50 protein-coding genes and 1 riboswitch (1 of these 51 running past the window's edge) are annotated in these 57,671 nt (G+C 72.7%); of the genes, 9 read left to right on the plus strand and 41 right to left on the minus strand.

The features are described 5' to 3' along the window. Positions 1-71: 71 nt before the first annotated feature. The 4 genes from ACR9ZK_RS00765 to dnaE all read right to left on the minus strand — a co-directional run bounded on the left by ACR9ZK_RS00765 (position 72) and on the right by dnaE (position 9,345). Complete coding sequence (locus ACR9ZK_RS00765; protein WP_481338993.1) at positions 72-3,491, minus strand: ExeM/NucH family extracellular endonuclease; 3,420 nt, start codon at positions 3,489-3,491, stop codon at positions 72-74. Positions 3,492-3,617: 126 nt separating this feature from the next. Then, complete coding sequence (locus tag ACR9ZK_RS00770) at positions 3,618-4,559, minus strand: pseudouridine synthase (RefSeq protein ID WP_481338995.1); 942 nt, start codon at positions 4,557-4,559, stop codon at positions 3,618-3,620. Beyond that, on the minus strand, positions 4,560-5,717 hold the full coding sequence (locus tag ACR9ZK_RS00775) for a winged helix DNA-binding domain-containing protein (protein WP_481338997.1): 1,158 nt from the start codon (positions 5,715-5,717) through the stop codon (positions 4,560-4,562). 34 nt (positions 5,718-5,751) lie between these two features. Next, on the minus strand, positions 5,752-9,345 hold the full coding sequence (gene dnaE, locus ACR9ZK_RS00780; protein ID WP_481338999.1) for a DNA polymerase III subunit alpha: 3,594 nt from the start codon (positions 9,343-9,345) through the stop codon (positions 5,752-5,754). Positions 9,346-9,496: 151 nt separating this feature from the next. Between dnaE and ACR9ZK_RS00785 the strand changes: the two genes are divergently transcribed. The 3 genes from ACR9ZK_RS00785 to ACR9ZK_RS00795 all read left to right on the plus strand — a co-directional run bounded on the left by ACR9ZK_RS00785 (position 9,497) and on the right by ACR9ZK_RS00795 (position 11,852). Continuing rightward, complete coding sequence (locus ACR9ZK_RS00785; protein ID WP_481339001.1) at positions 9,497-10,186, plus strand: RNA polymerase sigma factor; 690 nt, start codon at positions 9,497-9,499, stop codon at positions 10,184-10,186. Further along, positions 10,179-10,985, plus strand: coding sequence for a hypothetical protein (locus ACR9ZK_RS00790; protein ID WP_481339003.1), 807 nt, complete (start codon positions 10,179-10,181; stop codon positions 10,983-10,985). The genes ACR9ZK_RS00785 and ACR9ZK_RS00790 overlap by 8 nt, the downstream gene beginning before the upstream one ends. A gap of 93 nt (positions 10,986-11,078) precedes the next feature. Then, positions 11,079-11,852: a hypothetical protein gene (locus tag ACR9ZK_RS00795; protein ID WP_481339005.1), complete on the plus strand. Its 774-nt coding sequence runs from the start codon at positions 11,079-11,081 to the stop codon at positions 11,850-11,852. Positions 11,853-11,857: 5 nt separating this feature from the next. Here ACR9ZK_RS00795 and ACR9ZK_RS00800 read toward each other — a convergent pair whose 3' ends face one another. The 3 genes from ACR9ZK_RS00800 to ACR9ZK_RS00810 all read right to left on the minus strand — a co-directional run bounded on the left by ACR9ZK_RS00800 (position 11,858) and on the right by ACR9ZK_RS00810 (position 14,035). Beyond that, a complete protein-coding gene (locus tag ACR9ZK_RS00800; RefSeq protein ID WP_481339007.1) occupies positions 11,858-12,808 on the minus strand; it encodes an RluA family pseudouridine synthase in 951 nt (316 codons plus the stop codon). Continuing rightward, complete coding sequence (locus tag ACR9ZK_RS00805; protein ID WP_481339009.1) at positions 12,801-13,439, minus strand: signal peptidase II; 639 nt, start codon at positions 13,437-13,439, stop codon at positions 12,801-12,803. Before ACR9ZK_RS00805 ends, ACR9ZK_RS00800 begins: the two co-directional genes overlap by 8 nt. Before the next feature lie 107 nt (positions 13,440-13,546). After that, positions 13,547-14,035, minus strand: coding sequence for a TraR/DksA family transcriptional regulator (locus ACR9ZK_RS00810; protein ID WP_481339011.1), 489 nt, complete (start codon positions 14,033-14,035; stop codon positions 13,547-13,549). Here ACR9ZK_RS00810 and ACR9ZK_RS00815 point away from each other — a divergent pair. After that, positions 14,019-15,179 carry a hypothetical protein gene (locus ACR9ZK_RS00815; RefSeq protein WP_481339013.1) on the plus strand — a complete coding sequence of 387 codons (1,161 nt, stop codon included), beginning with the start codon at positions 14,019-14,021 and terminating at the stop codon, positions 15,177-15,179. The genes ACR9ZK_RS00810 and ACR9ZK_RS00815 overlap by 17 nt on opposite strands. On the opposite strand, the gene ACR9ZK_RS00820 is transcribed toward ACR9ZK_RS00815, so the two are convergent. The 18 genes from ACR9ZK_RS00820 to mraZ form a co-directional block, all read right to left on the minus strand. After that, entirely contained in the window at positions 15,091-16,302 is a 1,212-nt protein-coding gene (locus tag ACR9ZK_RS00820; RefSeq protein ID WP_481339015.1) for a DivIVA domain-containing protein, read from the minus strand. The two genes, ACR9ZK_RS00815 and ACR9ZK_RS00820, sit on opposite strands and share 89 nt — an antisense overlap. 131 nt (positions 16,303-16,433) lie before the next feature. Further along, the gene (locus tag ACR9ZK_RS00825) at positions 16,434-16,718 is read right to left on the minus strand and encodes a YggT family protein (protein ID WP_481339017.1); all 285 of its coding nucleotides are present in this window, start codon (positions 16,716-16,718) and stop codon (positions 16,434-16,436) included. Between the two features lie 84 nt (positions 16,719-16,802). Next, the gene (locus tag ACR9ZK_RS00830) at positions 16,803-17,285 is read right to left on the minus strand and encodes a cell division protein SepF (protein ID WP_481339019.1); all 483 of its coding nucleotides are present in this window, start codon (positions 17,283-17,285) and stop codon (positions 16,803-16,805) included. A gap of 43 nt (positions 17,286-17,328) precedes the next feature. After that, the gene (locus ACR9ZK_RS00835) at positions 17,329-18,111 is read right to left on the minus strand and encodes a YggS family pyridoxal phosphate-dependent enzyme (protein ID WP_481339021.1); all 783 of its coding nucleotides are present in this window, start codon (positions 18,109-18,111) and stop codon (positions 17,329-17,331) included. Then, positions 18,108-18,869, minus strand: coding sequence for a peptidoglycan editing factor PgeF (pgeF, locus tag ACR9ZK_RS00840; protein WP_481339023.1), 762 nt, complete (start codon positions 18,867-18,869; stop codon positions 18,108-18,110). The genes ACR9ZK_RS00835 and pgeF overlap by 4 nt, the downstream gene beginning before the upstream one ends. Positions 18,870-18,968: 99 nt before the next feature. After that, positions 18,969-20,312, minus strand: coding sequence for a cell division protein FtsZ (ftsZ, locus tag ACR9ZK_RS00845; protein ID WP_481339025.1), 1,344 nt, complete (start codon positions 20,310-20,312; stop codon positions 18,969-18,971). 326 nt (positions 20,313-20,638) lie between these two features. After that, on the minus strand, positions 20,639-21,406 hold the full coding sequence (locus ACR9ZK_RS00850) for a cell division protein FtsQ/DivIB (protein ID WP_481339027.1): 768 nt from the start codon (positions 21,404-21,406) through the stop codon (positions 20,639-20,641). Further along, complete coding sequence (gene murC, locus ACR9ZK_RS00855) at positions 21,406-22,890, minus strand: UDP-N-acetylmuramate--L-alanine ligase (protein ID WP_481339029.1); 1,485 nt, start codon at positions 22,888-22,890, stop codon at positions 21,406-21,408. Before murC ends, ACR9ZK_RS00850 begins: the two co-directional genes overlap by 1 nt. Continuing rightward, positions 22,887-24,002: an undecaprenyldiphospho-muramoylpentapeptide beta-N-acetylglucosaminyltransferase gene (gene murG / locus ACR9ZK_RS00860; protein ID WP_481339031.1), complete on the minus strand. Its 1,116-nt coding sequence runs from the start codon at positions 24,000-24,002 to the stop codon at positions 22,887-22,889. The genes murC and murG overlap by 4 nt, the downstream gene beginning before the upstream one ends. Continuing rightward, positions 23,999-25,366, minus strand: a complete 1,368-nt coding sequence (gene ftsW / locus ACR9ZK_RS00865) for a putative lipid II flippase FtsW (protein WP_481339033.1) — start codon at positions 25,364-25,366, stop codon at positions 23,999-24,001. Before ftsW ends, murG begins: the two co-directional genes overlap by 4 nt. A gap of 19 nt (positions 25,367-25,385) precedes the next feature. Further along, a complete protein-coding gene (gene murD, locus ACR9ZK_RS00870; protein ID WP_481339035.1) occupies positions 25,386-26,876 on the minus strand; it encodes a UDP-N-acetylmuramoyl-L-alanine--D-glutamate ligase in 1,491 nt (496 codons plus the stop codon). Next, positions 26,873-27,958: a phospho-N-acetylmuramoyl-pentapeptide-transferase gene (gene mraY / locus ACR9ZK_RS00875; RefSeq protein ID WP_481339037.1), complete on the minus strand. Its 1,086-nt coding sequence runs from the start codon at positions 27,956-27,958 to the stop codon at positions 26,873-26,875. Before mraY ends, murD begins: the two co-directional genes overlap by 4 nt. After that, complete coding sequence (locus ACR9ZK_RS00880) at positions 27,955-29,382, minus strand: UDP-N-acetylmuramoyl-tripeptide--D-alanyl-D-alanine ligase (protein ID WP_481339039.1); 1,428 nt, start codon at positions 29,380-29,382, stop codon at positions 27,955-27,957. Before ACR9ZK_RS00880 ends, mraY begins: the two co-directional genes overlap by 4 nt. Then, the gene (locus ACR9ZK_RS00885; RefSeq protein WP_481339040.1) at positions 29,379-31,010 is read right to left on the minus strand and encodes a UDP-N-acetylmuramoyl-L-alanyl-D-glutamate--2,6-diaminopimelate ligase; all 1,632 of its coding nucleotides are present in this window, start codon (positions 31,008-31,010) and stop codon (positions 29,379-29,381) included. Before ACR9ZK_RS00885 ends, ACR9ZK_RS00880 begins: the two co-directional genes overlap by 4 nt. A gap of 47 nt (positions 31,011-31,057) precedes the next feature. Beyond that, a complete protein-coding gene (locus ACR9ZK_RS00890) occupies positions 31,058-32,842 on the minus strand; it encodes a peptidoglycan D,D-transpeptidase FtsI family protein (protein ID WP_481339042.1) in 1,785 nt (594 codons plus the stop codon). Between the two features lie 439 nt (positions 32,843-33,281). Continuing rightward, positions 33,282-33,941: a cell division protein FtsL gene (ftsL, locus tag ACR9ZK_RS00895; protein ID WP_481339044.1), complete on the minus strand. Its 660-nt coding sequence runs from the start codon at positions 33,939-33,941 to the stop codon at positions 33,282-33,284. Continuing rightward, positions 33,938-34,948, minus strand: coding sequence for a 16S rRNA (cytosine(1402)-N(4))-methyltransferase RsmH (gene rsmH, locus ACR9ZK_RS00900; protein ID WP_481339046.1), 1,011 nt, complete (start codon positions 34,946-34,948; stop codon positions 33,938-33,940). The genes ftsL and rsmH overlap by 4 nt, the downstream gene beginning before the upstream one ends. A gap of 272 nt (positions 34,949-35,220) precedes the next feature. Continuing rightward, positions 35,221-35,652, minus strand: a complete 432-nt coding sequence (gene mraZ / locus ACR9ZK_RS00905) for a division/cell wall cluster transcriptional repressor MraZ (protein WP_481339048.1) — start codon at positions 35,650-35,652, stop codon at positions 35,221-35,223. 483 nt (positions 35,653-36,135) lie between these two features. Here mraZ and ACR9ZK_RS00910 point away from each other — a divergent pair, with 483 nt between their 5' ends. The 3 genes from ACR9ZK_RS00910 to ACR9ZK_RS00920 are packed head-to-tail and all read left to right on the plus strand — an operon-like array spanning position 36,136 to position 40,709. After that, the gene (locus tag ACR9ZK_RS00910; protein ID WP_481339050.1) at positions 36,136-37,134 is read left to right on the plus strand and encodes an AAA family ATPase; all 999 of its coding nucleotides are present in this window, start codon (positions 36,136-36,138) and stop codon (positions 37,132-37,134) included. 18 nt (positions 37,135-37,152) lie between these two features. After that, on the plus strand, positions 37,153-38,397 hold the full coding sequence (locus tag ACR9ZK_RS00915) for a DUF58 domain-containing protein (protein ID WP_481339052.1): 1,245 nt from the start codon (positions 37,153-37,155) through the stop codon (positions 38,395-38,397). Next, positions 38,394-40,709 (plus strand): transglutaminase TgpA family protein, encoded by a 2,316-nt coding sequence (locus tag ACR9ZK_RS00920; RefSeq protein WP_481339054.1) that lies wholly within the window; start codon positions 38,394-38,396, stop codon positions 40,707-40,709. Before ACR9ZK_RS00915 ends, ACR9ZK_RS00920 begins: the two co-directional genes overlap by 4 nt. 15 nt (positions 40,710-40,724) lie before the next feature. On the opposite strand, the gene ACR9ZK_RS00925 is transcribed toward ACR9ZK_RS00920, so the two are convergent. Next, complete coding sequence (locus tag ACR9ZK_RS00925) at positions 40,725-41,675, minus strand: rhamnan synthesis F family protein (protein WP_481339056.1); 951 nt, start codon at positions 41,673-41,675, stop codon at positions 40,725-40,727. A gap of 311 nt (positions 41,676-41,986) precedes the next feature. On the opposite strand from ACR9ZK_RS00925, the gene ACR9ZK_RS00930 reads away from it, so the two are divergent. Together ACR9ZK_RS00930 and ACR9ZK_RS00935 are read left to right on the plus strand one after the other, a co-directional pair. After that, entirely contained in the window at positions 41,987-42,304 is a 318-nt protein-coding gene (locus ACR9ZK_RS00930) for a hypothetical protein (protein WP_481339058.1), read from the plus strand. Positions 42,305-42,427: 123 nt separating this feature from the next. After that, positions 42,428-42,637 (plus strand): hypothetical protein, encoded by a 210-nt coding sequence (locus ACR9ZK_RS00935; protein ID WP_481339060.1) that lies wholly within the window; start codon positions 42,428-42,430, stop codon positions 42,635-42,637. Positions 42,638-42,781: 144 nt separating this feature from the next. On the opposite strand, the gene ACR9ZK_RS00940 is transcribed toward ACR9ZK_RS00935, so the two are convergent. The 15 genes from ACR9ZK_RS00940 to ACR9ZK_RS01010 form a co-directional block, all read right to left on the minus strand. Further along, positions 42,782-43,660 carry a hypothetical protein gene (locus ACR9ZK_RS00940; RefSeq protein ID WP_481339062.1) on the minus strand — a complete coding sequence of 293 codons (879 nt, stop codon included), beginning with the start codon at positions 43,658-43,660 and terminating at the stop codon, positions 42,782-42,784. A 24-nt stretch (positions 43,661-43,684) separates the two neighbouring features. Continuing rightward, positions 43,685-43,873 (minus strand): hypothetical protein, encoded by a 189-nt coding sequence (locus tag ACR9ZK_RS00945; RefSeq protein ID WP_481339064.1) that lies wholly within the window; start codon positions 43,871-43,873, stop codon positions 43,685-43,687. Continuing rightward, a complete protein-coding gene (locus ACR9ZK_RS00950; RefSeq protein WP_481339066.1) occupies positions 43,870-44,526 on the minus strand; it encodes a hypothetical protein in 657 nt (218 codons plus the stop codon). Before ACR9ZK_RS00950 ends, ACR9ZK_RS00945 begins: the two co-directional genes overlap by 4 nt. After that, positions 44,523-44,732 (minus strand): hypothetical protein, encoded by a 210-nt coding sequence (locus ACR9ZK_RS00955; protein ID WP_481339068.1) that lies wholly within the window; start codon positions 44,730-44,732, stop codon positions 44,523-44,525. Before ACR9ZK_RS00955 ends, ACR9ZK_RS00950 begins: the two co-directional genes overlap by 4 nt. Before the next feature lie 86 nt (positions 44,733-44,818). Next, complete coding sequence (locus ACR9ZK_RS00960; protein ID WP_481339070.1) at positions 44,819-45,589, minus strand: hypothetical protein; 771 nt, start codon at positions 45,587-45,589, stop codon at positions 44,819-44,821. Further along, on the minus strand, positions 45,583-46,596 hold the full coding sequence (locus ACR9ZK_RS00965) for a hypothetical protein (RefSeq protein WP_481339072.1): 1,014 nt from the start codon (positions 46,594-46,596) through the stop codon (positions 45,583-45,585). The genes ACR9ZK_RS00960 and ACR9ZK_RS00965 overlap by 7 nt, the downstream gene beginning before the upstream one ends. A 122-nt stretch (positions 46,597-46,718) precedes the next feature. Next, on the minus strand, positions 46,719-49,088 hold the full coding sequence (locus ACR9ZK_RS00970) for a bifunctional DNA primase/polymerase (protein ID WP_481339074.1): 2,370 nt from the start codon (positions 49,086-49,088) through the stop codon (positions 46,719-46,721). Between the two features lie 127 nt (positions 49,089-49,215). Then, on the minus strand, positions 49,216-49,476 hold the full coding sequence (locus tag ACR9ZK_RS00975) for a hypothetical protein (RefSeq protein ID WP_481339076.1): 261 nt from the start codon (positions 49,474-49,476) through the stop codon (positions 49,216-49,218). 317 nt (positions 49,477-49,793) lie between these two features. Next, positions 49,794-50,735: a tyrosine-type recombinase/integrase gene (locus ACR9ZK_RS00980; RefSeq protein ID WP_481339078.1), complete on the minus strand. Its 942-nt coding sequence runs from the start codon at positions 50,733-50,735 to the stop codon at positions 49,794-49,796. A 119-nt stretch (positions 50,736-50,854) separates the two neighbouring features. Then, positions 50,855-52,579: an RNA polymerase sigma factor gene (locus ACR9ZK_RS00985; RefSeq protein WP_481339080.1), complete on the minus strand. Its 1,725-nt coding sequence runs from the start codon at positions 52,577-52,579 to the stop codon at positions 50,855-50,857. Positions 52,580-52,848: 269 nt separating this feature from the next. Next, positions 52,849-53,247, minus strand: coding sequence for a universal stress protein (locus ACR9ZK_RS00990; protein WP_481339082.1), 399 nt, complete (start codon positions 53,245-53,247; stop codon positions 52,849-52,851). Between the two features lie 124 nt (positions 53,248-53,371). After that, a complete protein-coding gene (gene metX, locus ACR9ZK_RS00995) occupies positions 53,372-54,607 on the minus strand; it encodes a homoserine O-acetyltransferase MetX (protein ID WP_481339084.1) in 1,236 nt (411 codons plus the stop codon). A gap of 17 nt (positions 54,608-54,624) precedes the next feature. Next, a riboswitch (SAM riboswitch) is annotated at positions 54,625-54,739 on the minus strand. Between the two features lie 73 nt (positions 54,740-54,812). Next, complete coding sequence (locus ACR9ZK_RS01000; protein ID WP_481339086.1) at positions 54,813-56,000, minus strand: DUF4192 domain-containing protein; 1,188 nt, start codon at positions 55,998-56,000, stop codon at positions 54,813-54,815. 101 nt (positions 56,001-56,101) lie between these two features. After that, entirely contained in the window at positions 56,102-56,851 is a 750-nt protein-coding gene (locus ACR9ZK_RS01005) for a YkvA family protein (RefSeq protein ID WP_481339088.1), read from the minus strand. Between the two features lie 136 nt (positions 56,852-56,987). Further along, positions 56,988-57,671, minus strand: partial view of an EcsC family protein gene (locus ACR9ZK_RS01010; protein ID WP_481339089.1) — the 3' portion only. The gene runs 39 nt beyond the window's last position; 684 of the gene's 723 nt are visible here — the last part of the coding sequence; the start codon falls outside the window, past its right edge; the stop codon is at positions 56,988-56,990.

The following is a 57,671-nucleotide window of genomic DNA, read 5'->3' on the forward strand; positions in this document are numbered from 1 at the left end:
TCCGTCGTCGGCAGCGTCAGATGTGTATAAGAGACAGGTGTGCGAGGGGTCAGCCCTCGCGGGTCAGGGGCTCAGTGGACCGTGATCTGCCCCTGGACGGGCCGGGTGCCGCCGTCGTAGACGAGCGCACCGGAGGCATCGCGGACGACGACGCGGAGCGTGTCGGTCGCTGCGTCGGTGGCCGTCAACTCGAGGCGGTAGCCGGGGACGCCGCCGACGGTGGCCGGACCGGCGAGACGGGCGGTGTCACCGGTGACGACGAGCCAGTCGAGGCTCGTCGAGGCGAGCGTCAACCCCGGCGTCGCCAGGGTGAAGGAGCCGTCGGGACGGCTCGCGCCGGCCGCGTACTGCGCCGACAGCTGGAACTGCGCCTTGCCCGTGGCCGACGGGTCGCCGGTGACGGCGCCCTGCGGCGAGACGAACCAGCCTCCGCCCGTGAGGAACCCGGCTGCGCGGTCATAGACGACGACGGTCGTCGTGCCGCTGTCGCCGTGTCCCCACTCGTCGCGGACGGTGACCGTGACGGTGTAGATCCCGGCTGCGGTGTACGCGTGGTCACCGGAGACGGTGCCGCCGCTGACCGTGCCGGACGTCGTCGAGCCGTCACCCCACGCGACGGTGGCCGTGTGGGTGTCGAGCGCGTCGGCATCGGTGAACGAGGCCGTGACAGCCGCCGTGGCACCGACCGGCGTGGCGCCCGACGGGCCCGTCACCGACGTCACGACCGGGGCCGCGTTGGTCAGGTCGAGACCGACGACCACCGGGTCGTGGTCGGAGATGCGGAACTGGTCAGGGCTGTAGAGGCTCGCGACCTGGCTCGCCGACTTGAACTCGGTGTTGTAGTCGAGCACCGACGGCTCGTCGGCGTTGACGTGCCAGTCGGCGACGCCGGTCACCTGGCGCGACAGGGACGCCGAGCCGAGCGCGTGGTCGAGGTAGCCCCACTGGCCGTCGAACACGTACGAGTACGCCTCGGCGCCGTTGCGGGCCGCGATGAGGTTGGTGAACCCCTTCGACTCGAACATCGCGATCGGGTCCTCCTTGGCGTAGGAGTTCATGTCGCCGAGGAGCAGCACGTCGTCGTCACCGGTTCGGGTCGGGTCGGTGGCGAGCCAGTCGGACAGCAGCTGGGCCGCCTTGGTGCGCACCGCGGCACAGTTGCCCTGGCCGTCGCCCGTGTCGGGGCTGTCGCACGCGGAGCCCTTCGACTTCAGGTGGTTCGCGACGGCGACGAAGACGCCACCGGTGGTGTTGTCGCGGAACGCCTGCGCGAGCGAGGGACGGTTGCGCGGCGCGCTGTCACCGCCGGTGACGAACGCGTCGCTGTTGAGCGCCGCCGTCGTGCCGACCGGCGTCACCGCGGCCGGCTTGTAGAGCATGCCCACCTTGATGGCGTCGGTGCCGAGGGCGTCGACCTGGCCGGTGCGGGCGTCGGCGTCGACGAACGCCCACGTGCCGGCGCCGTCCTTCTCGTTGAGCCGGTCGACGAGGAAGCGCTCGGCGCTGTCGGTGCCGTAGCCGTCGTTCTCCATCTCCATGAACGCGACGACGTCGGCGCCGGTGCCGCTCACGGCGGCGACGGTCTTGTGCCACTGGCGGTCGAACTCCGTGGCGGTGTTGGCCCCGCGGCAGTCCATGACCGCTCCCTGCAGGCCACCGCGACAGTTGTTGCCCGTCGTGTCGAGGGTGTTGAAGAAGTTGAGCAGGTTCATGCCGACGATGCGGACGTGGCCGTCGACGCCCGGGTCCGACTCGGGACGGAGGTTGACCGCCTCGAAGCGGGCCGAGCCACCCATCGCGCCGAGCGGACGGATCCGGTAGGCGTTCGGGCTCGCGGCGTTGCCGCCCCACGTGTAGCTGAGCACGCCCGTCAGCCCGGTCACGGAGTCGCCGCCGCGCAGCGTGTTGGCCGCCGAGAGCGGCTGGTCGCCACGCGCGAAGACGATGGGGTCGGGGTTCTGGACCTGGCTCGCGTCGTCGAGGACGATCTTGCGCAGGTTGTTCGAGGCCTGCAGCGCCGCCGCGTCGGCGCCGGGCGCGACGACGTTGGTCGGCTGGGCCAGGCGCCCGTCCGCCGAGAGCGTCACCTGGCCGAAGCGTCCGAGCTGGAAGTGCTCGGTGACGCTCATCGGCTGGGGGACGCGCACGAGCATGCCCTCGTAGCGCTCGAGGGCGGTGTCGCTCGACACCGGGAACGAGACGTCGGTCGGCGCCACCGTCTGGTTGCTCGCACAGACGGTGACGGTGCCGACGCTGATCTGCGACTGTCCCTGGTTCTCGCTCGCCGTGCCGGTGACGGTGACGAGGTCACCGAGCTTGACGGCGTTGGCATTGCTGCCCTCGAAGACGAAGATGCCGTCGGAGGTGGCGGGGTCGTGGTCACCGGCGGGGTCCTGGAGGAAGAAGCCGCGCAGGTTCGGCGAGGCACCCTCGTAGTCGCCGACGACGACGCCGCGGGTCGTCACCGTGCCGGTGCGGGCGACGGTCGCGCCGCTGCCCTGGATGACGGGGATCGGCGTGGTCGGCGCCTCGCACGGGTTGGCCGCAGCCGTCGTGAAGCGGACGACCGTGTCGGCGGGCATCGCGTCCGGCGGGTCGACCGTGTCGGCGTCGGACACCGCCGAGGCCCTGACCGTCAGGGTGCACGAGTCGCCGGTCGGGAGCGCCTCGGTGGGCGTCACCGTGTACGCGGTGGGGCCGCCGGAGGCGATGACGGTGCGGTCGCCGCCCGAGGTGCAGGCCAGGGTGAACGCGCCCTCCCCGAGTGCCACCGGTTCGGAGAAGGTCACCGACAGCGGGGCCGTCGGGGCGATGTCCGATGCGCCGTCGGCCGGGGTCGAGGTCGTGACGGTCGGTGCGGCGTCGGGCGCCGGGCCGCTGTCGATGGAGTGTGCGCCCAGGCCGTCGACGGTGTCGACGGCGTAGCCGTCCCACTGGACCGACGGGTCGAAGGCGTCGGTGCCGTCGGGGTCGCCGACAAGGACGGCGGCCTTGCGGCGCAGTGTGTTGTCCATCGTGGACGTCAGGCCGGAACCCCACTCGTTCGTAGGACGGAAGCCGACCTGGCCGAGGACGTCGAGCACCGTGCTGCCCTTGCGCAGCACGACGGCGTCGTCACCGTTCCAGCTGGCGTTCCCGGTCGTCTGGTCTGCTGCCGCGAGGATCGCGGCGTTGGCCGAGGTGTTGGCCAGCACGAAGACGTCGCCGCCGGCGACCGTGCCGGACAGGTTGGTCGTCGACGTGGCCGCGGTGGCGCCGTTGGCGAAGACCTGGACGTTGTAGTTGCCCGCGCCGAGGTCGACGGGGGCCCCGGTGCCGTTGTACAGCTCGAGGGCCTTGTCGTTGCTCGAGCCCTCGACGTACTCGCTGATGAACAGCTCGGTCGGGGCCGCCGACGCGCTCGGCGCGACGACGAACGGAACAACACCGACGGCGAGGGCGGTGGCGGTGGCCCCCGCGACCCGACGCAGGGTCGGTCGTGATGACAGCATGTGAGTCCTCCCTGGAGACCGGCTCGTGCGCACGGTCGGGGTCACCCTAGACCGGGCAGGCCCCCGTGGCGCGTCGAGCGATGCGCCCGGTTCGTGACGGTTCGGCGGCGAGCGGGAGTCCCCGGCTCAGAGGACCGGCCAGGGTCCCGGCCACGCCTCGAGGCGGCGGCGCGTCACGAAGCGTCGGGGGCTGCCGTCGACCGGGTCGCGGAAGGCGAGGACCGCCGCGAGCAGCTGCAGCGGCGACGAGAAGTCCCCGTCGGCCACGTCGACCTCCACGGGGTAGAGCGGGTCGCCGACGATGGGGATGCCGAGACCCGCCAGCTGGCAGCGCAGCTGGTGGGTGCGGCCGGTGCGCGGCACGAGGCGGTAGAGGCCGAGCCCGCCGGCGACGTCGAGCAGCTCGACGCGCGTCTCGGCGTTCGGCGGGGCACCGGGCACCTCGCGGGCCTGGTGGGTGCCGTGCTCCTTGACGAGGTGGGTGCGCCGGACGAAGGGGGACCCGAGCCCGGGACGGAGCGGAGCCACGGCGAGGTACTCCTTGTGCGCCAGGGCCGCCGCGAAGACCTGCTGGTAGGGCCCGCGCCACCGCTGCTCGGTCGTGAGGAGCAGCACCCCGGCCGTGGGCCGGTCGAGCCGGTGCGCCGGGGTCAGCCGGTCGAGGCCGGTCTCGACGCGCGTGCGGGCCAACGCGCTCTGCACGACGTGCCGCCCACGCGGCATGGTGGAGACGAAGTGTGGCTTGTCGACGACGACGATGCGCTCGTCGCGGTGCAGCACCTCGATGTCGAACGGCACGGGAGGCTCCGTGGGCAGGTCGCGGTGGGTCCAGACGACCGAGCGCGGCACGAACGGGGCGTCGGGTGCGACGGCGGTCCCGGACGCGTCGACGACCTCACCGGCTGCGAGCTTGCGGTCGACCTCGGCGGCCGGCAGCCCGGGCGCGAGCCGCTCGACGAGGTGGTCACGCAGCGTTGCCCACGACCCGGACTGGGGCATCCGGATGCGCTGGGCGTCGACGCCGTGCCGGGGCGGCAGCGGTGCGGGCGGGATGCCTCCGCGTGCCACTCAGCGCTCCCCCGCCACGGCGTCCTGCGCCGCCTCGGGGTCGGTGACGAGCCGGACCTCCACGTCGGCACCGAGGAAGCGGCCGTACCCGCCGGCCGCTCGTTCGAGCCCCCGACGGGTAGCCGTCGATAGCGGACCGAAGGGGGTGACCTCGAGGAGGGTGGTTCGCCCGGTGGCGACCCGCCGCCACGTGCCGGCCACCTCGCCGTCGACGACCAGCGTCGGCTTGAACACCATGTTGCGACCGGGCACGACGCGCCGGAGGTGCTCGGGAGGCAGGCTGACGTCGCGGGACTTGTAGCCGAGGAGGAACTCGTCCCACTGCGGGAGAAGGTGGACGCCACCGTGCCCCAAGGGTGTCGAGGCGACATCGACGGCACCGGACGCGTCGACGTGCGTCAGCCACACCTGGCCGTCGACCTCGTCGCGGACGAGGCGGTCCTCGACGAGAGCGAGCGCCTCACGCGTCAGGCCCAGCGGCTTGAGCAGCCAGCCGGCGAGGTCCTTCTCGATGACGGGCCCGTGGCCGCGCACGTAGCGCTCGGCCATCGTGGCCAGTCCCTCCTCGCGGGACGGCTTGCGGGAGTGCGGAACCCAGCTGTCGACGAGGACGAAGCTCGGCTGCCGGCCGATGACCGGTCCCTGGCAGAGCAGGCCCGTCATGCAGTGGTGCCCGACGAGGTGGTAGGCCCGCTGCTCGGTGGGGTCGAAGCCGTGCTCGACGAGGAGCGCGATGACGTCCGGACGGCTCATCGGCCCGGTCAGGTGCTCCTCGAAGAGCTGCCCGGCGCGGTCGACGTGCTCGTCGGTGATGCCGAGCTGCCGGTAGCGGGTGGCGAGCGCGGTGCCTCGGGGGGTCGCGAGCAGCCGGCACATCCACCGGGCGTCCTCGGCCGGCACCCAGTGGATCGTGCCGCGCATCGGCCACGTGCGCACGACCTCGCGCCGGTGCACCGCCTCCTCGACCTGCTCCAGCGTCAGGCCCGAGCGCACGCCGAGCGACCAGGCCCCGCTGCCGTAGTCCTGCGCCTGCAGCGCCCCCAGACGGCGGGTCACCTCGAGCGCGCTCACGGACGTCGACGCGTCGCCGAGCGTGGGGGCCAGGCCGAGCGCGGCGAGCCGGGCGCGACGCAGCCGGCGCCGGTCCGCGACCTTCACGCTGCCCCCACTCCCCCGACGCCGGCCCGGTGCCTCAACCGAGGCAGGCCGGCCCGAGCAGGGCCTTGAGGTCGCCGAAGAGCGCCGACGTGGCGGTGACCCGCAGCGAGTCGTCGAGCGACATGAGCACCGACCGCCCCGGCTGGGTCAGCTTGACCTGCACCTCGGTGGCGCCGGGGTGCTCGCCGAGGACCCGTTTGAGGCTCTCGGCGACGGCGGGCGTCGCGCGACCGAGCGGCAGGGTGACGACGACGGGGCCGCGCGGGCCCTCCTTGATGTCGGGGATCGTCAGCTCCTGGGCGAAGATCGAGATCGAGTCGTCACGCGCGCTGACGCGACCCTTGACAGCGCACACGGTGTCCTGGGCCAGCATCGTCGAGTACGTCATGTACGAGGAGGGGAAGAAGAGGCACTCGATCGCCCCGTCGAGGTCCTCGACGGTCGCGATGGCCCACAGGTCGCCCTTCTTCGTGCGCTTGAGCTGCAGGCTGGTGATGAGGCCCGCGACCGTCACCGGCGTGCCGTCGGGCTTGGCGTCCTCACCGAGGAGCGAGGCGATCGGGGTGTCGGCGTGCGCCGACAGGATGTGCTCGATGCCGAAGAGCGGGTGGTCGGACACGTAGAGGCCGAGCATCTCGCGCTCGAAGGACAGCAGCGTCGACTTGTCCCACTCGCTCGGGGGGACCGGTGGCAGGCCGGCGAACGGGTCGACCCCCGCGCCGTCCCCGTCGGCGTCACCGAAGCCGAACGAGGCGAAGAGGCTGTCCTGGCCGATGGCCTGCTGCTTCTTGACGTCGACGAGCGCATCGACGTAGCGCTCGTGCACCTCGACGAGGCCGCGACGGCTCTCGCCGAGCGAGTCGAAGGCGCCGCCCTTGATGAGCGACTCGATGGTGCGCTTGTTGCACACGACGGCGTCGACCTTGTCGAGGAAGTCCTTGAACGAGGCGAACGTGCCCTTGTTCTCGCGGGCCTCGACGATCTTGTCGACGACGTTCGTGCCGACGTTGCGGATGGCGGCCAGGCCGAAGCGGATGTCGGTACCGACGGCGGCGAAGTTGGCGACCGACTCGTTGACGTCGGGCGGCAGCACCTTGATGCCCATGTGGCGGCACTCGTTGAGGTAGAGCGCCGACTTGTCCTTGTCGTCGCGCACGCTCGTCAGCAGGGCGGCCATGTACTCCGCCGGGTAGTTGGCCTTGAGGTAGGCGGTCCAGTACGACACGAGCCCGTAGGCGGCGGTGTGCGCCTTGTTGAACGCGTAGTCGGAGAACGGGACGAGGACGCCCCAGAGGGCGGCGATCGAGGCCTCGTTGAACCCCTTGGCCTTCATGCCCTCGGAGAAGGGCACGTACTCGGCGTCGAGCACCTCCTTCTTCTTCTTGCCCATGGCCCGCCGGAGCAGGTCGGCGTTGCCGAGCGTGTAGCCGGCCAGCTTCTGGGCGATCTCCATGACCTGCTCCTGGTAGATGACCAGGCCGTAGGTCATGCCGAGGATGGGCTCGAGCGCCTCGACCATCTCCGGCTGGAGCTTGCCCTTCAGCTGGGGGTCGAGGGGGATGAGCTCCTGCTTGCCGTTCTTGCGCAGGGCGAAGTTGGTGTGCGCGTTGACGCCCATCGGCCCGGGCCGGTAGAGCGCGAGGGCGGCGGAGATGTCCTCGAAGTTGTCGGGCTGCATGAGGCGCAGCAGGGCACGCATGCCGCCGCCGTCGAGCTGGAAGACGCCGAGGGTGTCGCCGCGACCGAGCAGCTCGTAGGTGGCCGCGTCGGTCATGTCCTTGGACAGGGCGTCGAGGTCGATGTCCTCGTCGCGGTTGGTCTTGATGTTCTCGATGGCGTCGTCGAGGATCGTCAGGTTGCGCAGGCCGAGGAAGTCCATCTTGACCAGGCCGAGCGACTCGCAGCTCGGGTAGTCGAACTGGGTGATGACCTGGCCGTCCTGCAGCCGCTTCATGATCGGGATGACGTCGATGAGCGGCTCGCTGCTCATGATGACGCCGGCCGCGTGCACGCCCCACTGGCGCTTGAGGCCCTCGAGGCCCTTGGCGGTGTCGACGACCTCCTGGAAGTGGGTCTCGGTCTGCACGAGCGCCCGGAAGTCGACGCCCTCGTTGTAGCGCTTGTGCTCGGGGTTGTAGATCTCGGCGAGCGGCACGCCCTTGCCCATGACGTCCGGTGGCATCGCCTTGGTCAGCTGCTCACCGACGCTGAACGGGTGGCCCATGACCCGGGCGGCGTCCTTGACCGCCTGCTTGGCCTTGATGGTGCCGTACGTGACGATCTGCGCGACGCGCTCCGAGCCGTACTTCTCGGTGACGTACCGGATGACCTCACCGCGCCGGCGCTCGTCGAAGTCGACGTCGAAGTCGGGCATCGACATGCGCTCGGGGTTGAGGAACCGCTCGAAGATGAGGCCGTGCGGCACGGGGTCGAGGTCGGTGATGCCCATGGCGTAGGCGCACATCGAGCCGGCACCCGAGCCGCGGCCCGGGCCGACGCGGATGCCGTTGCGCTTGGCCCAGTTGATGAAGTCGGCGACGACGAGGAAGTAGCCCGGGTAGCCCTTGGAGACGATGACGTCCTCCTCGAAGGCCGCCTGCTTGCGGGCGTAGTCGGGCACCCCCTCGGGGAAGCGGCGCTGGAGGCCGGTCTCGACCTCCTTGATGAACCACGACGTCTCGTCCTCGCCCTCGGGGCACGGGAAGCGCGGCATGAAGCGTCCCTCGCCCTCGGTGAAGGACACCTCGCAGCGCTCGGCGATGAGCAGCGTGTTGTCGCAGGCCTCGGGCAGCTCGCGCCAGAGGTGGCGCATCTCCTGGGCCGACTTGAGGTAGAAGTCGTCGGCGTCGAACTTGAACCGGTTGGGGTCCATGAGCGTCGAGCCGGACTGGACGCACAGCAGCGCGGCGTGCGCCTTGGCGTCCTCCGCGCGCGTGTAGTGCAGGTCGTTCGTCGCGACGAGCGGCAGGCCGAGGTCGCGCGCCAGGCGGATGAGGTCCTTCTGCGTGCGCCGCTCGATCTCGAGGCCGTGGTCCATGAGCTCGACGAAGACGTTGTCGGCGCCGAAGATGTCGCGCAGCTCCCCGGCGACCTCGCGCGCCTCGTCGTACATGCCGAAGCGCAGCTTGGTCTGGATCTCGCTCGAGGGGCAGCCCGTGGTGACGATGAGGCCCTTGCCGTACGTCGAGAGCAGCTCGCGGTCGATGCGCGGCCACTTCGTGTACACCTGGTCCAGGCTCGCGATCGAGGACATGCGGAAGAGGTTGTGCATGCCCTCGTTGTTCTCGGCGAGCATCGTCATGTGCGTGTACGCGCCGCTGCCGGAGATGTCGTCGCGGCCGCCGTCGCCCCAGCTGACCTTGGTGCGGTCGGTGCGGTGGGTGCCCGGCGTGATGTAGGCCTCGACGCCGATGATCGGCTTGACGCCGGTGCCCTGGGCTTTCTTCCAGAACTCGTACGCACCGAAGATGTAGCCGTGGTCGGTGGTGGCGAGGGCCGGCATGCCCATGCGCGCCGCCTCGGAGAACAGGTCGCCGATGCGCGCCGCCCCGTCGAGCATCGAGTACTCCGTGTGCACGTGCAGGTGCACGAAGCTCTGGTCGTTGCGCGGGGCGGGCTGGCTCGACATCGTGGACGAGTCTAAGCCCGGCCACCGACGGCCCCGGCGCGTCGCCCGACGTGTCGCACGAGGTCCGACGACGGGTGTCCCGGCCGCTCGTGCCGGTGGCCCGCGAACCGACCGGCGCGCCGCGGTGTAGAGGACACGTCGGGGCGCGACGATGGTCGGGTCCGCAGCCCCCGCCGAGCGGATGGAGACAGGGATCAGCACGATCGACCGCAGGACGGACAGGTCCGGGGACCCGGGCGGCAGGCCGGCAGGGGCTGCCGCCGAGGACGCCGCCGGCCGCGCCTCCGACCACGCCGCCGAGGAGGCCGCGGCCCTGGCTCGGGTGCGCGCCGGCGACCCCGGTGCGTACGCGGTCCTCGTCGTGCGGCACGCCCCCGTCGCCAAACGGCTCGCCGTGCTGTCCGGCGCCGGGGACGAGGCCGACGACGTGGTCCAGGAGGCGTTCGTCAAGGCCTATGCGGCGCTGCCCCGGTTCCGGGACGGCGCCGGGTTCCGGCCGTGGCTGCTGCGGATCGTCGTCAACGAGACCCGCAACGCGCTGCGCGGCCGGTCCCGTCGCGCGCTGCGCGAGCTGCGGGTCGCCGTCCGAGAGGCCGCGGAGGGGGGCCGCGGCGACCCGGTCGATCCCGCCGAGGCGGCCGTGGGCGCCGACCGCCGCGCCGGTCTGCTCGAGGCCCTCGACGCCCTGCCCCTCGACCTGCGAGAGGTCGTGACGTGCCGCTACCTGCTCGAGCTGTCCGAGGCCGAGACGGCCACGGTGCTCGACGTGCCCGCGGGCACCGTCAAGTCCCGGCTGCACCGCGCCCTCGCCGCCCTCCGGGAGGTGCTCACCGATGCCTGAGCCGCACCACCGCACGGGACCGGACCCGGGCTCCGGGCTGGAGCGCGAGCTCCTCGAGCTCGGCCGGCTCCTCGTGACCGACCCGCCACGAGAGGACCTCGCCGCGTCGGTCCTCGCGCGGGTCACCGCGCCCGCGGAAGGGCTCGGTCGCCCCCGACCGGCGCGGCGTCGGCTGGCCTGGGCCGTGGCAGCGGCCGTCACCCTGGCGCTCGCCCTGGTGCCGCCGGTCCGGGCGGCGGTGGTCGAGCTGCTGCGCCTGGGCGGCGTCGTCGTCCGCGAGGTGCCGCGCCCCAGCGCCTCGGCGCCGGACTCCCCGCGGCCCACCTCGTCGGCCGGGTCCGGGACGGCCACGGCGTCGGGCACGCCGGTGACGCTCGAGGCGGCCGCGCGCGCCGTCGGCGCACCGGTCGCGGTCCCGGCTGCCCTGGGGCAGCCCGACACGGTCGTCCTCGCCCACGGCGGGCGGGTCGTCGAGCTGGCGTGGGGACCCCGTGCCGCGACGAACGGCGTGCCGACGCGCCTCGACGTCTTCGTCGGGTCGCTGTCGTGGGGCTACCTCAAGACGGTGTGGGACGCCGTCACACCGACCTGGGTGTCGGGCCACGACGCGCTGTGGTTCGGTTCCGCGCACCGCATCGAGTGGGTGGACCGTTCCGGCAGCACGCATGCCGAGCAGCCGCGCCTCGCCGGTCCGACGCTCGTCTGGGTGGTTCCCTCCCCGGGTGGCGAGGTGACGTACCGGCTCGAGGGGCCGGCCGACCTCGCCACGGCGCTGCGCGTCGCCGGCTCGGCCGGCTGAAGGGCCCCGCGACCCCGACCCGAACCGACGGTGCTCCGGCGGTGTTGACGTACTGACGCCCGGACGCCGCCGGGCCCGCCCGAGGAGGAAACCGTGAAGAGACCGCGCATCCCAGCCGTGCTGTCCGCCGCCGCCGCCGCTGCGGTCGCGATGCTCGTCGTGCTCGTCGGCGCCGCGGCCCCGGCCTCGGCCGGAGGACCCACGTCGGTGATCGTCGTCCAGTACGCCGGCTCCAGGGCCGCGGCGGCCCTGACCGGCAGCCCCGTCTACGCCGACCTCGAGCGAGCGCTCTCGCCGTACGACCCGCCGCGCGGGGAGCGCACCGCGACGGCATCGTTCATGGGCACGACCCTGCGCCTGACGTGGCTCATCCACGACGTCACGCCGTGGCGCATCGACGGCGTCGTCATCGACGGCAACGAGGTGTGGGTCGAGACCGCGATGAGCACCAACGGCACCGAGGACCTCTTCTCGATCCCGTCGGTGCGCCACCGCCCGGCCGACTCCGCGCTGCTGCTGCGGACGCTCCGCTCGCTCGGTGTCCTCGGTGACGCGCCCCGGGGCGCGGCTGCCCCGTCACGCTCGACCGCCACGCCTGCCACGGCATCCGCGCCGGCCACGGGCACAGCCGGGCTCGGCCGGGCGGCGACGGCAGGGCTGGCCGGGCTCGCGCTCCTCGTCGGCGTGGTCACGGGCCTCGCCGGTGCCCCGACGCTGCGGCGCCTCCGCTCCCCGCGGCACCCCTCCGCCGCGGGGGACGCCGGAGCACCCCCGCGTCCGGAGCCGGTCGGCTTCTCGACCGACCCGGACCAGGGCAGCTCGCCCCGGCAGAGCCCGCCCCGACCTTCACTCTCCGGTCGAAGCTGAGGTTCTCAGAACGTCGCGGCGACGTCGAGGGCGTGCTGGAGGTCGTCCGGGTAGGGGCTCTCGAAGTGGACGTACTCACCCGTACCGGGGTGCTCGAAGCCGAGGCCGACGGCGTGCAGCCACTGCCGGTCGAGGCCGAGCCGGGCCGCGAGCCTGGGGTCGGCACCGTAGAGGGGGTCACCGCAGCACGGGTGGTGGAGCGCGGCGAGGTGGACCCGGATCTGGTGCGTGCGCCCGGTCTCGAGATGGATCTCGAGGAGGCTCGCGTGCCGGAACGCCTCGAGCACCTCGTAGTGGGTCACCGAGGGCTTGCCCGTGCTCATGACGGCGAACTTGAACTCGGCGCCCGGTCGCCGCCCGATCGGCGCGTCGACCGTGCCGACGAGCGGGTCGGGCAGGCCCTGGACGAGCGTGTGGTAGGTCTTGTCGACCTGCCGGCTGCGGAACAGGTGCTTGAGCCGGCTGTAGGCGTACTCGCTCTTGGCCACGACCATGAGTCCGGACGTGCCGACGTCGAGCCGGCTGACGATGCCCTGCCGCTCGGGAGCACCTGACGTCGAGATGCGGTAGCCGGCCGCGGCGAGGCCCCCGACGACGTCGGGCCCGGTCCAGTTGAGGCTCGGGTGGGCGGCGACGCCGACCGGCTTGTCGACGACGACGAGGTCGTCGTCGTCGTGGATGATGCGCATGCCCGGCACGGGTTCGGCGACGACCTGCAGGCTGGGGCTGGCCTCCGCCCGCGGCAACGACACCTCGAGCATCGCCCCGGCCACGAGACGCTCCGACTTGCCGACCGACCTGCCGGACAGGGCGACGTGCCCCGCCGAGGCCAGCTCGGCGGCCTTGGTCCGGGACACCCCGAAGAGCCGGGACACGCCGGAGTCGACGCGTTCGCCCTCGAGCCCGTCGGGCACGAGGACGGCGCGGGCCTCCCCCACGGGCAGCGCCTCAGTCATCGCCGCGCTCCCGACCCGACGCCTCGGCCGCCTCGGCCGCCTCTGCCGCCTCGGGCGCGTCGGCCGCCTCGGCGGCGCGCTTGTCCCGCTCACGTCGCCCGTCGACGCCGATGCCGAGCATGGCCAGGATCACGACGAGGCAGGCCGCGCCGACGATCCAGATGTCGGCCACGTTCCCGATGAACCAACGGTTGTAGTCGATGAAGTCGACGACGTGCCCCTGACCACCGCCGGGCGGCCGGACGAACCGGTCGGTGAGGTTGCCGACGGCCGCCCCGAGCAGGAGCCCGAGGGCCAGGGCCCACGAGCGGGAGCCGAGGTCGCGGGCGACGACGACGATGGCGACGAGCACCGCGAGCGCGATGCCGGTCATGACCCACGTGTTGCTCGCCCCGAGCGACAGCGCCGCCCCCGGGTTGCCGATGAGCTTGAAACGGATGACCTCGCCGATGAACGGCCGGGGGCTGCCGTCGGCCAGGGTCGCGAGGGCGACAGCCTTGGTGACCTGGTCGCTGGCGTAGGCGAGGACGGCGACCGCGGCGAGCATGGCGAACAGCCGCCTCCGGCGCGTCGAGGTGGGACGCGGGGACGAGGCCCTCGCGGTGGGCGGTGCGGTGTTCTCGGTGCTCACGGTCTCTCGGTCGGACGCGACGCCGGCCCTCGCTCGCGGACGAGCGAGGGGCGGCGCCGCGTCCCGGGTCGGTGCGTCGGCGTGCCTCAGCCTGCCGGCGGCGTCGTTCAGTGGCGGTCCTGCTTCTCCTGGCATGACAGGCACAGGGTCGCACGCGGACGGGCCTGCAGTCGAAGCTTGCCGATCGGGTTGCCACAGTTCTCGCACACGCCGTACGTGCCGGCCTCGAGCTGCTCGAGCGCGTGCTCGGCCTGCAGGAGCCCGGCGCGCGCGTTCGCGGCCACCGACATCTCGTGCTCGCGCTCGGCCGTCTTGGCGCCGGCATCGGCCTGGTCGTCGCCCGCTCCGTCGCCCGACGAGCGCAGGAAGCTGTCGAGCTCCTCCTCGGCGATCTTCAGCTCGACGCGGTGCTGCTCGATCTCCTCGAGGAGGACGCCGCGGACCTCCGCGATCTCGTCCTCGCTCCAGGGGCTCTCGTCGTCCTTGACGCGCAGCGTCTCGGCGATCTTCTTCGCGCTGGTGCGCGAGGTTCCGGTCCTGGCCCGCGTGCTCGCGCTCGTCGCGCTCGGGGTGCCGGTCGTGGGGCTCGTCGTCACTGCTGCCTTCTCGGGTCGTGGGGCCGTCTTCGCGGACGGCCGGGTGGTCCTCGCGCTCTGGCGCGCCGGAGTCGTCTTCGTCGTCTTCGTCGTCTTCGTCGTCTTCGGAGTCGTCGTCTTCGGAGTCGTCGTCTTGGTCGTCGCGGTCCTGGTCGTCGCCTTCTTCGTCGCGCCCGTCTCGGGGGTCGCTCTCGGGGCCGGGCTCGTGGCCGTGGCCTTGTTCGCGGCGCTCTTCTTGGCCGTCGTCGCGCTCTTCGTCGCGGACTTCTTCGGGGACGAGGTCGCTGCGTTCTTCGCGGACTTCGTCGTTGCGGACTTCGTCGCAGTCCGCCTCGCGGCGGTCTTCGTCGCGGACTGTCTCGCAGTCTGCGTCGCGGCAGGTTTCGTCGTGGACCGTTTCGCGGTCTTCTTCGGGGCAGGCTTCGTCGCGGACGTCTTCGCGGCGGTCCTGCTCGGGGTCTTGCTTGCGGTCTTGCTTGCGGTCTTGCTTGCGGTCTTGGTCGAGGTCTTGCTAGCGGTCTTGGTCGACAGGCCCCTCGTCGTCCTCGCCGCGCTCTTCTCCGCCGTCGTCGCGCTCTTCGTGCTCTTCGTCGTGGTCGGTCTCGCCGTGGACTTCGCCGTGGACTTCGCAGGGGACTTCGCCGGGGTCTTCGCGGCGGGCCTCGCGGCGGGGTTCGCTGCCGTCCTCGTCGCGGGCGCCGTCGTGGCCTTGGCGGTCTTCCGGGTCTTCGCGGGCGTCGGGGCCGCGGTCGTCTGCGCGGGGGTCTGCCTCGTCGCCTTCGTCGCGGCGGCCCTGGCCGTGCGGCCCACTGCCGACACCGCCCGCTTGGCCGCGGACGTCACCGCCGCCGCCGTCCTCTTCGCCGCCATGGCGTCCACCTCCGTCGCTCGTGCTGTCGACGTTGCAAGTGCGGCTGACAATAAGCCCCGCGCGGGTCCGGCACAAACACGAAACGCTACGGGAGGCAAGAGTCGTCCTGGGCACACAACGCGGGCCGCCCGGGATGGTTCCCGAGCGGCCCGCGTGCGTCTGTCGAGGAGGGTGAGAGCGCGCCTCAGCCCTGGGTGTCACCGGCGCCGGCGTGCGCCGGCTCCTGGACGCTGGCGTCGAGGTCCTGCAACTGGCTCTCGATGTAGGACTTGAGGTTCGAGCGGTAGTTCTTCTCGAACCCGCGCAGCTCGCTGATCTTGCGGTCGAGCAGCGACTTCTGCTTGTCGAGCTCCTCGAGCAGCTGGGCCTTGCGCTGCTGCGCCTCGGCGACCATGCCCGTCGAGCGCTCGCGCGCCTCGGTCAGCATCTCGTCCCGCTTGGTCGCGGCGTCGGCGAGGATCTGGTCGCGCTGGGAGGTGGCCTCGGCGATCATCTGGTCACGCTGGGCCGCGGCTGCCGCCGCGAGCTGCTCGGCCTGACGCGTGGCCTCCTCGTGACGGGCCTGCCCGGCGTTGACGAGCTCGTCGTGCCTGGCCTGGGCCGTCGCGATGAGCTCGCGGTGACGGTTCTCGGCCTCGGAGATCAGCTCGTTGCGACGCGTCTCACCCGCGGCGACGTGCTCGTCGTGGAGGCGCTGTGCCAACGCGATGACGCCGGCGGCGTCGGTGGTGCCAGCGGGCGCAGCAGCGGCTGCCGCGGCAGCGGGCTGGATGCGGGCGGCGGCCTCGGCGTCGGAGTTCGCGCGGGCGGCACGCTCCTCGGCGGCGCGGGCGTTCTCCTGCGCCTTGGTCATGCGGGCCTCGACCTCGCGGGCGCTCTCCTGGGCCTTGGCCAGCCGGGACTCCGCGTCGGCGACCTTGGTGTTGAGCTCGTTGAGCTTGGCCTGGGCGTCGTTGAGGGCCTTGGAGTCGACGGCCGCCTTCGCGGCGGCCTCGGCGCGCTCGGCCTCGGCCCGTGCGCGCTCGATGCGCTCCTTGGCCTGGCGCTCGGAGTTGTCGGCCTCGGCCTTGGCCTTGGCCGCACGGTCCTGGGCTGCCTTGAAGGCGCGCTCGGCGTCCTGGATCTTGGCGGTGAGCCCGCCGAGCTTGGCGTCCTCACCGGGACGGCCGACGACCGGCATCGCGGCGGTGGCGCCGTCCGCGCGGACCGCCGTCTGGTTCTTCGACGCGCGGCAGTCGTTGAGCTGCTTGAGGTAGTCGTCGCGCTGCTCGATGAGAGAGCGCATCTCGGCCACGATCTCGTCGAGGAAGTCGTCGACGTCCCGCTCCTCGTAGCCCCGGCGGAACTGCGTGGTCTGGAAGTGCTTGTTGAGCACCTGTTCCGGCGTAAGCGCCATGTCTCACCTCGATGCAGACGTAGTGGTTCGGGTCCAAGGTATCTAACGTTCCGGTCACGAACCAAAGCCGTGCCCCGCGGTGCGCGCCGCAGGCCACGGCCCGCCCGCAGCGGCGCGCCGCCGACGGTCCGCTAGAAGTAGCTGGGGACGTTGAGCGCGAGCGAGGTCAGCAGCATCAGGACGAGGAAGCTCAGGTCGAGCCGGACGCCGCCGAGGTTCGGCGACGGAATGACCTTGCGCAGCGCCCGCAGGGGTGGGTCGGTCACCGTGTACACGGCCTCGGCCAGGACGAGCACGACCCCGGTGGGGCGCCAGGAGCGCGCCAGCATCTGCACCCAGTCGAGCACGAAGCGGCCGATGAGGGCGATGAAGAAGAGGAAGACGACCACGCCGTAGATCGTCCAGAACGCGTCCATGTCGTCAGTGTCGCCGATGCGCGCGCGTCAGGAGCCGGCGGGGTGCTGTGTGGTCACTGTGCGTCGCAGGCCGGCAGGCTCGCGTCAGCTCTGGTTGAAGAACCCGCGCGTCGACGGGGACGGCGCCTCGGGCTCGTCGGCCGAGATCTCGACGTGGGCCGGCGACAGGAGGAAGACCTTCGACGTGACCCGCTCGATGGTGCCGTGCAGGCCGAAGACGAGACCGGCCGCGAAGTCGACGAGGCGCTTGGCGTCGGCGTCGTCCATGTCCGACAGGTTCATGATGACCGGGACCTGGTCGCGGAACCACTCGCCGATGTTCTTGGCCTCGTTGTACGTGCGCGGGTGGATCGTCGTGATGCGGTTGAGTCCGCCGACCTCGGGCTCACGCACGACCGCGGCGACGGGACGACGCGTCGGCAGCTGCGTGACGGCCGCGGTGTGCTCGGGCTCGTCGTCGTAGCGCTCGGGCTCGTCGTACGCCTCGTAGTCGTCGTAGCGCTCGTGACGCTGGTCCTCCTCGCTCAGTCCGAGGTACACCATCGTCTTGCGCAGTGCCCCTGCCATGGCCGGCTCCCAACGTTCGGATCGTGCTGAATCGCTCCCGACGTTACAGAAGTGACGGGCGTGAACCGAGGATTGCCGTGCCGACACGCAGGTGTGTCGCGCCGTGGCGCACGGCCGCCTCGAGGTCGCCGCTCATGCCGGCCGAGACCCACGTGGCGTCGGGATGCTCCTGCCGCAGCCGGCGGGACAGCTCGTGCACCGTGGCGAACGACGCGTCGGGGTCGGCTCCGAGGGGAGCGACGGCCATGAGCCCCCGCAGCCGCAGCGCGGCCTGCGCCTCGACCGCCGCGGCGAGCTCGTCGAGGGTCTCGGGAAGGGCTCCTCCGCGGGACGTGTCTCCGTCGAGGCTGACCTGCAGGAGGACGTCGAGCGCGTGGTCGGGGCGCCCGACCCGGTGGGCGCCCTTGGCGAGGCCGTCGACGAGCTTGGTCCGGTCGAGGCTCTGGACGACGTCGGCGTACTGCGCCACGTGGGCTGCCTTGTTCCCCTGCAGCCGCCCGATGAAGTGCAGCACCGCGGCGTCCTCGCCGCGCCCCCATCGCCCCCTGCCACCTGACTGCTCCTCGAGCACGTGGCGCACGTGCTCGTACTTCTCGGCGGCCTCCTGGTCACGGTTCTCGCCGAAGTGCCGGACTCCGAGGCCGTGCAGGAGCAGCACGTCGGAGGCCGGGAAGAACTTCGTCACCACGACGAGGGTCACCTCGCCGGGGTCGCGACCGGCGTCGGCACAGGCCCGCTCGATCCGTGCCTCGACCGCCTCGAGGGCCGCCCGCAGCTGGTCGCGCCGCGCCGCCTCTCCCTCCGCGCGCACGGCCGAGGCGCTCATGCCGTCGCCCCGCGACGCACGACGACACCGGCGAACCGGCCCGTCGTGCCGTCGCGGCGGTAGGAGTAGAGGTCGCGGTCCTCGCGGGTGCAGCCGGGCACCCAGGCGACCGGGACGCCGGCATCGGCCAGCTGCTCGACGACGCCGGCGGCGACGTCGACGGCCGGAGTGCCCTGCCACGACCGGGCGGCGGCCGCAGGGGTGACGGCAGCGGCCGCGCGGGCCATCTCGGCGGGAACCTCGTAGCACCGACCGCACACCGAGGGGCCGACGGTGGCGCGCACCGAGCGGGCGCCGAGGTCGCGCATCGCCGCGACGGCGCGGGGCACGATGCCCGACACCATGCCGGGCCGGCCCGCGTGGACGGCCCCGACGACGCCGGCAGCGGCGTCGTGCAGCAGCAGCGGCACGCAGTCGGCCACGAGCACCGCGAGCGCGAGCCCCGGCGCACGCGTGACGATCCCGTCGACGGCCGGCGGTTCGCCCGTCCACGGGCCGTCGACCTCGACGACCTCCGTGCCGTGCACCTGGCTCATGAACAGGAGGCGCTCGCGCGCCACCCCGACCTCACCGGCCAGGGCCGCGCGGTTGGACTCCACGGTGTCGGGGTCGTCGCCCACGTGGCCCCCGAGGTTCAGCCCGGTGAACGGCTCCCGTCCGGTGCCCGCCGAGCGTCCGGTGAAGCCGAGGTCGACGCGGTCGGGGACGGACCCGCCGGCGGGGTCGTCGGCCGAGGGTCCGGAACGCCAGAAGAACACGGGGCCAACCTACCGTCGCGCCCGGAGCGACCGACGGGAGGCGCCGCGTGGGGCGCCTCCCGTCGGGGTGGTCCGGTGTTCGGGCGAGGCCCGGGGGCCTTACTTGAGGAAGTCGGGCACGTCGAGGTCGTCGCTGTCCTCGAAGGTCACCTGACGCGGCGGCTGGCTCGAGCGCGGGGCGACCGGCTGCTGCTGGTGCTGCGGCACCTGGTGCGACGGGGCCTGGTGCTGCGGCGCCTGGTGCTGGACGGGGGCCTGCTGCTGGGTCGGCAGCTGCTGGGGCACCGCCGCCTGGTGCGGGGCGGGCTGGTGCGCCTGCTGGCCGACGACCGGCTGCGCGGCCGGGACGCCGTTGCTGTGCGGGGCCGCGGGCTGCGCCGGAGCCGGGCGGTGCTCGGGCTGGGCCTGGTGGTTGGGCTGGTGCGACGAGGCCGGTGCGGACGAGCGGCCCATGACCTGGCCGAGGGCGCGGTCGTCGTGGCGCTGGCTCGGGCCGCCACCGTCGAACCCGGCGGCGATGACCGTGACGCGGACCTCGTCGCCGAGGGCGTCGTCGATGACGGCGCCGAAGATGATGTTGGCCTCGGGGTGCGCGGCCTCCTGCACGAGGCGCGCGGCCTCGTTGATCTCGAAGAGGCCGAGGTCGGAGCCACCCTGGATCGACAGGAGGACGCCGTGCGCGCCGTCGATGGAGGCCTCGAGGAGCGGGCTGCTGATGGCCAGCTCGGCGGCCTGGACGGCACGGTCCTCGCCGCGCGCGGAGCCGATGCCCATGAGCGCCGAGCCGGCGCCCTGCATGACCGACTTGACGTCGGCGAAGTCGAGGTTGATCAGGCCCGGGGTCGTGATGAGGTCGGTGATGCCCTGGACACCCGACAGCAGGACCTGGTCCGCCGACCGGAAGGCGTCCATCATCGAGACGTTGCGGTCGCTGATCGACAGCAGGCGGTCGTTGGGGATGACGATCAGGGTGTCGACCTCCTCGCGGAGGCTGCCGATGCCGGACTCGGCCTGGTTGGCGCGTCGTCGGCCCTCGAAGGTGAACGGGCGCGTCACGACGCCGATCGTCAGGGCGCCGAGGCCGCGGGCGATGCGGGCCACGACCGGCGCGCCGCCGGTGCCGGTGCCCCCGCCCTCACCCGCCGTGACGAAGACCATGTCGGCCCCCTTGAGGACCTCCTCGATCTCCTCGGCGTGGTCCTCGGCGGCCTTCTTGCCCACCTCGGGGTCGGCGCCGGCACCGAGGCCGCGGGTCAGCTCGCGGCCGACGTCGAGCTTGACGTCGGCGTCGCTCATCAGCAGCGCCTGCGCGTCGGTGTTGATGGCGATGAACTCGACGCCCTTGAGACCCACCTCGATCATCCGGTTGATGGCATTGACGCCGCCGCCGCCGATGCCGACGACCTTGATGACGGCCAGGTAGTTCTGCGGTGCTGCTGCCACGGGAGTGGGCCTTCCTGAGTGGTGGTGCCGGTGCTGCATGGTTCGGGTGAGATGCGCCTGGCGCGAGGGTTCGGACCTCAACCTTAAAGGTCGACCTGAAGGTTACAGTTTGGTCACGAACCAGTGCCCCGACGGTATGCCGTGACCCGAGGCCGATCAACCCGACTCGCGGCGTGTCGCCAGGGCGATTGGGCCTTTTGCGACGGCATCTGCACAGCAGTCACACCGGCACCATCAACCTCGCTGGACCCCGCCGGCACCAAGCAGCGTCCCCACTGTGCCACGGCACCGGCGGCTCGACGCGGGAGGGTCACCCGGGTTACGGGTCAGCGCGTCACGGGCGAGTCGGGCACGCTGACGTCGATGGTGCTGCCGGGCTGGCCGAGGAGCACCGCGACGAGCCGGGCCTTGCGCTCACCGTCCCCCGGACCGCCCCACACGACGGTCTTGCGCTTCGACGTCGACGTGACGGTGAAGCTGACCTGGTCGGCGGCCGAGACCGTCACTCCCGAGACGTCGCCCCGTACCGACGCCGGCAGCGACGTGAGGGCCTGCAGGGCGGCAGCGACGCCGGCCTTCGTCACGGTGTCGGTGCTCGAGCGCACGAGGGGCACACCGTCGGGGGCTGCGTCGACGGTCCGGAAGGCGAAGCCGGTGGCGTCGACGAGGTCGACGCTGCCCTCGGGGGTGCGCACGGCGAGGACGGCCCGCCGCGGTGTGACCGCGACGACGACGGTGTGCGGCAGGCTGCGCGAGACGGACACGTCGTCCCACGCCTTGGCCGCGACGAGGCGCTGCTCGGCCGCCCCGGTGTCGACCCGCAGCAGCGGACCACCGAGGGGCACGGCCGCGACTCGGCGGACGTCGGTGGCGGCCGCTCCCGTGACCCCCCGGACCTCCACCCGCGTGGCCGTCAGGAGCCCGCTGAACCAGCCGACCCACGCGAGGAGCCCGAGCACGACCAGCAGGCCGACGCCGACGGCGGCGAGCAGACGCGGGCGACGCCGCGCCGCTGCGGCCCGCCGCTCGAAGCGGGCGCGCGAGGAGGACAGCCCGCGCCCGGCGAGCTGACGTCCCGGCGACCGATCGAGCATCAGGCCTCTCCCCCACCCAGGGCGAGCAGCACCTCGGGTCCGATCATCGTCACGTCACCGGCCCCGACGGTGAGGACGAGGTCGCCCGGACGGGCCCGGGCGGCGACGTGGCGGGCCACCTCCGACCACGAGGGCACGTAGTGGACCTCGGCCTCCGGGCGGGCCGCGAGGACCGCGTCGGCGACCAGCTGCCCCGTGACGCCCGGCAGCGGGTCCTCCCGGGCGGCGTAGACGTCCATGACGACGACGACGTCGGCGGGCGCGAGCCCGGCGCCGAGCTCGGTGGCGAAGTCGCGGGTGCGGCTGTACAGGTGCGGCTGGAAGACGACGACGAGGCGACCGGCGCCCTCGACGAGGCGTGCGGCCGTCTCGACGACGGCGGTGACCTTGCCGGCGTTGTGCGCGTAGTCGTCGACGACGACGACGCCGCCGGCCTCGCCCTTGGGCTCGAAGCGTCGTCGGGTCCCGGTGAAGCCGGCCAGGCCGTCGAGGACGGCACCGGGGTCCAGGCCCAGGCCGTGGACCGCCGCCGCGTACGCCGCCGCCGCGTTGAGGGCGTTGTGCCGCCCGGGGACGGCGAGGGTCATGGTGCGCTCGGCGCCGGCGTCCGCGACGATCACCGACGCGGTGAGACCGTCCTGCCGGTGGTCGCGCAGGGCGACGTCGGCCCCGTTCGAGAAGCCGTACGTGACGACGCGGGTGCCGGCGGCACGGGCGCGCCCGGCCAGCGCGGCCGAGCCGGCATCGTCCAGGCAGGTGACGAGCAGGCCGCCCGGCGCGATGGTCGCCACGAACGCGTCGTACGCGGCCTGGACGACCTCGAAGCTGTCGTAGAAGTCGAGGTGGTCGGGCTGCACGTTGGTCACGACCGCGATCTCGGGGTGGTAGACGACGAACGAGCCGTCGCTCTCGTCGGCCTCGACGACGAATACGTCGTCGCGGCCGTCGTGGGCGTTCGTGCCGTGCTTGGCCAGCTCGCCGCCCACGGCGAAGGACGGGTCGAGGCCGCAGCCCTGCAGGGCGACGGTGAGCATCGAGGTCGTCGTCGTCTTCCCGTTGGCCCCGGCGACCGCCACGGGACGCCGCCCGTGCATGAGGGAGGCCAGGCCCTGCGCCCGGTGCAGGACCGGCAGGCCCCGCTCGCGCGCCGCGACGAGCTCGACGTTGTCCTCACGGATCGAGCTGCTCATGACGACGGCGTCGGCGCGCTCCTGGTGCGCGGCGTCGAACCCGACCCAGACGTGCGCGCCCTCGCTCTCGAGCGCCTTGAGCACCGGGACGTCCTTGGCGTCGCTGCCGGTGACAGGGACGCCACGGGCGAGCATGATGCGGGCCACGCCCGACATCCCGGCCCCGCCGATGGCGAGGAAGTGGACGCGGCCGAGGTCGGCGGCATCGGGCACCTCCGCGCCGAAGTCGAAGCGGGCGGCGGCGAACGGCTCGGCCACGGTCGGCGTCCGGCGCCCGGCCGGCCTGCCGGTCACGCGGGCACCCCCGCCCGGGCCGCGGCGTCGTCGACCATGTCGGCGAGCCGTTCGTCGGCGGCACGCTCCCCGAGCGTCGCGGCCGCCGCGGCCATCCGCTCGAGGCGGGGCCGGTCGGTGGCGAGCGCGACGAGCTCCGAGCCGACCCACGCCGCGGTGAGGTCGGCGTCGTCGACGAGCAGGCCGCCTCCTGCTGCGACGACGTCGGCCGCGTTGAGCCGCTGCTCCCCGTTGCCGATGGGCAGCGGGACGTAGACGGCGGGCAGGCCGACGGCGGTCAGCTCGCAGACGGTGTTGGCCCCCGCGCGAGCGACGACGAGGTCGGCGGCGGCGTAGGCCAGCTCCATGCGGTCGGCGTACGGCACGACGACGTACGGCGCGCCCCCGTCGGGCACCGCGACGTCGAACTCCTTGCCGAGCCCGGTGATGTGCAGCACCTGGACGCCGGCGGAGCTCAGCCGCCGGACGTTCTCCCGGAAGGCGTCGTTGAGCCGCTGGGCCCCGAGCGAGCCGCCGGTGACGAGGACGGTCGGGGCCGACGCGTCGAGCCCGAACCCGGCGAGGGCCTCGGCGCGGCTCGCGGCCCGGTCGAGGGTGGAGACGGCGCGACGCAGCGGCATGCCGATCCGGGTTGCGTGGGGCAGCGAGGTGACGGCGAACGTCGTGGCGACGTGGGCGGCGAAGCGTGCCCCGAGCCGGTTGGCCAGCCCGGCCCGGGCGTTCTGCTCGTGGATGACGACGGGGACGCCGCGGCGCCGGGCGGCCAGGTAGGCCGGGGTGCTGACGTACCCGCCGAACCCGACGACGACCCGCGCGCCGGTGTCGTCGATGGCCGCCCCCGCGGCGTCGACGGCAGCCTTGAGCCGGCGGGGCAGCCACAGGAGGTCACCGCTCGGCCGGCGCGGCAGCGGCACCTTCGGCACGACCCGAAGGTCGAGCCCGTGCGCCGGCACGAGGCGCGCCTCGAGCCCCTCGGTGGTGCCGAGGGCCGTGACGCGCACGTCGGGGTGCCGGCGCCGGAGGGCGTCGGCCAGGGAGAGCAGGGGCGACACGTGGCCGGCCGACCCCCCACCGGCGAGCAGGACGGAGGTGGGCGAGGACAGGTGGATCACCGACTTCTGCGAGAGGACAGGGCGCGGGTGCGCGAGGGCAGCACCGCGAGCGACCGCCTGATCATCCCGCGTCGGGACTCGAGCAGCGCACGGCACCCCGGTTCGTTGCGGGCGAAGGACAGCAGGATGCCGAGGGCGAGGAGGGTCGTGACGAGGGACGAGCCGCCTGCCGAGACGAGTGGCAGCGGCACGCCGATGACCGGGAAGAGGCCGATGACGGCACCGATGTTGATGATCGCCTGCCCGATGAGCCAGGCCATGATGCCCGAGCCGGCGACCCGCACGAAGCGGTCCTGGGTGCGGCTCACGAGGCGGAAGCACGCCCAGGCGAGGATGCCGAACAGGAGCAGGATCATCAGCGTGCCCGGCAGGCCGAGCTCCTCGCCGATGATGGCGAAGATGAAGTCGTTGTGGGCCTCGGACAGCCAGGCCCACTTCTCCTTCGAGGCGCCGAGGCCGACGCCCCACCAGCCGCCGTCGGCGAGGGCGTACATGCCGTGGACCGCCTGGCCGCACCAGCCGTCGGGGTTGGTGTTGCACGCCGGGTCGAGGAAGTCGGTGATGCGCTTGACGCGGTTGCCGCTCGTCGCGACGAGCGCCGCGACACCGGCCGCCCCGAGCACGCCGCCGACGACGAAGACCCGCAGTGGGGCCCCGGCGACCGCGAGGACCGCGGCGATGACGACGAGGAACACCATGGCGGTGCCGAGGTCGTGGCCGGCGAGGACGAGCGCCAGCACGACCGCGCTGATGGGCACGAGGAAGGGCAGCACGACGTGCAGGACGCTCGACATCCGCGCGGACTTGTTGGCGTAGATGGCGGCGCCGGCGAGGACGAGCCCGACCTTGGCCAGCTCGGAGGGCTGGAACTGCACCGGGCCGAGGGCGAGCCAGTTCTGGTTGCCGTTGACCGAGACGCCGAGCGGGATGACGGCGGCGAGGAGGAGGACGGACACGACGAGCGAGGGCATCGCGAGGCGCTTCCAGCGCTTGACGTCGAACCGGCTCGCCACGGCGGCCGCGACCCCGCCGAGGACGGCGAACAGCAGCTGGCGGGCGAAGACGGTGTAGGAGGCCTTGTCGGCCAGCAGCTGCTCGACGCTCGAGGCGCTGAAGACCATGATGAGGCCGATGACGACGAGGGTCGTCGTGGCCCCGAGGATGAGGTAGTAGGTCGTCAGGGGCGACTCCAGCTTGGCGATGATCGGCAGCGACCGGGTGCCCCCGGACCGCCCCGCCTCCTCCGCGTGCGCCTCGGCGCGCGCCCGGGCCCGCTCCTTGGCGGCCTGCGCCGCCTGGGCCCGCTGCGCCGCCGACCCCTTGGCGGCCGCACCCTTCGACCGGGACGAGGTCGTCGTGCTCACCCCGTGCTCACCCCCGCACTCACGCGTCGCCCCCGCTCCCCCTGGCGTGCCGGCGGACCGCCTCCTCGAAGGCGTCGCCGCGCGCACCGTAGTTCGTGAACATGTCCATGGACGCCGCCGCCGGGGCGAGCAGCACGACGTCGCCTGGCTGGGCGAGGCGTGCGGCGTGCGTCACGACGCGGTCCATGACCCCAGTGTCCGTGTCGGCGACGTCGACGACGGGGACATCCGGCGCGTGTCGGGAAAGGGCCTGGGCGATCTGGTCCCGGTCGGCTCCGATGAGCACCACCCCGCGCAGCCGCGAGGCGACGTCCTCGACGAGCGCGTCGACGTCGGCGCCCTTCAGCAGCCCACCGGCCACCCACACGACGGAGTCGAACGAGCGCAGGGCCGCCGCGGCCGCGTGCGGGTTGGTGGCCTTGGAGTCGTTGACGAACCGGACGCCGCGGACGGTGGCGACCTCGGCGATCCGGTGCCGGTCGGGCCGGAAGCCGCGCAGCCCGTCACGCACCGCGATCGGGCCGACGCCGTAGGCCCGCGCCAGGGCGGCCGCCGCGAGGGCGTTGGCGACGTAGTGCGGCGGCGGGGGCGGGCCGTCGCCCTGGAGGTCGGCGAGCGTGCACAGCTCGGCCGCCGAGCGCTGCCGCTGCTCGACGAAGGCACGGTCGGCGAGGACGTCCTCGACGACGCCGACCATCGACGGGGCCGGGATGCCCAGGGTGAAGCCCACGGCGCGACAGCCCTCGACGACGTCGGCCTCCATGACGAGCTGCTCGGTCTGGATGTCGGCGACGTTGTAGACGCAGGCCAGGTGGGTGTTCTCGTAGATGCGGCCCTTGGCCCGCAGGTACTCGGCGTAGCCACCGTGCCAGTCGATGTGGTCGGGCGCCACGTTGAGCACCGCCGACGCGACGGCGGACACCGACCGCTGCCAGTGCAGCTGGAAGCTCGACAGCTCGACGGCGAGGACGTCGTAGGGCTCGGGGTGCAGGACCGCCTCGAGCAGCGGGGTGCCGATGTTGCCGGCGGCCGCGGCGCGCAGGCCGGCGTGCTGCAGGATCGAGGCGAGCATCTGGACCGTCGTCGTCTTGCCGTTGGTGCCGGTGACGGTGAGCCACGGCGCGGCGCCCTCGGCCGGCCGCATCCGCCAGGCGAGCTCGACCTCGCCCCACACCGGTATCCCGGCCGTGGCCGCGGCCAGCATGAGCGGGTCGTGCGGGGGCACGCCGGGCGAGGTGACGACGAGCTCGGTACCCTCCGGCGGGGTCACGACGTGCTCGGGACCGAGGCGCACGTCGACGCCGAGGATCTCCAGGATCGTGGCCCGCTCGCGGATGGCGTCGGTGGCGTCGCGGGACACGGCTGTCACCCGGGCCCCGCGCTCGGCCAGCACATCGGCGGCGGCGAAGCCGGACACGCCGAGGCCGACGACGAGGACCTCGATGCCGCTCCAGTCGGCGTCGCGGTGGGTCAGGCCCTCACGGGGCTCGTAGGTCGGGTCGAACGTCATTGGGAACCCACCACCCACTCGGCGTAGAAGAAGCCCAGCCCGAACGCGACGAAGAGGCCGGCGACGATCCAGAACCGGACGACGACGGTCACCTCGTTCCACCCGACCATCTCGAAGTGGTGGTGCAACGGCGCCATCCGCAGCACCCGTCTGCCCGTCAGCTTGAAGGAGGCCACCTGGGCCACGACCGAGAGGGTCTCGAGGACGAACATGCCGCCGAGGATGATGAGGAGCAGCTCGGTGCGGGTCGTGATGGCCAGGCCCGCGAGGGCTCCGCCCAGGGCGAGGGACCCGGTGTCGCCCATGAAGATCTTCGCCGGCGTCGCGTTCCACCAGAGGAACCCGAAGCAGGCGCCCATCCCGGCCGCCGCGACGAGCGCGAGGTCGTGGGAGTCGCGGACCTCGTAGCACTTGATGCCCGGGTTGGTCTGGCAGTTCTGGTTGAAGGTCCAGATGCTGATGAGGACGTAGGCGCCGAAGACCATCGTCGAGACGCCGGTGGCCAGGCCGTCGAGGCCGTCCGTCAGGTTCACGCCGTTGGAGGCGCCCGCGATCATGACGTTGGCGAAGACGACGAACAGGATGACCCCGACCACCGAGCTGCCGGCCAGCGCGAGGCTGATGTTCGTCTCGCGCACGAAGGAGACGAGCAGCGACGCCGGGGTGCGGTACTGGTCGTTCGGGAACTGCACCGCGAGCACGGCGAAGACGACGCCGACGAGCGTCTGGCCGAACAGCTTCTGCTTCGAGCGCAGCCCGAGGCTGCGCTGCTTGCTGATCTTGATGAAGTCGTCGAGGAACCCGACGAACCCGAGGCCGCCCATGAGGAACAGGACGAGCAGTCCGCTCGCCGTGGGTGGGTTGAGGGTGAGCAGGTGGGCGAAGAGGTAGGCGCCGAAGGTCGCGGCGATGATGACGGCCCCGCCCATCGTCGGGGTCCCACGCTTGGTGTGGTGCGAGGTCGGGCCGTCGTCGCGGATGAACTGGCCGTAGCCGCGCTTGACGAGGAACTTGATGAACAACGGGGTGCCGAACAGCGAGATGAGCAGCGAGATGGACGCCGCGAGGAGGACGCCCTTCACCGCGCGGCTCCCTGGACCGCCGCCGCCGCCGACGTCGACGCCGTCGGGCCGGCCGGCAGGGGGATGCCGGCGAGCCGGTCGCCGAGCCAGCGCAGGCCGCTGTCACGGCTGGACTTGAGCAGGACGACGTCACCGGGCCGCAGCCGCTCGACGAGCAGGTCGTGCGCCGCGTCGGCGTCGGGCACCCACGCGGCGCCGGGGAAGGCGTCGGCGATGGGCCGCGCGCCCTCCCCCACGACGACGAGCTCGTCGAGGCCGCGCGCGGCCGCGTGCTCACCGACGCCCCGGTGCTCGGCGGCACTGCCGGCACCGAGCTCGAGCATGCCGCCGAGCACCGCCCAGCGGCGGCCGGGCGCAGCCATCGCGGCGAGGGCGTCGAGGGCGGCGCGCATCGAGTCGGGGTTGGCGTTGTAGGCGTCGTTGACGACGACGACGCCGTCGGGGCGCTCGGTGATCTCCATGCGCCAGCGGCTCACGGCCTCGGCGGCGCACAGGCCGGCTACCACCTGGTCGAGGGTCAGGCCGAGCTCGAGGGCGGCCGCGGCCACGGACAGCGAGTTGCCGACGTGGTGGGCGCCGCTCTGGCGCAGCGAGACCCGTGCGGAGCCTTGCGCCGTGACGAGGGTGTACGAGGGCCGTCCGCGGTCGTCGAGGACGACGTCCTCGGCGCGCACGTCGGCGTCGGGGGCGTGGCCCACGAGCACCACGCGCGAGTCGAGCCCGTGGGCCATCGCGCGCACGAGGGGGTCGTCGGCGTTGAGGACGCTGACACCCTCGGCCGGCACGGCGCGCGGCAGCTCCGACTTGGCGAGGGCGATGTTCTCCTTCGAGCCGAACTCGCCGACGTGGGCCGTGCCGACGTTGAGGACGATGGCGACCTGCGGCGGCGCGATGCCGGTCAGGTACGCGATGTGCCCGACGCCCCGGGCCCCCATCTCGGCGACGAGGAAGCGCGTCGTCGGGGTGACCCGGCAGACCGTGAGCGGTACCCCGATCTCGCCGTTGAGCGAGTTGACCGGCGCGACGGTCTCGGCGACGGTCGACAGCACCGAGGCGAGCAGGTCCTTGGCGCTCGTCTTGCCCGACGAGCCGGTGATGCCGACGACGCGCAGCTCCGGCGCGCGGTCGACGACGCCGCGGGCCACGCGGCCGAAGGCGGTCTGGACGTCGTCGACGACGACGCAGGGCACGCCGTCGACGACGCGCGAGGTGAGCGCGGCGACGGCACCTGCGGCGAGGGCCGCGCCGACGTAGGCATGCCCGTCGGCGTGCTCGCCGACGCGGGCGACGTAGAGGCTGCCGGGGGCGCACTCGCGCGAGTCGGTGCTCACGGGGCCGTCGACGACGACGGTCTCGGGCGCGTCGGTGCCGTGGACGGTGCCACCGGTGAGGTCGCGGACCTCGGCCAGGGTCAGGGCGATCACGCGGTCACCCCCGGCCTCGTCGTCGGACGGGTCGTCGTCGGACGCGTCGAGGTGACGGCGGCGAGGGCGGCGCGGACGGCGTCGCGGTCGTCGAACGGGTGCTTCACTCCGTGGATCTCCTGACCCTTCTCGTGTCCCTTGCCGAGGACGACGACGGTGTCGACGTCCTCGGCCTGCTTCCCCGACCCGACCACCGCGAGCGCGACGGCCTCGGCGACGGCGCTCGCACGCGCGCCACCGTCGATGATCTCGGACGCCGTGGCGTCACCGGACGCCACCTGCGCCCTGGCTCCCTCGACGACGGCCGCGCGGATCGTCGCGGGGTCCTCGCTGCGAGGGTTGTCGTCGGCGACGACGACGACGTCGGCGCGACGGGCGGCGGCGGCGCCCATGGCCGGCCGCTTGCCGCTGTCGCGGTCACCACCGGCCCCGAGCACGACGATGAGACGCCCCCGGGTGCTCGGGCGCAGCGCGGCGAGGGCTGCGTCCACGGCGTCGGGCGTGTGGGCGAAGTCGACGACGCAGCGTGGCGTGCCGTCGCCGCCGGGGGCCACGACCTCCATGCGGCCCGGCACGACGGGGGGCACGGCCATCGCCGCCTCGACGTCGGCGTCGGACAGGCCGGCGGCGAGCAGGGCGAGCGCCGCCAGGGCGGTGTTCGCGACGTTGAAGTGTCCGGGTAGGTGCGACACCAGGGCGATGCCGCGTCCGGACGCTTGCTCGCGCAGCGTGAAGGCGCCGCCCTCGCCCTCCTCGACGCCCCAGTCGGCCCTGGCGAGCTCGGTGGTCGACAGGGTCGTCACCGGGACGCCGGCCTCGCGGGCCAGGCGCACACCCCAGGCGTCGTCGACGCAGACGACACCGGACCGCGAGCGCCGCGGGGTGAACAGGGACGCCTTGGCGGCGAAGTAGGCCTCCATCGACGGGTGGAAGTCGAGGTGGTCCTGCGAGAGGTTGGTGAAGAGCGCGACGTCGTAGACGACACCGTCGACCCGGTGCAGGGCGAGCGCGTGGCTCGACACCTCCATGACGCAGGCGTCGACGCCACGCTCGCGCATGACGGCGAGCAGCGCGTGCAGGTCGGTGGCCTCGGGCGTCGTGCGCACGGAGTCGACGTGGTCGTCACCGATGCGCGTCTCGACGGTGCCGATGAGGCCGGTGCGCGAGCCGTGCGCGCGCAGGGCCGACTCGACGAGGTAGGCGGTCGTCGTCTTGCCGTTCGTACCGGTGATGCCGATCATCGTCAGCGCCGCCGAGGGGTGCCCGTACACGGCGGCCGCGACGTCCCCGAGGACCGCACGCGGGTCCCCCGAGACGAGCACCGGGACCGCCGGCAGGCCGGCCTGCGCCACGGCGGCCTCGACGAGCCCGCGGCCCTCGGCGTCCGTGAGGACCGCGAGGGCGCCCGCAGCCACGGCGTCGGCGGCGAAGCGGGCGCCGTGGACGTTGAAGCCCGGCAGGGCCGCGTAGAGGTCTCCCGGCAGGACGCTGCGGCTGTCCAGCGTCACGCCCGTCACGACGACCGAAGCGGCGTCGGATGCCGCGTCGGATGCGGCCTCGGAAGCGGCGTCGGCGGCGCCCGTCCGGCTCGTCAGGTCGCCGAGGTCGCCGAGCACACGCAGTGGCACGCCCGACGTGGCGGGTCGAACGGTGGAAGGTGACACGTCATCCCAACTTACAGGCCATCCCGCTGGGCCCGCGCATTGCTGATGACCGTGGGGTCGCTCGCGGACAGCGGCTTGTCGGCCCACACGTGGTAGTCCAGGTTCGACTTCGGGCTCGGTGGCGCACCGGTCCGCTCGAGGATGTAGGTCATGATCTGGTTGAAGACCGGCCCGGCGAGCATGCCACCGAACATGCCGGCCGACGGCTTCTGGATGAACACGGCGACGACGTACTTGGGCGCCTCCGCCGGGGCGTAGCCGATGAAGGAGGCCGTGAAGCCGTTGTACCGGCCGAGCTTCTCGTCGTAGCGGTCGGCGGTGCCGGTCTTGCCCGCGACCCGGTAGCCCTTGATGCGGGCTGCGCTCGCGGTGCCGTTCTGCCCGGTGACCTCCTCCATCATCCGCGACAGCTTGACCGCGGTGTCCTGCGTGACGACGCGGCGCGGTGTCGTCGGGGCGGACGGGATGAAGGTGCCGCTGTCGTTGTAGACCCCTTCGACGAGCGACGGGGGCACACGGACGCCCTTGTTGGCGATGGTCTGGAAGACACCGGCCTGCTGGATCGCGGTGACCGCATAGCCCTGGCCGAACAGGATCGTGTAGCGACGGCTCGAGACCCAGTCCTTGGCTCCGGCGAGCAGGCCCGCCGACTCGCCCGGGAACCCGACCGGCGTCTTCTGGCCGACGCCGAACTTGCGGTAGTAGGCCTCCATGACGGCCGGCGGGACCCGCTCACCGATGAGCATCGTCCCCATGTTCGAGGACTTGGCGAGCACGCCGGTGGCCGTCATGTTCTCGACCCCGTGGGGTTCGTTGTCCTTGAACCGGACCCCGGCGCGGGGCAGGCGCTCGGGCACGATGACGCCGGTGTCGGGTGTGATGACGCCCTCCTCGAGTGCGGCGGCCATCGTCATGAGCTTGCCGGTGGAGCCGGGCTCGAAGGCGACGTTGAAGGCCTGGTTCTCGAGGTTGGACGCCTTGGCGTCGGCGAGGTCGTTGGGGTCGAACGTCGGGTAGCTGGCGGCCGCGCGAACCTTGCCGGTGGCGACCTCCAGGACGACGGCGGTCCCCGACTCGGCGCCGACCGCGGTCACCTGCTTGGCCAGGGCGTTCTGGGCGTACCACTGCAGGTCCGCGTCGATCGTGAGCCTGACGTTGCGGCCGTTGACGACCGGGGTGTCGGTGCGCTGCGAGCCCGGGATGATGTAGCCGTCCCGGGCCCGCTCGGCCACCGACCGGCCCGGCGTGCCCGCAAGCGTCCGGTCGAGCATCTGCTCGACGCCACCGGCACCGGTCTGGTCCGAGGGCAGGACGTAGCCGACGAGCTGGCCGAGGGCCATCGAGGTCGGGTAGACGCGCTGGGCCGTGCGCTCCCCGGTGATGCCCGGGACGCCGAGGGCCCGGATCTCCCGGTACACGGCAGGGTTGACGTTGCGCGCGAGGACGACGTAGCGGGTCCGCTCCCGCGTCAGCAGCGGCGTGAGGTCGGCGGTGCTGCGTTGGAGGAGTGGCGCCAGGACCTCGGCGGCCTTCGCGACGCCGTCGGCGGTGCAGTCACCGGCGACCTTGACGAAACAGCCGATGATGGTGGGGTCGGCGGCGATGGTGTAGCGGTCGACGGACTGCGCCAGCACCTGGCCCTTGGTGTCGAGGATCTCGCCGCGCATCGCCGGGGTCGTCTGCGTGACGAGGCGCTTGCTGAGCGCCGCCGTCTGGGTGGCCGAGGCGTCGAACGCCTGGATCCGCAACAGCTGCCCCGCGAAGATCGTGAAGACGAAGAGCGTGGCGACGAACATGACCCGCGCACGGCGGCGCGGGTTGACCTTCGAGATGCGCAGCGGGCGACGGGGCCTGCTGCGGCGGGCCGCCGGGGCGCGACGCGGCGCCGCTCCCCGTCCGGTGCCGGTCGGGTTCGGACGCCCGGTCGGACGCCCACGTCCGGTCGGACGTTCGGTCGGACGTTCGGTCGGACGCCCGGTCGCACGCCCGGTCGGACGCGGCGACGTCGTGGCGGCCTTGGGGCCGGACGTGGTGCCGGCGCCGGCCGAGCGCCCGGGCCGCGGGGTAGCCGCCCTCTGGGTACCCCCGCTCGGGGTACCCGCACGCGGGGCCCCGGCGCGGGCTGCCCCCGCGCCGGGAGCACCCTGGCGGGGGGCCTGCCGGCTCGGCGTCCGGGACGGTGCGGCCCCGCGGCCGGTGCGCCGAGGGTCACCACCTCGGGTCTGCGTCACGGGGTCACCTCGTGGTCGTGGGGGCCGTGCCCTGGCTCGGCTGCTGCGTCGTGCCCAGTGTGGGCTCAGAGGTCGCCGACTGCGTCGCATCCGGCCTCGTCGGCGTGGCGGCACCCGACGCCCCGCTCACACCGGTTGCCGTGGCGCCGGCGGCCGCCTTCGCCGCGGCCTCCTCGGCGGTGGCGACCTTCGTCGCCTTCGCGAGGACGCTGCGGACCTTCTTGGTCACCGTCGGCGGCGTCGGGCTCGTGACGATCGGGAAGGCGTTCTGCTTGGTGGCCGGCTCGGGGTTCCCGCTCACGGTCCCGGTCCGCAGGTCGACGTAGCCGCGCGTGTTCATCCGCACCATGCCCAGCGCGGACGCGCTGCGGGCGAGCGCACCGGTCGCCGAGGCGGCGTCGATCTGCTCGTGCAGGTTGCTCGCGGTGTCGTCGAGGCGCGCGGACTCGCGCTGGAGGTCACCGAGCGCGAGCGAGCCCTGGGCCAGGGCCGTGTTGAGCAGCAGGAGCGCGATGAGGCCGCCGACGAGCAGGGCGATGCACAGCGCGGCGAAGGCGCCGTTGCCGGTCCTGGCGATCGACGTCGGGATGACGCGGAGCGGCGCGGCGGCCGGCGCCCGTCGCGGTGCACGGAGCGGCCGGGCCGTGGCGGTCATCTGGCTCATCGGGTGGGTCCCTTCGTGGTGGTGCTGCGGGCGGAGTGCGTGGAGGTGTCGCGCACGCGCTCGGCGACGCGAAGGCGGGCCGAGGCGGCCCGGGGGTTGGTGGCGACCTCGTCGGCCGAGGGCTCCTCGGCCCCACGGGTCACGAGGGACAGGTAGGGGGCGTGCTCCGGCAGCTCGACGGGCAGGTCCGGCGGCGCGCTCGAGGTGGCCCCCGCGGCGAACGCGCGCTTGGTCGTCCGGTCCTCGAGGGAGTGGTAGGACAGCACCGCGATCCGGCCGCCGACGGCGAGCACGGCGACCGCCTCCTCGATGGCCCGGCGCCACACGGCCAGCTCGTCGTTGACCTCGATGCGCAGGGCCTGGAAGGTCCGCTTCGCGGGGTGACCGCTCTGGCGCTGCGACGCGGCGGGGATGACGCGTCGGAGCAGCTCGACGAGGCGGCCCGAGGTCGTGAACGGCTCGACCTCCCGGTCGCGGACCACGGCGGCGGCGATCTTGCGCGCGAAGCGCTCCTCGCCGTACTCGCGCAGGATCCGGGTGAGGTCCTGGGCCGTGTACGTGTTGAGGATGTCGGCGGCGGTGAGACCCGTCGACTGGTCCATGCGCATGTCGAGCGGGGCGTCGACGCGGTAGGCGAAGCCCCGGTCGGTCTCGTCGAGCTGCAGCGAGCTGACCCCGAGATCGAAGAGGATGCCGTGGACGGCCGGGAGCCGAAGGTCGTCGACGACCTCGCGGATCTCGTCGTAGACGGCGTGGACCGGGCGAAAGCGGTCCCCGAACCGGGCGAGTCGCTCGCCGGCGAGGGCGAGGGCCTCACGGTCGCGGTCGATGCCGACGACGGTGCACCCGGGAAAGCGGTCGAGGACGCCCTCGGCGTGGCCGCCCATGCCGAGGGTCCCGTCGACGTGCACCGCGCCCGGCCGGTCCAGGGCCGGGGCGAGCAGGTCGAGGATCCGGTCGCGCATGACGGGCACGTGCCGTTCCTGCGCCGGTCCTCGGTCGTTCATGGGGCGTCCTCACGCTCGTTCTGCTGCCAGTGGGGCTGGTGTTACTGAAGTTGCTGGTGTGACTGGTTCGGGGATAGGGGTGTGCGATGCGGCAGTGGAGGTGGAGGGTGGCCGACGGTGCGGGCCGGCGCGGGGTCCGGCGGTGCTGCACCTGGGGGCTGGTCCCCATCCGCTGCGCCGCCCGGGACGGGGGAAGTCGTCCCGGGAGGAGAAGCGGCTGGAGGCCGGCGCCTAGGTACGGCGCGAGGGTGCGGTCGAGCGGGTCGAGCTGCTCAGAAGAGGCCGGGGATCACCTCCTCGGCCGTGTCGGCGAACGCCTGCTCGGTCCGCTCGAGGTAGTCGTTCCAGACGGTGCTGTCCCAGACCTCGAGGCGCGAGCCGGCACCGATGACGGTGACGTCGCGGTCGAGGCCGGCGTACTGACGCAGGTTGGCCGGGATGGTGAAACGCCCCTGCTTGTCGGGGACCTCGTCCGACGCGCCGGAGAGGAAGACGCGCATGTAGTCGCGAGCGGCTCGGCTCGTCGTGGGCGCCTGGCGCATCTGCTCCGCGACCGTGACGAACTCGTCCATCGGATAGATGAACAGGCACCGCTCCTGACCACGCGTGACGACGAGCCCTTCGGCCATCCGGTCGCGGTACTTGGCCGGCAGGAAGATGCGGCCCTTGTCGTCGAGACGAGGCGTGTGCGTCCCCAGAAACACGGTCCGCCACCTCCCCTTGTCCGACCCGCAGGCGACCCCATTCCCACCTTGTTGCTCCACGATACTCCACTTCCCTCCACCGTCAACGACGTTTCCCCCAAAATCGCGTCCGGCGCGTCGCGTTTGCGCAGGTCAGCGGCGGTGGTGCGAAGTGGAGGGCGGCCCTCCCCCGTCACCGCGGCGTCGCGCTCTGCCCGACCTGCCCTGCCTCCCCGGACCGGGCCGGGTGGCACGCCCGGAGCACGCGGAGGACACGCGGAACGAACCAACCGGACCCGGTCGTCGTCCCGGTGGAGGAGAGTGGAGGAGGTCTCGGGCAACCGGGGAGCCGCGGGTGGCCCGCGGCCCGCAGGAACTCCCTGCAGTCACGGCACGTCGGTCACTACCGGCACGGCAGGTCCATGGGGGAAGATCACGTGACGGAGTGCGTCGGGTCGCCACGAGCGGACCGGCGCACCGACATGGGGAAGAAGCGGAGGAACAGTGACGACGACGGAGACCGGACTCGACACCACGGCCGGTGCCGGGGGGACCGACCTCGACCTCGTCCACGACGTCGCGGACCGCCTGGTCGCGGCCATGACGAGCGTCATCGAGGGCAAGGCCGACGTCGTGCGCACGACCGTGACGGTCCTGTTCGCCGGCGGCCACCTGCTCATCGAGGACGTGCCGGGCGTCGGAAAGACGATGCTGGCCAAGGCGCTCGCGCGCTCGATCGACGCGACCGTGCGGCGCATCCAGTTCACGCCCGACCTGCTGCCGAGCGACGTCACGGGCGTCAGCGTCTTCAACCAGGACGCGCGACGCTTCGACTTCCGTCCGGGCGCGATCTTCGCCAACGTCGTCGTCGGTGACGAGATCAACCGCGCCTCGCCCAAGACCCAGTCGGCGATGCTCGAGTCGATGGAGGAGCGCCAGGTCACCGTCGACGGCACGACCTACACGCTCCAGGCACCGTTCATCGTCATGGCGACCCAGAACCCCATCGAGATGGAGGGCACCTACCCGCTCCCCGAGGCCCAGCGCGACCGGTTCATGGCCCGCATCTCGATGGGCTACCCGGCGGCGCAGGCGGAGCTGGAGCTGCTCGAGACGCACGGCGCCCGCTCCCCGCTCGAGGCCCTCGCCCCCGTCACGGACGCCCCCACCATCAACCGCGTCGTCGAGGCCGTCACCCGCGTGCACGCGAGTCCCGCGGTCCGCCAGTACATCGTCGACCTCGTCGCGCGGACCCGCGCCACGACCGCCCTGCGCCTCGGCGCCTCGCCGCGCGCCGCCCTCCACCTGCTCCGGGCGGCGCGCGCCCACGCCGCCCTCGAGGGTCGCGACCACGTCATCCCGGACGACGTGCAGGTCCTCGCCGGTCCGGTCCTCGCGCACCGCCTCATCCCCTCGAGCGAGACCCAGCTGGCCCGGCGCACCACGTCCGACGTCGTCGTCGACCTCCTGCGTCAGGTGCCGGTCCCCCCGGCGGCGCGCTGAGGGGCGGAGGGCCGGCCCGTGCGTGCCCTGCGAAGCGTCCTGACGACCCGGGGACGGGCGTTCTTCGGCTCCGGCGTCGTCCTGGTTCTCGCGGGCGTCGTCTTCGGCTTCCGCGACATCACCCGGTTCGGGGTGCTCCTCGTCGCGCTGCCGGTCATCTCCGCGGCGCTCGTGCGCACGCGACGCACCCGGATGCGCATCGAACGGCACGCGCATCCCGAGCGGATCAGCGTCGGGCAGGACGCCCACGTCACGCTCTCGTTCGAGAACGTCTCGAGCTCGACGACGCCGCTCTTCCTGGCCGAGGAGCGCATCGACTACGTCCTGGGTGACCGCCCCCGGTTCGTCGTCGGGCGCATCCCGCCCGGACGCGTCCGGGCCATCGACTACGGCGTGCGGTCGCACCTGCGGGGCCGGCACCGCCTCGGCCCACTCGGTGTCCAGGTGCAGGACCCCTTCGGGCTGGCCAACCGCCATGCCGTCCTCGAGGGGACGGCCGACCTCGTCATCCTGCCTGCCGTGCACCCCCTCGGCTCGAGCCGGCACCCGAGCGCCGGCGTCGGCTCCGAGGGCGAGCAGGCACACCTCATCGCGCTGCACGGCGAGGACGACGTCACGATCCGCGAGTACCGCGACGGCGACGACCTGCGGCGCATCCACTGGCCCGCCACGGCCCGCACCGGCGACCTCATGGTGCGCCAGGAGGACCGCCCCGCCCAGCGCCGCGCAGTCGTCCTGCTCGACCCGCGCCCCTCGGCGCACGGAGGGTCGGGCGCCACGAGCTCCTTCGAGTGGTGCGTGACGGCAGCGGCGTCGATCGCCGTGCACCTGGCCGAGTCGGGATACGCAGTGCACCTCCTGTGCGCCGAGACCGTCGCGAGCACGCGCGTGACCGACCCGATGCCGGTCGACGAGATCCTCGACGTGCTCGCCGTGACCCAGCTGCGCGACGACAGCGGCGAGGACGAGATCCTCCGCGCCGCGCAGGCCCTCGCGGCCGCGGGCGGGCTCGTCGTGGCCATCATCGGCCCGCACGACCCGGTCGTCACCTCGCGCGTGGCGAGCCTGCGCCAGCCGGGAACGACCGGGCTGGCCCTCGTCGTCGACGCCCGCTCCTTCGGCCCGAGCGACGCCGAGGACGCCGGCGGCCATGTCGACGCGCTGCGCCTCGCCGGCTGGCGGGCAGCCGGCGCCGGTCGCGCCGACGACATCGCCCACGCCTGGGCCGTCCTGACGGCCGCGACCGTGGCAGGCAGCCGATGACCCGCCGGCGCTGGCGCATCACCCTGCTCGGGGCCCTCGCGACGCTCACCGCGTGCTACCCGGTGACCAGCCTCTTCACGGAGGCGACGTGGTTCGGCCAGGCCGTCGTCGTCGTGTCCGTCGTCGCCGCCGTCGGACTCGTCCTGCGCGGCCTGACCCGCTCGCGCACGCTGGTCGTCGCCCTCCAGGTGCTCGTCCTCGGCACCTTCCTCGTCGTGCGGGTGGCCGGTGGCACCTTCGCCTACCTCGTCGTGCCGACCGTCCAGACGGCCGAGGTGCTCAACGGCCTCGGCCTCCAGGCGCTCGAGACGGTCCAGCGGTACACCGCGCCCGCACCGCTCAACGACGGCGTCACCTTCTGCATGCTCGTCGTCGTGGCCGTCGTCGCCATCAGCGTCGACGCGACGGCCGCCACCTGGCGCAGCCCCGCGGCCGCGGGGCTGCCCCTCCTCACGGCCTACCTCATCACCGCCGCGAACGGCGACTCCGCACTGGCGCTGCGCTACTTCGTCGTCCCGGTCGCGCTCTGGCTCGTCATGCTCCACACGACGGCCCGGGCGCAGTTCGGTCGCTGGGGCACCGCCCGACCGGCCGAGCACAGCGAGATCGACGAGGCGGCCCACGACCGCGCCGCCCTGCGCTCCTTCTCCGGCGCGGCGGTGCGGGTGGGAGCCGCCGGCGTCGTCCTGGCGTTGGCCGTCCCGGCCGTCGTGCCGCACTTCCCGCCCCGTTACCTCACCGAGGGACTCGGGCGCTCGGGTGTCGGCGGCGAGGGCTCCGTCGGCTTCAACAACACCCTCGACCTCAGCCGCAGCCTCAACGACACGAACCAGTCCCCGGTCCTGCGGTACACGACGACCGGTTTCACGCGGCCGCCGCTGCGCGTGCTCGCCACGTCGTACTACTCCCGCGGCCAGTGGCAGGAGCTCGGCACGACGGACAAGGGCCCCGTCGACGGGATGCCCCTGCCCCCACCGTCGCAGCGTCGCGACTACGTCATCTCGGTCACCGGCAACACGCTCTCCGCGCCCCGCGTCGCCGCCCCCTTCCCCGTGGTCGCCGTGTCGATGCCGGGGACCGGCTGGCGGATCGACCCGGCGACCCGGGACGTCCGCGTCGACAAGGCGGTCGCCGACTACCAGATCACCTACGCCGACATCGCGCCGAGCGCCGCCCAGCTGCGTGACTCCGGGCCGCCGGACCCCGCCGACCTCACCGACGACGACCTGACGATCCCCGACCGCTCTCGGGCCCTCATCGAGCGGTGGTCCGCAGAGGTCACCGCCGGCGCGGACAACCCGCTCGACAAGGCGATCGCGATCCAGAACCACCTGCGCGACACGTCGCGGTACACCTACACGCTCGACCTGGGCGAGCCGCTGCGCGACGAGGCCGGCCGGCTCCTCGAGCCGATCGAGAACTTCTACCGCACGCGCCGCGGCTACTGCGTCCAGTTCGCCACGGCGATGATCATGATGGCCCGCGCGCAGGGCATCCCGGCCCGGATGGCCATCGGCTTCCTGCCCGGCAACCGCTCCGGCGACGAGTACGTCGTCAAGGCGTCCGACGCCCACGCATGGCCCGAGCTGTACTTCCAGGGCTACGGATGGCTGCGCTTCGAGCCGACGCCGGGTGCGCGCTCGGGCACGCCACCGCCGTACGCCGTCGTCGGCGCCGGCTCCGGCGGCACGGGCGGTGGCCGCTCGGTCGACGACACCGAGTCCGGGAGCACCGCGCGGCCGACGTCGACCCGGGCGACGACCACGACGACGACGGCGGTGGCGGCGCAGCCCTCGTTCGGTGACACGCTCGCGTCGGTCTTCAGCCTGCGCCACCTCGCCGTCGTCCTCGCCGTCCTCATCGGACTCCTCGCCGCGTTCGTCATGCCCTTGACGGCCTGGCTGCTGCGGGCCCGGCGCCGCCGAGCCGCCGTCACGCGTCAGGACCTCATCGAGGCCGAGTGGGAGGCGCTGACCTCGCACCTCGGTGACCTCGGCCTGTCGGCGCCGGACGGCGTCACGCTGCGCCAGCTGCGGCACCGGTACGTCACCGAGGGCCACCTCGACACCGAGAACGCCACGGCGATGGGACGAGTCACCGCGACGCTGGAGAAGTCCCGGTACGACCGGCCCGAGCGGACGACGCCGCAGGAGGCGATCCGCCTGCACAGCGACATCCGCGCGATCCGCCGCAACGTCGGGCGCACCCGCGCCTGGCAGACGCGTCTGCGCTCCTTCTTCTGGCCCGCGGCCGGCGTCGAGTGGTGGCGCGGGCTGCCCGCCCGCCTCGGCTCGCGGACCCGCCGTCGCTGACGTGAGGTCGTCGCCTCAGTAGCGGACCCGGCGGTAGAGCGCCGCGTGCGACGCCGGTGGCGCGTGCTCGGTGAGGCCGGTGGTGTACGCGGGCGCCGTCCGCTCGAGGTAGGCCCGGACCCCCTCGAACAGCTCGGGGTGGCGTTGCTCGCACCGGGCCAGCAGGCTGGCCGCCCCCAGACGGGCCGGGTCCTCGCGGAACACCTGCAGCTTGGCGACGGGCAGGCGACCGCCCAGCACCCGGTCGGCCAGGACGATGGTCGGGTTCCACCGGTCCCGCCGCACTCCCCGCATCTCCCGGGCCACGGTGAGCAGCCGGGCCCGACCGCCGGCGACGGTGTCCGGCCGGGCACGCCACGCGACGCGGTTCAGAGCCATCCACGTGTCGCGCAGCCCCGGCCGGAAGTACGCGGCACACTCGAAGCCGGCCTCCAGCAGCCGGCGGCTCAGACCCACCTCGTAGGAGTGGATGACCTGCTTCTTGTCCGGCAGGACCGTGACCCCTTCCCAGAAGGAGCGGAAGGCCTCGCTGCCGGCGGCCTCGGGCCGGAACACCATGAAGTAGCTCTGCACGTGCGGCGCGATCTCCGTGTTCGACGTCAGCCCCCAGAAGCCGCAACGCCGTCGCTGCATCCGCTTCCAGATCCGCAGCAACGGGACCGTCGTCCCGACGAAGCTGTCGTTGCACAGGACGACCTCGTGGCCGGACTCGACGTGCGCGACCTCGAGCCCGTACCGGTAGCTCATGAAGTCGTGCCCGACGTTGGGCCGCTGGACGACCTCGACGTGGGGCCGCGTGGCAGCCCACCGCTCACCGTCCCGGCCCAGGCCGCTCGTGGTGACGAGAATGACGCGGTCGCAGACGGTCGCGAGCTGGTCGACGAACCGTCGCGCGTGCGGCGCCAGCTGCCCGTCGGGGTCGAAGTGGGCCATGACCGCGACGCGTCGGTGGACGGTGGAGGGCACGCTGGACTCCTCTTTCGCTGGCAGGGCCTGCTCCGGAACCGACGCGGGGGACGAACCCGCGGGCCGGGCGGCATCCAGCCACCCGGCCCGCGTCGGGACCGTCCGCGAGTCCACGCGTCAGTCGAGGTAGTCGCGCACTAAGGACGACCGACCGTTGTGCGTGGCACGCGTACACGCGTGCGTGGAACTACCGTTGTGCGGGTCGATATTTGGAATGATTCGAGGCCCGGAAGCCCTTGCAGGAGAGGGCGATCGGGGGTTCTGCTGGTCGTGGCCGAAGGGCCGCCACCACCGCCACCAAGGAGCACACCATGACCACCACCCCGACCACGACCGCCACCGCGACGACCGCCAAGACCCCGAAGTCGACCCGCAAGGGCACGTCCAAGGCGACGACCCCGAAGCCGGCCGCCAAGCCGACCGACACGACGCCGAAGGCCCCGCGGACGCTCGCGGTCACCACCGGGACGCAGAAGTGCACCGGCCCCTGCGGGCAGGTCTTGCCCGTCACCAAGTTCCCGACCCGCGCCGCCAAGCCCGGCGAGGCCCCGGTACGCGGAACCGTCTGCCGCGCCGACCTGCTGGCGATCCGCGAAGCGAACAAGAAGGCCGCCGCCGCGAAGAAGTGACCCAGCGCCACCCTGCGCGACCGCCCATCCCCGACCCCGGGGTGGGCGGTCGTCTCATGTGTCGTCCTCGTGTCCTCGTCGCGATGATCGCTTCGTCCTGATATCCGGGGTACGTTCGCCCGCATGAGCAACGATGACGAGGTGCGCGCCGCGCTGGTCCGACTCAGTGCTGCGGTGAAGGCGTATGACGACGCGCTGGACGCGTCCTTCGTGCCAATGGATGCCCCGGTGGACACGGACGGCCGGCCGCGCGACCCACGCCGCTACATCCCCCTACAGCGCGAACTGGCCGAGGCGCAGGCCGAGTACAACCGGCTCGTCGGCATCGCGTAGCCGCGCGCCCGGGGCCGTCGGGCCGTATCGCCCGCCACGCGCGCCGAGATGCCCGCCCTGACGCCCGATCACCCCGGGGCCGGTGTGGGTTGCCCCGGGTTGGGGGTTGCGACCGTCCACGGCCCGTCTAGTGCGCAGCGCTCATTATTTGCCGCCAATCAGGTTCGCCCGTGTCATCGATGTCTTCACTTCGTGAGCGATCTGCCGCACTGTGGCGCCGACGAGCGTGTCCATCAACCACTCAGAATCGGATTTCTCGCTGCCGATCTTCCAACCGGTGGATTGACCGATGGTCAGCCAGTGATGGTCTAGAGGCACGGTCGGGTCGACATGTGCGCCGCCGTCCTTGTTCGCGACGTTGAGGACGATCGTCTTCCGTGTGAACAGTTGCCTTTGATCGTCGCGGATCACCGGATCGCCGTCCCACCATTGATCGAAGTCAAGCCATCGCGGTGGTGAAGGCGTGTCGCCCAGGAGAGGCACGTATCTGCCGCCCGCCAAGGCGACCAGTGGCATTTCCGTGAGCAGGTTGCGCGGATCGATAGGTCTCCCGCTGCTCAACCAGCGGTGCTTAGTGCGCTCCCCCAATTGCTCGAGCAACGCGTGCGAATTGCTTCGAGGCCGGTGGTGCAGGAGCACGCGGATGTGTGCCGCTAGTCGCTTTGCCTCGGCGTAGTGCATTTCGTCATACGCGCGACTGGACGCCGCGATGAAGTCCGCCTGCTCATTCATCAGGTCGAATAGTTCGGCCGGTGTCCTCGTGTGCTTTTCCCCCATGTTGCCGATCATTGTCGACCACACCGAGAACCGCCACCCGCCATGCCGGGTCCCCCGATCAAGGCGGCCGACGGCGGGGAGGCCCACGGCTAACGGGCCTCCCCGCCGTACCTGCGCCGACGGGAGCACGCAACGTCGGCGCGCGCCAGACGTCACCCGATGGGAAGGACGCACCGGGTCAACGCTGTCGGCGTGTTGCACGACGCCGCCGAACACCCCAACTGGCACGGCGGCGTCGGCGTCCATGTGGAGTTATGGCGCAGCGCGGTTTCAGCCCACCGGCTCGTTGGTCCCGGCCTTCACGAACTCGCCGACCGGTCGCCAGCCGCACGCCGGGTCGACGCACCGGATGAGGCCCTGCGGCGTGTAGCCCTCCACCGCCGACGTCCGGCCGCAGGTGAAGTGAAGGACCCGCATGGGTTCGACGGGCGCCTTGTCGTGCTGCTGCTGGCCGCTCATCGGACATTCCAGTCGGTCTCGGTGGCGCGACGGGCCGACCGCGCGGGTGGGTCGTCGAAGACCCCGCGCTCGACCAGCGCATAGGTGACGTTCCGAAGGCCCTTCTCGACCTCGGCCGCGGCGGCGCGTGCCGCGGCACGGGCACGACGGTCCATCCGCTGCAGTTCCCGGCCACTCTCGGCCTGCGCCGCGATCCGCGCCTGCTCGGCCTTGCCCTCGTCGCTGTGGATATCGGGCGCGGACGTGTCGGCGCTATGCATGTCACTCCAGTCCTGGTCGGTGATGTGCGCGCCCTCGCGGCTGCGCCGGAAGGCCTCACGCCGGTCTTCGATCTCCATGCGCTGCATCGCCTCCATCAGCACGTCGCGGTGCGTGCGGCCGATGCCCTCCGACGCCTGCCTCGGGTCGATGCGCTCTCCGCGCCGCGCGGCGGCCTCAACGCTGGCGCGGATCGACGCCTCCTCGAAGGCGGCAGCCTGCTCGCGCTTCTCCCGCTCGAGAATCGCGATTCGACGCTCCTCCCACCACATGCCGGTCCGGTACGCGAGTGCCGCGACCGGTCCCATACCGGCGAGGATCGCGGCGTCGCCGTGGAACCCGCCGCTCATCCGGACGCGCATGTCGGGCTGCTCGTAGTTCTCGTTCTCGCTCATTGCTCCGTCTTCCTTTCGCTGGTCGCACTGGCCGCGTCGACCAGCGCCCGGAGGGTTGCGACCTGGGTCGGTCCGAGGTCGTCGAGCCGGTCGCGCAGTTCGTCGACAAGATGGTCGACGCGCGTGCTGCCCCACCGGGCACGGGCCAGCCGCCGGGCCGCTTCCGACCTCGCGCGCTGCTCCCTGACCGCTCGTGCATCGTCCATACGCATAGCCTACGCGCGCTCAACACCATTCCGGCTCAAACGGATTCGTCTTCCGGAACGCGTGTTCCGCTGTGCTGCAATGGGTTTCATGTCTCATCCCATACGGCCCATGGCTGCCCCTGCCCGGCGCGTAGCGTCCCCCACACCGCCAGTTCGAGGGCGACGAGCGGCGACGCATCCGACTCCGACTTGCGCTTGTCCACCGCCTGCCCGTCCGCGAGGTCGCGGCCGTGCGCGTACTGGACGGCCCGGTCGAGTTCCGTCGACGGCTGCGGGCGCACCAGCCCGTCGCGGAGGCCGTCGGTGGTGCGCGCGTGCGCGTCCTGCATGTCCGCGGCCGTCGCCGCCGTCACGGACACGCCCTGCTCCCAGAGGGATTCGATGAGGACACGCATCGAACCGCCGCCGTTCGCGACCACCTGTCCGGCGTCGTGCGCCGCGACGATGGCCGCGACGTCGGCCGCGACCGACGTGCCCTTAAGGACGTGCGTGTAGCCCGTGACGACCCGACCATGGGTCGGGTGCGTCGCCCAACCCGCGACGACGACCGCCGTCGACGAGCGGTCCCGGGCGATGTCGACGCCGACGACCGGTGACTCCAGGATGATCTTCATGGGCCTTCTCCTACTTCGCTTTCTCAACGCCTGATTGGCGCGACCGCGACGGCCGCCGTCCGCCCGGTTGCAGCGCGGGTGCGCCACACCCCGATACCTGTCCGTCCCCGGCTCGTGGTCGAGGTCGAAGGGCTCGCCCGGCAGGACCGGCCCGCCACAGAAGACACACGGAAGCGGCAGCAGCAGCCGCCACCGCTTCCTCGCCTTCTGGTGCGTCCATCCGTACTTGTCTGCGCTCACCATCTCGCCGCCTCCCACACGTCCTCGGCGACGACACCCCAGGTGCCCGCGCCGGCCGCCCGCAGTTGCCAGCGGTTGAGATACTGCGACGCAAAGCCCGCGACCGGGTCGACGTCGTCAAGGCCCTCGGCGTCACCCCGGCACGCCGCCTCCCACTTCGCCGCCAGCAGCGCGGCACGGTCCGGTGACCAGTGCGGCGACGCCGCCCGCCACGTCGCCGGGGAACCCAGGTCGAGGCCATCCGGCGCCGACCAGAGCATGAGCAACGTCGAGCCGTCATCGATCGCCAGCGCCGACCGGATACGACCCGGCATGAGCGACGTTGCGCGCCGATGCGCCGTGCTGGTCAGCACCACCTGCGGCGACACCCTTTCGAGCGTGGCCGGCTCGAGGCCCTCCGTGACGACCTCCGCCTCGACCGACCATGCCTCATCGACGTAGCCGAGGGTCACGTCATAGCCCCAGATCGCGTCGGTGGCACGGGCCAGCCACCGGTGCTCCCCATCGTCGGCCTCGATCGACTCGCGCCCGAGCGCCCGGACGACCCGCCAGCCGCGCTCGTCGGCCCAGCGCCACGCGCCCCGCTGGATCTCCCGGACGATAGCCAGGTCTTTTCCACAATGGACGGCCAACTGCGGCTCCCCGAAGTGGAGGTCGGCGTGGGTGAGCCGCCAGAGGGCCATGCCACGCAACCGCAGCGACTTGCCCGATCGGCGTGACGCCGACTCCAGCACCGTCGGCCAGACGAGCTGACCGTCCTCGTCGTGCTCCAGTTGGCGGACCGTCGCCAGCCGCTGCCACCACCGCAGCCGCACGCCGAGTTGACCCTCCATCCAGTCAACCGCCTCCGGGCCGTACGAGCCGACCGCGGCCGGGTGAACCGGCGTCATCGCCAGCGGCGGCGACGCGTCGGCCGGGACATCGAGGTAGGGCTCCAGCCACCCCGGAGCATCGGCCCGATGGGCCTCCCAGAGGAGGGCTGGACGCACCTCAACACGGTCGTACTTCATGACCGTCCTCCTAGTCCCATTCGTACGTTTCGTTCCGTGTGTGTGTCCTTGACTGTTGGGGGGTGAGCGAAGGGGCGTCGAGCGGCTCACCCCTCCCCCCTGGGAGCGCTGTCGGGGCCCGTTCATGACGCGGCTCCGGGTAGTCCCAGACCGAGTTGCTTTATGACGCTCGACGGTTCGGCACGGCCGGTCACGGCGTCGCCCGGGGTGGGACGAAATGTGGGTTGGTCCCCCGTGCCCGCCGGCCGATCGGCCGAGTCGGGCTCCTCAGGGCTGCGCCCTTGGGGGTGATGGAGGTATTGAACCCACATTTCGTCCCACCCTCCGGCGCGCTGGTGGGCGTTGAAGACGTCCGCGACGAGCGCGCCGTCGTCACCGTGGAGCGACCAGGTCACGGTGCCGGTGAGCTCATCCCGGTCGTCGTCGACCCGGTCGTGCGTCACGACCCCGATGACAGCCAGGTCCTCTAGCGTCATGCGGGCGACCTTGCGGTCGACCCCAGCGACCCGCGCCACTTGCGACGTGTTGAGCGGCTCACCACCCGCGAGGGCGGCGAGGACGACGCGCCGGTGCTCGGGCATCGAGTCCAGCGCGACACGTCGGGCGATGCTGAGTGCGGCGTCCATTGGCAGGCCGAGACCGAGGACGCCGCGCGCCACACCGTCGAGCTGCTGCACGAGACGCATCGGCTCCTCGACGATGGGCATGCCCTCGATCTCCCGTCGCCCGTAGCCGTTGCGTGGGACCGAGCCGCGGCCCCACGCGGTGACCATGGCGGCGTCGGTGATCGCCTCGCTGACGGCGTCGGGGACGGCGTCGACGGGACGGGCCGCGTCGAGTATCCGGGCGGCCAGTGTCGCCGCCTCGGCCCGCCGTTTGGCGAGGTTGCCGCGCCGGGCGAGCGCAGCCGCGTGACGCTTCGCCTCGCTGCTGCGCTCGCGGAGTCGGACGTAGACCCACCGAGGGCCGAGTTGGTCGGCGTGCGCGCTGTAGCGGTCGATGGCCCCGGTGACGCAGCCGACGATGGTGAGCCGACCGGACCAGACCAGTTGCTCGGACTGGCCGGGCGCTACCGTGCCCTGCGGGGAGATGTCGCGGGTGACATAGCCGTCATAGGCGCGACGCAGCAGGGCGAAGACGGTGTCGCGGCCACCCCGGTCGGATGTCGCCAGCAGCGACGACAGGTCTCCTAGGGTGACGAGGGCGCGGTTGCCGATGCGCGACAGCACGCCGATCGGTCGGGGGTTCTTGCCGCGCGACCAGCCGAGCAGCCCGGCGACGGTGACCTCGTCGAGGGTGGCGTCGGCCACGTCGTCGAGCACCCGGACGGCCTCCGTCTTGCCGGATGATGGCGGCGCGACGAGCAGCAGCCAGCAGGGCTCGCCGTCGGCGTTGCGCGTGGAGGCGACGGCGAGCGTCGTGACGATGTGCGTCGGGTCCGGCAAGTCCTGCCATCCGCGCAGGTGGGCGAGCAGGTCACGTAGCAGTGCACGCGCTTGCGCCGGGTCGCCCTCGACCGGCCGCGACGCCAGCACGACGGGCACGTCCGGCCCGAGCAGCGGGTTGCGCTCGGGTGGCACCGCCCGCGGATGGGCGGTGCCGGCGCGGAGGCCGGAGGTGATGGTCGCTGCGACCTGGGCCATGCCGTCGTCGTCGATGAGGCCACAGTGGGTCGCGGCATCGAGCAGTCGAGTCCGGATAACGTCGACGTCGAGGCCGGTCCCGGCGGCGAGCCGGCCGAGGGTCCACGCGGCGGCGTTGAGCGCGATGTTCCGGCCACCGGCCGTCGTCCCCGCCACCTTCCGGCACTCGCTATCGAGGGCGGCGTCGACGTAGGCACGCTCGCGCCGGTCAAGGGTGCGGGTGCCGTCCCATCGCGGCGCGTCGGGGAGCTCGTCGTGGGCGGGCGCGACCTGACGCTCGGCGACGAGCCCGACGAGCGCCTCGGCCGACGCGTCGTCGCCGCCGTCGGCGAGCACGTCGAGGCGGTCGAAGACGACCCGGTAGCCGCGGCCGTCGATGTCGGGTCGTGCCCGGGTCGTGCCCGGCAGGAAGGCGTTGTGCCCATGGCTGAGGATCTCGACGCCGGGAAGCCCGACGAGGCCGGGTCGGCCGTCCCGGGCCCCGACGCTCGGGAGGTCGGGGTGGCCGGGCACGTAGAAGTGCCGACCCCCACTAGGTGTCTCCACCTCGGCGTAGATCGTGACGCCGACGCCGTGGAGGGTCGCCCGGACTTCCTCGATGCTCGCCCCGTTCTTGGTGTCGACGTCGACGACCGCGACCCCGGCACCGGTCACGCCGAGCAGCGCGTCGCCGGGTCGGAAGCCGCGGAGGGCCGCCTCGTTGCCGTCGGCCGTCGCGTGCTGCCATCCCACGGGCCGGTTGAACTCGGACCCGTTGGAGCCCCGGGTCGCCCGGACGACCGGCACGCCGAGCGCACCGAGGCGGGTGGCGAAGTCGTAGGGCACGAACGGCTCGGGTGCGGCGCTCATCGCGTCCACCTCCCGGTGTCCGCGTCCCGTGCGACACTGTGAACGGTTTCACGTGGTGGTGGGGCCAGGGCTGGGGCCGCCTCATCTGCGGGGCGGCCTCCCCGATGTCTCGGGAAGACGTTGGCGCTCATGACTCGCCCCCGCTGCGACGGGCGGCCTCGCGGTCACGGCGAGCTTGCACACCCTTCATCCCGAGGCGGATGAAGTAGGCCTTGCGGAGCGCGGCGGCGCGCTTCGGGTCACCGTCGGCCTCGCGCAGGAACTTCGCCTCGAACCCGGCGCGGCCGGGCGCGGTCCGAGCGGACCGATCCTTTGTCTGTGCCCACGACTCGTAGGAGGCGAGACGCGCCCAGGTGGACAGGTCAGAGTTGGTCTGGTTCTCGGGCATTGAGCCACGCACCTTCTAGGGCAGCGCACCCGGCGACGCGACGACGCGCGTCGACGCTGGGTGCTATCTCTGCCGCTGGAGTGGTGGCTCTACTACCACGGAGTTGCTGGCTCGGGTGGTTCCCTGCTGCGTGCCCCATTGCGCGCTGGTGGGCCTGCCCAACTTGGCTCCGGGGCCTCGGCTCCGGCTGCTGCGGGTCACACGACCCCGTGAGGCCTAAATCGTTCCTGGGTTCACGGGGCCACTACCTAACGGGTGACGGGTACATCGTAAACCGTCATCCGGACGGCCCCGGAGCAGCGCGCGACCGGGGACGGTCACAGGTCGCCGAGGTTGAGCCCGCGGGCCTCGGCCGCCGCACGGGTCGACGCGCCGTGCCGGGTGTAACGCATCAGCATGTCGGGGCGGGACCAGCCGGCGACGGCCATGAGGCCACCCTCGGACCCGCCCGCGGCGAGCCATCGGTGCGCGGCCGTGTGCCGCAGCAGGTGGGGGTGGAAGCGGTCGATGCCGGCCGCGTCGGCGCGCTGCCGGAGCGTCTTGTGGAGGGCGTCGTACGTGAACGACTTGCCCCGGTCGCCCAGCCAGAGGTCGGGGGATGTAGCGCCGAGGCGGTGGTGCCGACGCAACCGCACGTAGCGGTCGATCGCCTGCACGGTCTGCGGCCCGACGGGCACCATCCGACCCTTCCCACCCTTGCCACGCCGGATGATCGCGACCCCGGCGACGAGGTCCACGTCGGCGACGGCCATGACGGCCACCTCCCCCGCCCGTGCCCCCGTCTCGGCCATGAGCCGCACGATCGCCTCGTCGCGCCGGTGCCGCAGGGCCTCGAGAGGGGTCGCCCCCTTCGGCGGCTGGCACGCCTTGATGAGCGCCCGGATCTCCTCATCGGTCAGTGGCTCGATCACGGCCTGGTCGAGTTTGGGGGCCTTGATACCGAGGAACGGGTCGGCACCGATCTCGCCCTCGTCGGTAAGCCACGCGGTGAACCGGCGGACGGCGAGTTGGCGTGACCGGGCCGTCGACGCGGCCGACCCGCCATCGAGGAGGGCGGTGATCCACGACCGGAGCGACGTCCGGGCGAGGGGTGGCACGCCGACGTCGTCACACCATTGCAGGTAGAAGCGCAGGCCGTCGGTGTACGCCTTGACCGTCTGCGCGCTCTTACGGTCGGCGCGCAGCGCGAGCTCCCACGAGATACCGAGGGCGCGCAGGTCGTCGACCGTGGGACCGGTGGGTGTCCGTGTGGTCGTCATGCCACCATCGTTGGCCCCGGGATATATGGACTAGGACCGCTATGCGGATCGACCGGCCGGACCGTCGGGCATGAAAACGGCCCCTGACGTGCGTAAACGCCGTCAGGGGCCGTTGTGGATCAGTCGAGGTAGTCGCGCAGGACCTGCGAACGGCTCGGGTGACGCAGCTTGCTCATCGTCTTGGACTCGATCTGGCGGATCCGCTCGCGCGTGACGCCGTAGACCTTGCCGATCTCGTCGAGCGTCTTCGGCTGGCCGTCGGTCAGGCCGAAGCGCATGGAGACGACCCCCGCCTCGCGCTCGGAGAGCGTGTCGAGGACCGAGTGCAGCTGCTCCTGCAGGAGCGTGAAGCTGACGGCGTCCGCGGGCACGATCGCCTCGGAGTCCTCGATGAGGTCACCGAACTCGCTGTCGCCGTCCTCGCCGAGCGGGGTGTGCAGCGAGATGGGCTCGCGGCCGTACTTCTGGACCTCGACGACCTTCTCGGGCGTCATGTCGAGCTCCTTGGCCAACTCCTCCGGGGTGGGCTCGCGGCCGAGGTCCTGGAGCATCTGTCGCTGGACACGGGCCAGCTTGTTGATGACCTCGACCATGTGCACCGGGATGCGGATGGTGCGGGCCTGGTCGGCCATCGCACGGGTGATGGCCTGACGGATCCACCACGTCGCGTACGTCGAGAACTTGTAGCCCTTCGTGTAGTCGAACTTCTCGACCGCGCGGATCAGGCCGAGGTTGCCCTCCTGGATGAGGTCGAGGAAGAGCATGCCGCGACCGGTGTAGCGCTTCGCGAGCGACACGACGAGACGCAAGTTGGCCTCGAGGAGGTGGTTCTTGGCCTTCTTGCCGTCCTGGGCGATCCACCACAGCTCGCGCTTGAGCTTCATGTCGATCTTGTCGCCGGAGTTGAGCTTCTCCTCGGCGAACAGGCCGGCCTCGATGCGCTTGGCGAGCTCGACCTCCTGCTCGGCGTTGAGGAGGGCGACCTTGCCGATCTGCTTGAGGTAGTCCTTGACGGGGTCGGCGGTGGCACCGGCGGTGACGACCTGCTGCGCGGGGGCATCGTCCTCGTCGTCGTCGCGGATGACGAACCCGGACTCCTCGGCCTCCTCGGCGGGAGCGGCGGCGTCCGTGGCGACCGGGACCGTGTCGTCGTCGCCCTCCTCGGTGTCCTCTGCCGCGGGCGACTCGTCGGTCTCGTCGCTGTCGTCGTCGTCGGTGACCTCGACGTCGACGAGCTCGCTCTCGTCGGCGTCCTCGGGTTCGGCGTCATCGTCCTCGAGCTCGTCCGAGTCCCCGGCGACCTCGGCGGCAGCCACCTTCTTCGGGGCGGTCTTGCCGGCGGCCTTCTTGGCGGCGGCCTTCTTCGCGGCCGGCTTGGCGGCGGCCTTGGCGACGCCGGCGTTCGTGGCGGCCTTCTTGGCCGGCGCCTTGCGCGCCGCCGCGCCCTCGGCCTCGGCGGCGGCCTCGGCCTCGCCGGCCTTCGTCGCGGGGGTGGCCTTCCTGGCGGTCGTCTTGGCGGTCGTCGTCCTCTTGGCGGTCGTCGTCGCAGCAGCGGTGGTGGAACGTGCGGTGGCCACAGTGCCTCCCTTGGTCCCGGATCGGGTTCGCTTCTTCGTGTCGGTGTGCGGCGCGTCGACGACGATCTCGATGTCGTGGGCCTCGAGGGTGACGAGGACCGGCTTCATCTGCTTCAGGTCGAGGGCTGCCTCAGCCTGCGCTCGTGCGATCTCGGTGCCGGTGATGCTTCCGTTGGTGCTGCCCTTGACCAGGAGCTGCATGATCGCCTCGTGCTGGAACACCTTGGGCAGGGTCTTCGGGGGTCCAGCGGGTGTTGCCTTCGGCACGGATGCAGTCGCCTTTCATCGCGGGTCTCGTGTGGTGCGGGCCGACGTGAGCACGCGGGCATGCCACATCACAACGAGCGAGAACGGGGGTTCGTGCCGGACGAGCGTGGCCTGTCGGAGTCGGGTCCCCTCGGACGATCTCGCTGTGTGCCTCTTGCGATCCGGTACTCGGACATTATAAAACGCGCAACGGCGTGCGAGCGAACGGATCGGGCCGCGCGGTGGTGCCGACCCGGTGTGACACGACCCCGCCGGCGGGCGGGGCGGGCTCAGCCGGCCTTGACGGCGAGCACCGGGCAGGACGCGTCGAGCAGGATGCGCTGGGCGTTGGAGCCGAGGATGAGCTTGCCGACGGGGCTGCGGCGACGCAGTCCGATGACGATGAAGTCGGCGTTCTCCGCCTCCGCGACGCTGATGAGGTCCTCGGCCGGGTCGTTGCCCCGTACCAGCTGGCGCACCTCGTGCTCCAGGCCCTTGTCCTCGAGCACGGTCGTGACCCGCTCGAGCTCGGCCTCGAACGCACTGGCCTCGTCGGCGTCGAAGTCCTTCCCACCCCGGTGGGAGCTGATGACGACGAGCTTGGTCCCCCTGAGGACGCACTCCTCGGCGGCTCGCTTGAGCGCCGCGCGTCCCTCCTTGGTGGCGACGTATCCGACGACGATGGCCACTTCGCGGACCTCCTTGTACGGCAACAACCGGGTGGTCGCACCGTACCCGAAAAGGTGGCCGCGGGCACCGGCACGCGCGCTCGGACGGATCGCGTTGCGCGCCGGGCCTGCCGAGGCGTCGGGGTCAGCGCGGACGCGCGAGGGCCTCGCGGACCACCGAGCCGACCTGCTCCTCCTCGATGAGGAAGCCGTCGTGTCCGTAGGCGGAGGTGATCGAGACGCGCGTCGAGACGGGGAGAGCCGCATGCAGCTCGTCCGACAGCCGCGGGGGGTACAGCCGGTCGGTGTCGACGGACACCACGGTGCAGTCGGCCGTGACGCGGGCCAGCGCCGCCTCGATGCCGCCGCGGTCGCGGCCGACGTCGTGGGAGTTCATCGCCTCGGTGAGCACGACGTAGGAGTTCGCGTCGAAACGGCGAGCGAGCTTGCCGGCGTGGTGGTCCAGGTAGGACTCGACGGCGAAACGCCCTCTGCCGGCGGCGCGTTCGCTGAGGCTGAACGGGTCCTCGCCGAGCTGGGCCTGACGGCCGAACCGGTCGTCGAGCTCGGTCTCGGTGCGGTAGGTCACGTGCGCGATGCGCCGGGCGAGGCCCAGGCCGGTGTCGGGACGCTGGTCCGTGTCGTAGTAGTCGCCGCCGGCGTAGTGGGGGTCGCTGCGGATGGCGAGCAGCTGCGGCTGGCACCAGGCGATCTGCTCGGCCGTGGCGTAGGGCGTGGAGGCGAGCACGACACAGCGGTCGACGTCGTCGGGGTGGCTGACGGCCCACTCGAGGGCGCGCATGCCGCCCATCGAACCTCCGACGACCGCGGCAAGCCGCGTGATGCCGAGCTCGGTCAGCAGCGCCCGCTCGGCGGCGACCTGGTCGCGCACGGTCACGTACGGGAAGCGGCTGCCCCAGGGGCGCCCGTCGGGGGCGGGGCTCGCCGGCCCGGTCGAGCCCTGGCAGCCGCCGAGGACGTTGGCGGCGACGACGAACCAGTCCTCGGGGTCCACGGCCTGCCCGGGGCCGATGAGGCTGTTCCACCAGCCGGGCGACGGGTGGCCCTCGCCCGCCTCACCGACGACGTGGCTGTCGCCGGTGAGGGCGTGCTCGACGAGGACGACGTTGTCGCGGGCCTCGTTGAGCCGGCCCCACGTCTCGTAGGCGATCCGGACCTCGGGAAGGACGCCCCCGCGCTCGAGCTCGAGGTCACCGACGTCGACGAATTGCCGCCTGCCGACGGGGTCCCCCTCGCGCCAGACGCCGTCGCCGCGTCGGTCGGCCGAGACGTCGGGACGAACGGGCTGCGAGCCGTCGACACCCTGCTGGCGTCGGGCCGGACGGCGCGTGACCTGGCCGGACCGGTGGGTCACAGTCATTCTGGCTGCTCCTCGGGTGTGCGCGCTTGCCGCAGTCCCGTGCCGGTGCGGCCTGGTCCTCACCCGGGGCACCCCACCGCGAAGGAGGGTTGCCGGCCAGCGAGCCGGGGCTTGGCGCTGGCGCTCATGACCTGCCACCACCATACGCGACCGCGTCTCGAGGCGTGGCCCTCGGGTCCACGGGCTGGACGGCCTGGAGGGCAGTTCAGGCGCAGCTGCGGGGACGCAGGCCCCGGTCGAGGGACTGCCGCACGAGCTGTGCCAGCCGGTACCGCGGGTCGACCTCGAGGGCACGGTCCACGGCGACGGAGGCGTGGGCGCCGTCGCCGAGCCACCAGGCGTACGCGGCCACCACCGCCAGGACCGGTGCCGCACACGCGGCGGGGGTCGCCCGGCACAGCTCTTCGAGGCGCGCCAGGCGCACTCGCTCGGTCACCGCGCGGTCCCACCCGCCGCTCCCCTCCAGCATCTCGTCGATGTCCTCCTCGATGTCCTCGTCGATGTCCTGCTCGATGTCCTCCTCGATCTCCCCGTCCACGACCTCCCTCACGTCCCGCAGCATGCTCTCGTGGGAGGACGTGTCGGCCTCGAGTGCGCGGCGCAACCGGCTGACGAGGTCGCGCGGGCAGGCCTCCAGGGAGAGGGTCCCGGGGCACAGCCACGCGACGAGCAGGTCGCGCAGGCGGACGTCGACGAGCGGGCCGAGCAGCGCGGCCAGCGTCGTCGGCGTCGGCTCGGTGCCGAGCCCGCGGCGCACGAGGCGGACCCACGCCCCCAGTGCCTCGTCGACGAGGGCAGCGCGCGCCCGGCGGTCGGCAACGCCGGTGCCGACATCCGAGGGGGCGTACCGCTCGGCCCACGCCTCGACCGCGGCGAGCCGGTCGTCGTGACGCGGGTCCTGCGTCGGCAGGGGCTCGACGAGCGCTGCGAGCTGCTGGCGCGTGCCCAGCACGACGGTGCCCAGGGCGACGTACTCGGCGACGGCCGGGACGTCGGCCACGTCCGGCAGGGCTCGCCCGGGCGGTGGGCAGCAGGCGCAGTCGAGCCCGAACCAGCGGCCCTCGCGCACGACGAGCCGGTCGCCCACCGGGACGAGCTCAGCCTCGAGCGCGTCGCCCAGGGCGGTGAGCAACGGTGCGGGATCCTCGTCGGCGGCGCCGCCGGCGAACCCGACGAGGACGACGCGGCTCGGCCGCTCGCGCACCAGGGCGGGCAGGACCTGCGCAGCCGCCGCGGCGGCGTCGGGTGGGGCGACGAGGTCCAGCCGGGCCACGAGCCCGAGGCGCCGGCCGTGGAAGCAGGCCACGACGACACTGCGCTCGGGCCTGAAACCGAGGTGGTAGGGCAGGACCGTCAGCAGGTCGGCCGGTCCGGACAGGGAGATCTTCGGCATGCCCGAAGGCTGCCCCCGGCCGGCGCGGAGCGGCACTCCCCCGCCGGCCGCCTGTGGACCGCGCCGCCAGGCGCGGAGGGGGTGTGGACGACGGTGCTGCGTCAGCGCTCGAGGCGCTTGCGGACCGACTCGAGCACGTAGTCGGTGGCCGCCTGGCGGACCCCCTCGGGCAGGCGTACCCCCTCGGATCGACCCGGGCCGGTCGAGCGCGGGTCGGCCGCCGGGCGCTGCGCTCCGAGGCCACCTGCGGTCGGTGCCCCCGAGGCGCCTGTCGAGCCGGTCAGCCGCCCGACGACACGGCCCGGTGCCGCAGCCCCGGTCACGTCACGGTCGCGGCGTCGACCGTCGGCGACCTGGCCGGCCCAGAGCCGGGCCTGCGCGTCGGCAGGCGTCCCCAGCGCGGTCCCCACGCGGTCGTCCGGTGCGGTCGGGGACGCCGACGCGTGCCCGGGCTGCTCGGTGCGGGTCCGCGGCGTCCGCTGGGCAACACCCGGGCGTGACGTCCCGGGCCGGTGCAGCCCCTGGCCGATCTCCCAGGCGATGAAGCGGTCGGTCTCCTCGAGGAAGGCCTTGACGACCCAGGTGAGCACCACGGCGTCGTCGGCCACCCCGATGACCGGCAGGATGGCCTCCGGCACGAGGTCCAGCGGTGACGCCACGTAGGCGACCGCCGCCGCGACGAGCGCGAGCCTGCCCAGCGACGTGCCGGCGTACGTGCGGTCGAGCGTGGCCCGCACGAGCCGCGGCACCGCCTGCACGCGCTCGCCGAGCCGGGGCGCGCCCGGGCGGGTCGAGGCGCGCACGACGGACGCGACGGTCGCGGCGAGCTTGAGCCGAGAGGCGGTCTTCATGCCGGCCCCAACGAGCGGCCGGGCAGATGGATTCCCGGGGCCGACGTCGCGTGCGCGGGGACGCCGGCGACGCGTCCGCCGGGATGGAGGACGCGTGCGCGGCCTCGGCCGGGCGTCGGGGCCGTCATCGGTGAGGTCACCGACCGAACGTCGCCACGGGCGGGAACTCCTTGGCGGCCTGCTGGCCGATCCGGCCGAGCATGTACACGTCGACACCGGCGCCGAGGACGCCACCGACGACGGGCACGGCGCGCCCGAGACGGGCGAAGGTGCCCTGACCGATGCGTCCGAGGAGGCGGAAGCCGACGGCCTTGTTGACGACCATGAGCGTCGGCGGGGGCAGACGGTCGAGCGCGAGCATGGACAGCCGGCCCCCCGCCGCGTGGAGGCCGGCCTTCTTCAGCAGGTCGTCGCGGTCGGCGCCGACGAGGGTCAGCAGGATCGCCGAGCGGATCTCGGGCTGGTCGATGTCGTACCCGCGGACCTTCGCGGTCGCGGCGGTCAGGCGCGTGCCGAGCAGGTAGAACTCGAGGAGGTTGGCGGGCAGCGAGACCGGCATCGTGAAGAAGCCGCCGAGGCCCGTGACGAACCCACCTGCGGCGCCGAGCTGCCGGTGGTCGCGAGCGATGATCCGCAGGGCCTGCTCGGCGTCGCCGTGGGCGTCGCGCAGGGCCTTCGCGGCCACCTCGTGGGCGGAGTCGAACGGGCCCTTGCCGTCGATGCCGACGTCGAGGAGCCGCTCGACGAGCCGCGTCGCAGCGCCCGTCAGGCCGCTCTCCGCGGGCAGGGCGGCACGGGCGAGCGCGCCGCCGTCCGCCCC

It is taken from the genome of Monashia sp. HAY1-5C (genome assembly GCF_056755255.1).

Coding starts and splice junctions, on each gene's coding strand:
- ACR9ZK_RS00790 (WP_481339003.1), top strand. CDS start 10,179: ATGCCTGAGCCGCACCACCGCACGGGACCGGACCCGGGCTCCGGGCTG.
- rsmH (WP_481339046.1), bottom strand. CDS start 34,948: ATGAACGACCGAGGACCGGCGCAGGAACGGCACGTGCCCGTCATGCGC.
- ACR9ZK_RS00940 (WP_481339062.1), bottom strand. CDS start 43,660: ATGGACGCCGACGCCGCCGTGCCAGTTGGGGTGTTCGGCGGCGTCGTG.
- ACR9ZK_RS00975 (WP_481339076.1), bottom strand. CDS start 49,476: ATGCCCGAGAACCAGACCAACTCTGACCTGTCCACCTGGGCGCGTCTC.
- metX (WP_481339084.1), bottom strand. CDS start 54,607: ATGACTGTGACCCACCGGTCCGGCCAGGTCACGCGCCGTCCGGCCCGA.
- dnaE (WP_481338999.1), bottom strand. CDS start 9,345: ATGTCGAGCCAGCCCGCCCCGCGCAACGACCAGAGCTTCGTGCACCTG.
- ACR9ZK_RS00950 (WP_481339066.1), bottom strand. CDS start 44,526: ATGAGCGAGAACGAGAACTACGAGCAGCCCGACATGCGCGTCCGGATG.
- ACR9ZK_RS00820 (WP_481339015.1), bottom strand. CDS start 16,302: ATGGCGCTTACGCCGGAACAGGTGCTCAACAAGCACTTCCAGACCACG.
- ACR9ZK_RS00930 (WP_481339058.1), top strand. CDS start 41,987: ATGACCACCACCCCGACCACGACCGCCACCGCGACGACCGCCAAGACC.
- ACR9ZK_RS00850 (WP_481339027.1), bottom strand. CDS start 21,406: ATGCTCGATCGGTCGCCGGGACGTCAGCTCGCCGGGCGCGGGCTGTCC.
- ACR9ZK_RS00835 (WP_481339021.1), bottom strand. CDS start 18,111: ATGAGCGCCTCGGCCGTGCGCGCGGAGGGAGAGGCGGCGCGGCGCGAC.
- ACR9ZK_RS00970 (WP_481339074.1), bottom strand. CDS start 49,088: ATGAGCGCCGCACCCGAGCCGTTCGTGCCCTACGACTTCGCCACCCGC.
- murD (WP_481339035.1), bottom strand. CDS start 26,876: ATGACGTTCGACCCGACCTACGAGCCCCGTGAGGGCCTGACCCACCGC.
- ACR9ZK_RS00800 (WP_481339007.1), bottom strand. CDS start 12,808: ATGACTGAGGCGCTGCCCGTGGGGGAGGCCCGCGCCGTCCTCGTGCCC.
- ACR9ZK_RS00920 (WP_481339054.1), top strand. CDS start 38,394: ATGACCCGCCGGCGCTGGCGCATCACCCTGCTCGGGGCCCTCGCGACG.
- ACR9ZK_RS00945 (WP_481339064.1), bottom strand. CDS start 43,873: ATGAGCGGCCAGCAGCAGCACGACAAGGCGCCCGTCGAACCCATGCGG.
- ftsL (WP_481339044.1), bottom strand. CDS start 33,941: ATGAGCCAGATGACCGCCACGGCCCGGCCGCTCCGTGCACCGCGACGG.
- ACR9ZK_RS01005 (WP_481339088.1), bottom strand. CDS start 56,851: ATGAAGACCGCCTCTCGGCTCAAGCTCGCCGCGACCGTCGCGTCCGTC.
- ACR9ZK_RS00980 (WP_481339078.1), bottom strand. CDS start 50,735: ATGACGACCACACGGACACCCACCGGTCCCACGGTCGACGACCTGCGC.
- ACR9ZK_RS00965 (WP_481339072.1), bottom strand. CDS start 46,596: ATGAAGTACGACCGTGTTGAGGTGCGTCCAGCCCTCCTCTGGGAGGCC.
- ACR9ZK_RS00955 (WP_481339068.1), bottom strand. CDS start 44,732: ATGGACGATGCACGAGCGGTCAGGGAGCAGCGCGCGAGGTCGGAAGCG.
- ACR9ZK_RS00890 (WP_481339042.1), bottom strand. CDS start 32,842: ATGTTCGTCGCCACGCTCTTCGTCTTCACGATCTTCGCGGGGCAGCTG.
- ACR9ZK_RS00785 (WP_481339001.1), top strand. CDS start 9,497: ATGGTCGGGTCCGCAGCCCCCGCCGAGCGGATGGAGACAGGGATCAGC.
- ACR9ZK_RS00830 (WP_481339019.1), bottom strand. CDS start 17,285: ATGGCAGGGGCACTGCGCAAGACGATGGTGTACCTCGGACTGAGCGAG.
- ACR9ZK_RS00960 (WP_481339070.1), bottom strand. CDS start 45,589: ATGGTGAGCGCAGACAAGTACGGATGGACGCACCAGAAGGCGAGGAAG.
- ACR9ZK_RS00765 (WP_481338993.1), bottom strand. CDS start 3,491: ATGCTGTCATCACGACCGACCCTGCGTCGGGTCGCGGGGGCCACCGCC.
- ACR9ZK_RS00935 (WP_481339060.1), top strand. CDS start 42,428: ATGAGCAACGATGACGAGGTGCGCGCCGCGCTGGTCCGACTCAGTGCT.
- ACR9ZK_RS00825 (WP_481339017.1), bottom strand. CDS start 16,718: ATGGACGCGTTCTGGACGATCTACGGCGTGGTCGTCTTCCTCTTCTTC.
- ACR9ZK_RS01000 (WP_481339086.1), bottom strand. CDS start 56,000: ATGCCGAAGATCTCCCTGTCCGGACCGGCCGACCTGCTGACGGTCCTG.